Consider the following 57,671-nt stretch of genomic DNA (forward strand, 5'->3'; position numbering starts at 1 on the left):
CGCGCGGCTAGATATCCCAAAACAGCGACAACCAACACCGTGGCACTAATCCAATACAATGATTGTGATAGCTGAGTCAAAATACCAGCGACAATCATACCGACTAAAATAGCTAGCGAAGTACCCATCTGAAAAAGGCCGTTGGCGCCGACCAACTCATCTTCTTTCATCGCTTGCGGCAGATAAGCGTATTTGATCGGTCCAAAGAAGGTCGAATGTGTGCCCATCAAAAACAACGCGACAAATAGCAGTGCATACCATTCAAAGACAAAGCCGACTGCAGCAACTGCCATAATGACTAGCTCAAGAAGTTTGATAAACTGTGTGAGCTTTGACTTTTCATACTTATCAGCAATCTGTCCTGCCAAAGCAGAAAACAAAAAGTAGGGCAGAATAAATAACATGGCGGCCAAGTTATTAAGGATGCTGACCTCTACGCCCAATTTACTGGCGGCAGTATAAGTGAGCACCAGTATGAGCGCCTGCTTAAAAATATTGTCATTGAATGCGCCCAAAAACTGGGTGAAAAACATAGAGCTAAAACGACGACGCTTGAATAACTGAAACTGGTTGGACATGGACATTCCTACAGATAAATCGCGACTGATAGAGAAAATAGCGGCGCTGAACGACAATTTTTTTATGATAATAATCGTAAATTTTATTAAAAACTATATCAAGATATAGCATAGGTTTTATCAATATTAAGCCGTATAATAGCAAGGCTTCGGTGAAAATACATGCAGTCAATGCTATGATTCGATATTTAACTAAGTTATGATTTATAAATTTTATGTGATTGCGTTTTAGGGTATAAATAGTAGTGAAAACAAAGGCTACTAACCATTAACACTGACTATAAGCTAGTAGCCTTCTCTAAGCTAGTAGCCCTACAAGACAGTAGACACACAGTGCTAAAGCCGACACTATAGATAACCAGTCATAAAATTAAAGTAGTAAACCATTAATTCCAGATAACTGCTATAAGTTTATTCACCGGTCAGACTTAACGATTGTTATCGTTGATAAGATTGTGCCGCGTGAGCTGATAGGACGTAAAGATGATAAAGCAGCCTTCAACTCGAGCATGCAAGGGTCTAATGATGCAGCGTGACACAGCCATAATCCAAAACGATAGTAATAATTTGAGTATGTATCCAGCAGCGCCGCGTAAAAATTTCAGACGCTCGGCACTGTGCACTGCGCTTGCGACCAGTTTCTTCGGTATAGCACCTGCGGCAATGGCAGATACCATTAATAATGCAAACAATACGGCTATCACCAACTCATCTGCTACTGAGCAAACTGACGGTAATCAAACGCTTAGTAACCAGACTAACAATAGTCAAGCTGCGAATGATCAGGCATCTATCAAGCAATCAGCTACATTGTCAGATGACGATACTCAGCTAGATATGGCTCTAGATGCGCTACGTCTAAAAAAAGCAGTAGAACAAGGCATTATCGATCAGTCAGTATTGGACGACTATAGCGAACAGAGCTTGGGCATTAAAAAACCTAACTCGATAAAGTCAGGCTCTAAAAACTCGTCGACGCAAAATGCCAATGCTCAAAACCTATCTTCTCAGAGCAGTAATTCACAAAATACAACTTCTCAAAACAACAACAGCTCTCAGAATTTAGAGATTTTCCCTGATAGTCCAAGTACTTCATATAATCCAAATAACGCTCAGTCAAACTTTTCTAATTATGACTTGTTGCAACAAGCAACCGAGATTCAGCAGCAGGGTTATCAAATGATGACCCCTGAGCAGATCGATCGTGAGCTAGCTGCAATGGATGCGCAGAATGCTCAAGATATTAATAGTATTAATATTAGCAATAACGACAGTGACTTTGATGCGCCAATCGCTACGTTAGATGACACAACATCGCCAATTGGTCTAGATACAGAGCTAGATGCAACAAACTTGCCAGCACCTAACAACCTTGATACGTTGGGTAGAAGTGAAACAACAGAAGAACAGGCGAGCGCAGCTGAAGGGATGTCACGTCCGATTGAGGTGAGTGGTGCCGTCAGCAATGGAGATGTCGCTAGCAGTGAAGCTATTGTTAAAAATGAAAATGGCTTGACGACTGATGATAGTAGTGATGAGCTGATAGCTGGTACGAATGCGCCTGCCAATATAGAAGGTGCGACAACAGATATTATCAATCCGAATGACTATCTACCAGATTATCAGAATGATACTCAGGCCGTCGATCAAAGTATCGAACAAGCCAATAGACCACGGCCACGCGCGCGCAATAGAGGTAATATCGTGACGCGTCTGTACAATCGCTTTTTTAACGACGGTGGCGTGGTTGCTTTGCCAAATGTAGAAACCGCTATTTATCTAGAGCAAGTATCTGCTGAAGACTCTCCTAATGGTAAGGCTCAGCTGATTGAGGCTGATAATGATATTCAGCCAATGAAAAACATCAAAGCAGCACTAGATGATACTTCCGTTCAGTCGGTTATTGACTTTACTGCGGCATTGCCACGTTTGCGCGAAACAGCACAGAATGCTGCTAAAGCCGTTGGTTACTATGAGGTTGAGCTGCGTTTGACCCAACCTGATCGCGATACGGTCAATGTTGTGATTGAAGAGCTAGGCGAGCCGGTACTAGTAGACAGCCGTATTATTGAGATTCGCGGTGAGGGTAGTGAGCAAGAAGAGTTTGCATCGCTTGAGGCAGACTTGCCACCGCAAGAAGGTGATATTTTTAATCATCGTGTCTATAAGAGCAGTAAAGCGGCTTTAGAGTCCTTGAGCAATACCTACGGCTACTTTGACCAGTATTGGCTGAACAAATCCGTTGATATCATCTTGCCGGACAACAAGGCAGATGTCTCGTTGGTTTACAACACAGGTGATCGTTACGAGTTTGACGATGTGGTGTTTTTTACCTACGACAAAGAAACCAATACGCTGACCCAAGACCCTGATAAGCTACCAGTAGAGCTTTCATTATTACAACAGCTCTATGGCTTTACGCCGGGTGAGCCGTTTTATCGTCCCGCAGTCACTAAGTTTAGTAACGACTTATCGGCAACTCGATACTTTAATACGGTCAACGTCGAGTCGATACTACCACCAACTGATAGTAGTGCAGCTGGTACCTTAGCGTTTGACAATGCTGCTACCGAGGGTAACGACACATTAGATGACGACATTAACAATGTAGACAATGATGGCGTCGCAGATCTGAGTAGCAATGATGGCGCAGCTGCCTCAAATGTCACTGCTAGCACAGAAGATACGGTTAATGATAATAGTGATATAGGTGCAGAGAGCGATGATGCTCTGAGTGCTAGTAGCGGCGAGACGGTCAATGAAGCGGATATCGCTGCTATTGATTTTGAAGCTGATGAAGCTACCCTTGATAAGCTGCAAGCCATCAGACAAAAAGCAGAACGACTAAGCCGCTTGCCGAATGATCGCGTGCTTGATGAAAAAGATCAGGAAGCCGATAATCTATTGGGCAAAATTAGTGACTCAATCAGTAATGTCGCACAAAAGATATTCCCCGACGAAAAAAGTCTGATCGCTGATGAAAACTTTGTTCCGCCAACGCTAGCAGGACGTAAAACGCCGCAAGACGTTGCAGAAAGCAAAAAAGTACCTTTATATGTGTTTGTATATGCGGATAAACCACGTGATGCTCAAGTTGGTCTGGGTTATGGAACAGATACTGGCGTTCGCGCCACCGCAAAAATAGACTATAACTTGCTCAATCGCCAAGGCTATCAAGCGGGTGCAGAAACAGAAGTATCGAGAATCAGCAAAAACGTGGCTGTGTATGCCAGTCGACCATGGAATCATCCGCTCAATGATAAGTTAGATGGGCGTCTTACTTATGAAGAGGAAGTGATTGACCAAGGCGAAGGCAACTTTGATCTGTCGACCACAACGCTGAAGGCAGCTTTGGCACGTAATATCCGTAGTGATACTGGTTGGAATCGCAGCTACTCTGTGCGTTACCGCTTGGATGAGCTTGAGACAGGGGTTGATGGAGCAGCGCTAGATGATCTGCCTATCCGCTTTACCTCTTCAAGTCCGAAACAGCGCGCGTTATTGTTTGGCTATGGTATGAATAAAACAGATACTGACAATGCGACCAACCCAACACAAGGCATGCGCCAGTACTACTCAATCGAGGCTGGTACTGATAGCGCATTCAGTGATACCGATATGGCGATTATTCGCGCAGGCGTCAGTGGTATCTATAGCTTTGGCGAAGACAAAAAGCATCAAGTATTAGGTAGTGCCAATGCAGGTTATATTTGGGCGGATGATTTTTATGATGTGCCTTATAAGTTGCGTTTCTTTGCAGGTGGCGATCAGAGTATCCGCGGTTATGACTATGAGAGCTTGTCACCACTAGATAAAGGCTATCTAACGGGCGGGCAGGTGCTAGCGGTCGGTAGTGCTGAGTATAACTATGAATTTAAACCAGGTTTCCGTGGCGCATTCTTCACAGATGTCGGTAATGCCTATGACAAAGATTTTGATACTGAGACAAAAGTCGGCGTTGGTGTCGGTATCCGCTGGGCGTCGCCTGTAGGAATGGTGCGTGTCGATGTGGCTGCTGGCGTGACCGAGGAAAGCATTCCAGTACGACTACACTTCTTTATTGGTTCACCGTTATAATCGCTTAATGTAGTAGTTCCAAATGTTTAGTCGCTCCAAATGTTCAGTCGCTCCAAATGTTCTAATTATCACTTATCGTACCGATTGCTGGTCTTCATTTTTTAACGTAGTTGAGTGTCATGCTGACAGAAAATACCCCGCCTAATAATGCTCCAGATGAAGATCCAGCACAGCGTGATGCCCGTGCCGTTAGGCGTTGGTATCCGTTGTCATTTCTGCTCAAACTTCTGGTATTAGTACTTATCGTACTAGCCATCATGTTTGCTATATTCTTTTATGCAGCAGGTACTGATGCTGGTACGAAGTTTATATTAGAAAAAATTAGTGTCGAAACAGGTATTGATTTCAAATACGGACGCGGTAACTTGCGCGATGGTATTTGGGTCACTGATATCGATATTGAAGCGACTGAAGATCTTGAGATATTAGTAGATAAGGCCTACGTCAAAATAGGCTGGCGTGCAGTATTTGCAAAAGAAGTGCATTTAAGCGATGCAGATATTCAAACCATAGAGATTATCAATAAAAAACCGCCTACTGGTGAACCGTTTGATTATAAAACTTTAAAGTTGCCAGTAAACTTGCGTTTTGATCAAGCAAAAATTAAGAAGATCACTTATAAGCAGGTAACCAAAGACCCTATCATTATTCAAGATATTACGGCACGTGACCTGACTTGGGTAGGTAGTACGGTGACCGTTGTCCGTGGTGACTTGCAGTACGCTGATATTGTGAAAATCAGTGCCTTACAAGGAGAGATCGACCTACAGGGCGACTATCCACTAGATTTGAGTGCGATTGCGGAAGTCAGCGCCCTTGAAAAAGCCTATATCGACCCATTGAATATCGCTGCAACGGGAACGCTTAAACGTACTGTCGGTAAAGTACGTAGTCGTTATAACGATAGCGATGTGAGAGGCGACTTTGTAGTACAAGGGTTAGATGCGGGTGCACCGTTTGATGCAAAACTACAGTGGGATGATATTCTTATCCCTTATGCTGATAGCCAAAATATTCGCCTACAAAGCGGTACAGCCACAGCTTCTGGTGTCATCTCTGAGATACGCTTGCGTATCAATACTGAATTGACCGCCAAAGATATTCCATCAGGTCATTACCAAGGCCGCGCTGTTATCGCCAACAGTCAGCTACGTATAGATCGCCTAGATGCTGACGTGCCAGCGGGACGTTTGGCGTTACAAGGTATTCTAGATTGGAAAGACAGCTTTGAGGCCACGGTGCGTGCGACGGGTAGCAACTTTGATATTCGCCAAGCTATTCCGGCTGAGTATAATGACTTCAAAGCTTATGCGCCGCAAACCCTTAACGGTAGACTGTCATTGCGTTATCAGCAGCAGAATGCCACTGGTAATACGCAGATTGATGCAGATTTGCGTCAGCGCGATGGTGAGCATATCAATGCCAATATGGTCCGTGGTAAAACCTCTGCTAAATCTAAGCAAGTCGCGCCTTGGTATATTGATGCTAACTGGAAAAACTTAACCCGCCACAACGTACCCAATATTGGCAATATCGACAGTCCTAGTGGGCAGGCAGACGTCATCGTTCGTGGTTCGACCTTATCAGTCGATGCCAATGCCGTTATCAATGAGCTAAATGCTGCCCCCAAGGGCAACTACGATCTACGTATACGTAAGGCTGGTGATGTCATAGATATCAATCGTCTTAATTATAACGGCATAGTAGGAGATTTATCCGGTACAGGACAGATTCAGTTAGCGAGCAAACAGCGTCCACTGACATGGCAGATTGATGCCAGTACCAAAGGTTTACTCCCTAAGAAATATCGTAGCGATTTACCGCTTGAGCGCCTAACAGGTAGTATAAGTGCGCGTGGTCGATTGCTAAACATCACCAAAAATGGTGTCAGCGGACAGCGTCACGTGATTACTTTAAACAATACTGATATGCAAGCGCAGCTCGATGCGACGCAAGCGGATCGTGCTATCGGTATTACTGGTGCTGGTGATGCCAGTGTCGATATCGTAGGTGGTGAGCTGTCAGTATTTGATGCGCGTTTTGATGGTCGGATTGATACAGCAGATGTACCGCAAGGTCGTCTGTCTATCGATGCTGCGGGTACACCAAAGCTGATTAGTATTCGTAAGCTGAATTATAAGGGTGAAGCGGGCGCAGTTGATGCGAAAGGTGTTATCGACTTACGTAAAAATATCGGCTGGAATATAGATGGTCGTTTTGACCAGTTCAACTTGGGTTACTTCTTACCCAATAATCCAGCGATAATCACAGGCGATCTAAAAACCAGTGGCGAGTGGCACAATGCGCCAAAAAACAGCAAAAACACCGCAGGGACATTGCAGCGCTTTGCCGTAAATTTCAACGGCATATTGGATGCCGAGCAATTGCCAGCAGGTAAGCTGAATATAGAAGCCAGTGGTGACAGTCAGCTGATACGTATCAACCGTTTCCGTCATGTGGGTGCGGCAGGTAGTATCGATGCCAGCGGAACCGTTGATGTGCGTCAAGGCGTTGCATGGGATATCAACGCGGTCATGGATCGTTTTAACATTGGCTACTTCCTAAAAGATACCCCAAGCCTTATCACTGGTACGATTGATACAGATGGCCGCTGGAGTGACACGCAGCAGATTGTCAATATTAAACAAGTTAATCTAAATGGCATGCTAAAAGGGCAGCAACTGAGTGCCAAAGGCAGCCTCTCAGCGAAGATGCGTTTGCCTAAAGATTTAGCAAGTTACTTCAAACAGCTTCAGACCCAAGATGTCCAAGCACAATACAAGCAAGTGAATGCTTTGATTGATAGCCTAGATGCTAATAACCTTGTACTGCGTTGGGGTGACAACTATGTCACAGCTAACGGCAATGCCAAGCAGCTACAAACCAAAATTAACATTACCAGTCTAGATCAGCTGTCTAGTCAACTGGCTGGTAAAGTCACTGGCGGTGCCACGCTGTCTCAACCGGTTGGACAAGCACTGCCTACTATTTATATTGATTTGGTCGGTGAGCGACTTGCGCTACCTGGCTTTATATTGCGTCAAGGCCGTGTACGCGGCAAGCTGGTCAACTTAGCCAATAGCCCAAGCCAGTTAATCGTGACGGCTGAAGGTCTAGATGCTGCTGGTCAAAGTTTCGATAGTGTTAAAGCGTCTTTTAATGGTACCGAAAAGTCTCATGTGGTCGATCTAAATGTGGCCAATAAGCAACTCGATGTTGGTGCTAGGCTAAAAGGTGGTTTTGATCGAGATAGGCTAAGCTGGTCAGGTGTCATTGGAAAAGGCCGCATTAAATCTAAATATGCGACTTTGAATCAATTGCAACCTGCACAGCTGATTGTGAATTTACCTTACAATCAGGGTGGTGAGAACCGTGATCTAAAAGTACAGCTTGCTGCTCATTGTTGGCAGGCCACGGATCAAACTGGCAAGCTCTGTCTACGTGAAAAATTAGTGGCATCGCCAGACCAAGGTGAAGTCAATGTAGCGTTGCAGAATTTAGACACGTCGTTATTCTCAGTGTTCTTACCAGAAGATATTGACTGGAATGGCAAGATTAATGGTAAAGCAATCGTTGGATGGCAACGTGGTCGTCCGCCAACTATCAATACCACGCTATACTCAGACAATGGCAAGATTGGCCTTGTTCAAGATGGCGAGAGCACATCAATGACTTTGCCATACAAGCGCGTGTCTCTCATTGCTCTGTCTGTACCTGAGGGTATCAAGCTGCGTACCGACATCAATACTGGACGCGGTGCGCGTGGCTATGCTGAAGTGATCGTCGATCCTTATAAAGACCCTAAACCAATTTCTGGAGCATTGGTACTGAACGAGCTTGATCTTGCGATATTTAAGCCTTTCTTCCCTGGTATGCGCGTCCTAAGAGGTAACGTCACAATGGCCGGTGGCCTAGGTGGTACCTTAACCAAACCGCAGTTCTATGGCGACGTAAAACTATCTGATGGCCGTATAGCCATGCTTGATTTGCCCGTGAATCTGTCCAAAGTAAATGCGGCAGCCAAAATTCGCGGTACGCAAGCGACCATTGATGGCACATTCAATAGTGGTACAGGTGAAGGCGAACTATCAGGGACAGTCAACTGGCAGCAAAAACTGCAGGCCAAACTGAGTATCGTCGGTGAAGGCCTAGTTATCACTCAGCCGCCACTACTGGTTGCTGAAATTGATCCTGATATCGATATTATCGTGCGTCCAGGCGATCGTTATGTCGATATAAAAGGAGCGATCAGTGTGCCGTCTGCGACCATTCGTCCGCCTGAAGCCAGCGAAGATATCATCACTCAAACTGAAGATGCAGTCGTACTAGATCGTCGTTTGATTGGTAATATCGATGAAGTACTGGCTATTTCAAAACCTTGGTCAATCAATGCTGATATCGGTGTTGATTTGGGCGATGATATCAACTTCCGTGGTTTTGGCGCCGTCATTCCATTGGCAGGTGCAATTAATGTGACTCAGAATGGCACAGGTATCATGCGTGCTAGAGGTGTTGTGCAGGTCTCACGCCGTACCAATATCAATGCCTTTGGACAGAGCCTAGAGCTGAATTATGGTCAAGTGCGTTTCAATGGCGATGTGATGAAACCGAGCCTAAGCATTGAAGCGGCCAAAACAATTAATGGCAAAACAGTTGGTCTGCGTGTCAAAGGAACGACTGAAAGCCCCAATATTATCGTCTTCAACAATGCAGGTCTAACTCAGCAGCAAGCCATGAATGCATTGGTAACGGGCCGCATAGATAATAAGAGCGCGACACAAATCAGTGAGCAAGGGTTTAAATCGCAAGTGACCAATAATCTGGCCGCCGCTGGATTAAGCTTTGGTCTGAGTGGCACTCGTAGCCTGACCAATCAAATTGGGCAAGCGTTTGGCTTGCAAAGTCTGACAGTTGATGCCTCAGGTAGTAGCGAAGACACCAATGTCAACGTCACAGGTTATGTGACCCCTGATTTGTACATTCGCTATGGTGTGGGCGTTTTCAACGCGCAAAACAGCCTTTCTGTTCGTTATCAATTGACACGCCGTATCTATGTGGAAGCAAGCTCAGCAGCTGAAAATGCAGTAGATGTGGTCTATAGTTGGCAGTTCTAAATTGTTTATTTAGAGAAAAATTGCTTTTTGATTAAAGTTGATCGAGTTAGCTTCTAAAGTAATTTCTAAACTATATGACCTATAAAAAAACGCCTCATAATGAAGGCGTTTTTTTATAGAAGTATTGAAACAGATACTATTGAAATAGGCGTTACTTGGTTAGAATCAAGCGATTGTTGCGAGTTAGGCGTAGTCGATACTCTTCGCCTTCATGCTCGATACGTACCTCTTTAGTCAGTGCAAATAGATGTTGTGATTGCAAAGTAGGTAAACGGTTTTCACGACAGTTTAAATAACGAGAGATGACCATGCTCATAGTAAATTCCTTTTGAAAAAAAGTGGCTTATAAAATTGGCTAACCATAGCGTAATTGTTTTTAACGATAATAATTATCATTTAGATTTGATAAATTTGCAAGGCAATTGATAAAATAAAATGCAGTTATTATGTAAACTTATCTAATTTCGCTGTCATAAATCATCTCGAATGAAAATTTTATATATATAAATTAATAGGTTAGGTAATAAATTTAAATAAATCATCTAGCCTATAAAAACTATTAAATTATCAAAAGTAATCAGAGTAAATACCGAAATAAAGGATATAAGTATGTCGAACGGGTCAGATCAACAAACACAAACTAAGAAAGACAGTAATGCGAAAACTAACAAACCCAGCATCGTAAATATCGTAAATGTTGCAGTGGCTGTCATTCATTATAAGGATCAGTATTTACTTGGGTTTCGAGATGCTACTCAGCATCAAGGAAATCGTTACGAGTTCGTCGGTGGAAAGATAGAAGCGAATGAGTCAGCAGCGCAGGCGTTGATAAGAGAAGTGGCTGAAGAGACGGGTATCCTGCTTGATAATAATACTGTCGTTAAGCTTGGGCGTTTGCATCATGATTATGGCGACAAGCAAGTCATCTTACAGGTTTATAAGATTGAGCTGACAGCAGAGCAGTACGAGCAGCATAAACACCGTGAGCAGGGTTTAGAAGGGCAGGCATTAACTTGGGTAAGCAAATCACAGCTTTTGGCAGGAGCGTATCATTTGCCTGCTGCTAATAAGACAATCCTTGAATGGTTGAAACTCCCCTCGAAGATAGCGATTACTTATCCTCTAGCACATTTTGGCACACACACTGATGCAGCGGCGGTGTGGCTACAATATCACCAAGAAAAGTTAGCATCAGAGTCGTGGGTATATATCCGCTTGAAGGACGCAAATTCTAAGCATCTTGCTGAGCAATTGATAACATCACGCCCAGATATTTTAGCGATTTTACCTAATGATAATGAGCAACTTTTAGATGTTGAGGGCTCCCTAACCGCTAATGAGACAGAAACTGGCCAGCGAATAGTTGCCAAGCATTTGACACACTCAACACTGATGCAGTGCTTTGGTAAGGATGGCAGTTCTACAGCTCTCACACAGTCGCTATCTAAAGACCATCCGCTTATCGTCAGCTGCCATGATATCGCGAGCATAACAGCAGCCAATCAACTTGCTAGCATGCGCATACAGAATGCATTACCACCAGTGATTGGTACTTTCGTATCGCCTGTGCTCGCCACCCAAACGCATCCTGACGACACGCCGCTTGGCTGGGAAGTATGGTCAGCGTTAGCAGAATTGGCCGATATGCCTGTCATTGGGTTAGGTGGTCTGGAGCCTGCTATGCTCAATCAAGCATTACAGTATGGCGGTATCAGTGTGGCAGGCATTCGTCAGTTTATATAATCCGCATGACTCAAGGAATCTATCTACAATCTATAGTTTCATTTGCCTGAATGTGACCCGTATTAGACGTGCGTATTAAGCTTAGTAAGTTCAAATAACTGATTTTTAACTTAGTTATCCAGCAAGTAACTGTGTGGTTATGATGTGTTCAAACAACACTCAAACCCCATAGTTACTTACAAACCGTTGCGTTTTCCTACATTGCACTACTGTTTTAATAGTCCAGTTGTCCTTAATATATATTGCATATCTACGATACGTTGATCTTATTTTATAGAAGAATGACTAACCGAAAGTAATGTTCAAAATACAATAATAAAAAAGCTTTTGTAGAGTCAAGTTTTGCATAAATAACTTATACCAAAGCAAACGGCTTTTAGAAAACGAGACCAAATAGATGCCGTACATAAAGCGTTTTTAACAATCACTATTTAAGAATGGTACTCCTATGAAAACCAATAAGTTACCTGAGTCAGCATGGACTGATTCACAGGCAGCTGGTTCTCAACTTCAGCAGCCTAAGCAATCGCTCAATGACAATGAATATGGCGATGATACACAACAGACAAACCAAGCTAGTAACGATGCTAGCTATAATCACGACAGCTCGAATGGCGAATATTCGCACCATCTGGCAAAAAACACGTCTTCGCAAGACAGCTATTTTGGATACAAAAGCGCCGACAATAGCCTTAGGGCAAAAGAGTCAGCTATGAGTAACAATGAGATAAGCAAAGATCTAAAGAATAGCAATGAAGACAACTATGACGTGGCTAGTGGCTACAAGTCATCTGGCTACAAGTCAGCGAAAAATAAGCAGCCACAAAAGCTAAATGAAGATGAGCCATTAATGTCGGGACTGTTAGAGGATCAAATAGATAATCTGAACAGTAGTTCTGAACACGCCATCGACGCTGGGCAAATGAGCGATGCATCAACAAATAATTCATCTTACAAAGAAATACCGGAGCGCATATTTATGAATGGACTGATCAAACATACAGGCATTGCCTTAGCAATTATTATACCGTTAGCAGCGTTCTCAGCCTATGCGGCCACGCCGCCAGTGAACATGGCAACTAATAACACGGCAACTAATGGCATGTCTGATGATGCGATGAGTGAGAAGACCACGACCGATATGCTATCGGTTAAGCCAAGTGATATTATTCATAAATCTGCAAGCACGCCAACTACTGTAGATAGCGTAGATCTAAATACCTATGCAGGTACTTGGTATGAAATCGGCCGTTTGCCGATGTATTTCCAGCGCAAGTGTGCTGGCAATGTGACAGCCAATTATGCTCAAAAAGATGATGGCTCAGGAATCATGGTTACTAACAAGTGTGTAAGCGAGGACGGTTCGGGTATCGTGGCAGAAGGTTTGGCTAAGCCAGTCGATGAAAGCGGTAGCAAACTAAAAGTGACGTTCTTACCGAAGTGGATTCGTTGGATCCCAGTCGGTCGTGCTGATTATTGGGTGCTAGCACGTGATGCAGAGTACAAAACTGCGCTAGTAGGAACGCCTGATAAAAAATACTTATGGCTACTAGCACGCTCGCCAAATATCAGTCAGGAAACGTATACTAAATATCGTCAAATTGCTCAGCAGCAAGGTTATGACTTAAAAGAGTTTACCTTGACGTCGCAAAGCAACCAAACGGTGAATCTAGCACCATAATAGATGTAACTGAAATTACTGCTTTAATTAAACCATATAGCGATTATTATTTGATAACGTCTCGATAAGACAGCATATATGGCTGCCTTTATTATTAGCTGTATATGAGAATTATATATAGGAGCTATATACGAGAGTAAAACCTATTATGGACGCTAGCTAATCGGTTACTACTGGCAAAATGAGGCGTTTTAGGCTAAAATCTAGGCGATTCAAATACTCTAGCGTCAATAACCCATATTGATAGTGGTTGATTATCATATTAGAGTCGCCATTTAGAGCATACACGACCTATCTATTTTACACTTCTTCATATTTTATTGATCATACATTACTGACCATAAGGATGTTTCTCGTGAGCAACGCTGATACCTTACGCCAATTACATCAAGACCACTTGAACAACTACAACAATCAAGAACAACAAGCGATTGAGCTTATGGGGCTACTAAACAAGCTCTATAACAAGCAAGACGTACAAGTGACTTTGTTTGGCGAAACGCTAGACTCTACCTCAGTTGGTCAAATACTTGCTTTACATCAAAAAGTAGCACTACGCGATCATGGCGCTAAGGCTATCGATATCGCTGATACTCTAGCGGTGGTAAAAGTTATCTCAGAAAACACTGATATCCAAGCCACTCGTATCGATGTTGGTCAATTGATTGCTAATGACACTGACTTACAGACCGCTCTACAGTCTATCAACAACGCTGGTGCTGTAAACGGCGCGACTGACGTTGTACTATATGGTTTTGGCCGTATCGGTCGTATTTTGACTCGTCTGCTATTGTCACAAGCGTCAAGCGCGAAAGGTCTACAATTAAAAGCGATTGTTGTACGTCCAGCTGCTGCTGGCGACTTGGCTAAGCGTATTTCGTTGCTTGAGCGTGACTCAATCCATGGTAGATTCTTAGGCGGCATCAGTATCGATGATGACAACAACGGCATGATCGTTAATGGTCGTTTTGTACAAGTTATCTATGCTAAAGACCCAAGCGAAATCGACTATACTGCTTATGGTATCGACAATGCTCTTGTTATCGATAACACAGGTATCTGGAAAGACGAAGCGGGTCTTGGTAAGCATTTACAGTCTACTGGCGTGAAAAAAGTGTTGCTAACAGCACCTGCTGGCGGCGATATCAAAAACGTCGTTTATGGCGTGAACAATGACACTGTTGGTGACGATACGATCGTTAGTGCTGCTAGCTGTACGACCAATGCGATTACGCCAACGTTGAATGTATTGAATGATGAGTACGGTATTGTAAATGGTCATGTAGAGACTATTCACTCATTTACCAATGATCAGAACTTGGTTGATAACTATCATAAAGCAGACCGCCGTGGTCGTAGTGCGGTGATGAACATGGTTATCACTAGTACTGGTGCTGCAAAAGCCGTTGGTAAAGCATTGCCAGAACTAAACGGTAAGCTAACGGGTAACGCTATTCGTGTACCAACACCAAATGTCAGCCTAGCAATCTTGAACGTGAATCTGAAAACTGCTCCAGCAAGCGCTGATGCGTTGAATGAGTTCTTGCGTAAAATGGCTAATAGCAGCACTTGGCAGTCGCAGATTGCTTATACAGATTCTACAGAAGCGGTATCAACGGATTTTGTTGGTACGACTCATGTGGGTATTATCGATGCTCAAGCCACTATTTTGACTGACAACCAAGCTATCGTATATGTTTGGTATGACAACGAAGTAGGTTATAGTACTCAGGTATTGCGTTTGGCGACGCAAATGGCCGGAATCAGCTACGCTCAGATTCCAGCATAGATTACTAAATACAGTAGAGCAATAACGTCATACCAAGTATAGTAGAGCTATCGTGTCACAAGAATGGCGCTGCAGCAGATGCTACTTTGAATAGCTTGGTAGGACTTTAACTGTCATACTTAAACACCCGATAGTCCGATTGATTATCGGGTGTTATTGTCATAATGGGCACTAAGTAAAAGTAGTATTTATACAGTGCTTATTTTGACGCAACAACATAGAAAAACCCCAAAATACAACCGTTGGTTGTAACCAGTTTATAGACTGGATTGTGAATTAAGGAACGTAAGATGCGATTTATTGATGAAGCCGTCGTAACGGTAAAAGCAGGTGACGGTGGTAACGGAATCGCCAGTTTTCGCCGAGAAAAATATGTCCCACGTGGTGGACCTGATGGTGGTGATGGCGGCAAGGGCGGAGATGTGTATGTCATTGCAGAAGATAACACTAACACCCTAGTTGACTATCGTTATACGCGTCGTCATGACGCCATGCGTGCTGAGAACGGCCATAGTAGAAACTGTTCAGGTAAAGGGTCTGATGATCTTTATTTACCAGTACCAGTTGGTACGACGGTAGTTGATACCGAGACAGACGAAGTATTGGGCGATTTGATTGAGATCGGCCAGACACTACTGATTGCCAAAGGTGGTGATGGTGGTCTGGGTAATACCCATTTTAAAAGCTCGACCAACCAAGCACCGCGTAAAGCGACGTCAGGTTTTGAAGGCGAGCTAAAAGTTCTTAAGTTTGAGCTAAAAGTAGTGGCTGATGTTGGTTTGATTGGTTTGCCTAATGCTGGTAAATCGACTTTTATACGTCAAGTCTCTGCTGCTAGACCAAAAGTGGCTGATTATCCGTTTACCACCCTAGTACCAAACTTGGGTGTGGTCGATATTGGTCGTCATCGCTCATTTGTGATGGCAGATATTCCTGGTCTTATTGAAGGTGCATCAGAAGGTGCCGGACTTGGTATTCGCTTCTTAAAACATGTTGCGCGTACGCGTCGTCTGCTACACTTAGTTGATGTTAAGCCTGTTGATGGCAGCGATCCAGTCGAGAATGCTCGCGTTATCTTAAATGAGCTTGAGCGCTTTTCTCCTGAATTGGCCAACTTGCCGCAGATTTTGGTATTAAACAAAATCGATCAAGTCAATGATGAAGATTTGAATGCGCTTTGTACTCATATCGTCGCAGAGCTTGGTTGGACTGGTATGGTCTTCCGTACGGCAACGCTAACTGGTGAGGGCGTTGATGCGGTCAAATATCATCTGATGAATGATATCGAACTTGAGCGTGAGCGTGAAATAGAAGATCCTATCTTCGCTGAAGCACAAAAAGAACGTTTTGAGCGTCTAGAAGCTGAAGTACGTCTTAACACTGAAGCGCAGCGTGAAGCATATCGTGCAGCTCGTAAAGCGGCGCGTGAAGGCTTGGATACGTCTGATTTTGACGACGATGATGACGATGGCGTTGAGGTAATGTACGTTCCTTAAGCTAGTATGCTTGAGTAGTTATACTTGAATTGTGAATTTAATCCCTACAATCAATTAATATGAAAAAAGGAGTTTATATGGCAGATGACATAGCAAACACGATGGAAGAAGCAAGATTTGTTAAGCAAACTCGCAACTTTGATATTCAGCGCGTTATTGTCAAAATTGGTTCATCACTATTAACCAATAACGGTCGAGGGCTGGATCGTACTGCCATATATGAGTGGGCAAAGCAAATTGCTAAGCTGCACAAAAAAGGCGTTGAGGTACTGCTAGTATCATCAGGTGCTGTTGCTGAAGGTGTGGTACGTATGAACCTTGAGGAACGTCCCAAGAAACTAGCAGCACTACAAGCCTGTGCTTCTATTGGTCAAATGGGGTTGATTGAAACATGGTGGTCAGCTTTGATTCAACATGGTATTCAAAGCTCGCAGCTACTCCTAACTCACGATGATTTGTCTAATCGTAGTCGTTACCTTAATACGACTGGTGCGCTGACCCAGTTATTAGAGTGGCGCGTACTACCTGTTATCAACGAAAACGATACCATCACGATTGATGAGATTAAATTTGGCGATAACGATACCTTGGGTGCGATGGCAGCCGCGATGGTTAATGCTGATTTGTACATTATCTTAACCGACCAAGAAGGCGTCTTTACTGATAACCCACGTGATAATCCTGATGCCAAGATGATTCGTCAAGAGCGTGCAATGGCTGATTATTTATTTGATATTGCAGGAGATGGCGGTAAGCTTGGACGTGGTGGTATGTTGACCAAAATCCGTGCTGGACGCCTTGCTGCTATGGGTGGCTGTCCTACCGTTATCGTCAGCGGTGCTATCGATGACGTTATCACCCGTGTGGTATCAGGCGAAGCTGTAGGTACGTTGCTGACGACCAATGACGAAGATAAAATCATCGCACGTAAACAGTGGCTAGCAGCGCATCTACGTATGTCAGGTAGCTTGGTCGTCGATGCAGGTGCTGCAAGAGCATTGACTGAGCACAATAGAAGTTTATTGCCAGTCGGTGTTGTAGAAGTGCAGGGCGGTTTTGATGAAGGTGATGTGGTAGAAATTATCCATCAGGATACTGGCGAACGCATAGCCGTTGGGCAGGTAAACTTCTCATCGAATGATGCGCGCCGCGTTGCTCGTGAGCGTACCGAACAGTTCGATAAGATCTTTGGCAGTAGCGAAGAACGTGTCGTCATGGTACACCGCGACAATCTTGCATTGACTGTATAGTGCTTTTATATAACCTTTTTTATTCAACTTATTTTATCCAGCACAATATCCATTGATAAATATGGATATTGTGCTGTTTTGGAGATTTGTACATGAGTGCTTCAGACGGTAGTAACTCGGTTCAGCAACAGTTTGCACCTTTAAAAAATGATAGATTGCTACGTGCATTACGTTTTGAGCCCATTGATACCACACCGGTATGGATGATGCGCCAAGCTGGTCGTTATTTACCAGAGTATAAGGCCACTCGTGCTGAAGCAGGTGACTTTATGAGTCTGTGCAAAGATACAGACCGTGCTACTGAAGTGACTTTGCAGCCATTGCGCCGTTATGATTTAGATGCTGCTATTTTGTTTAGTGATATTCTAACTATCCCTGATGCGATGGGACTGGGCTTGTATTTCGAAACGGGTGAAGGCCCTAAGTTCAAACATCCTATCCGCGAACAGGCTGATCTTGATAGATTGCCAGTGCTCGAGCCAAACGACTCTCTAGACTATGTAATGCGTGCTGTAACCAGCATTCGTAAAGCATTGAATGGTCAGGTTCCATTATTTGGTTTTTCTGGTAGTCCGTGGACGTTGGCTACTTATATGATAGAGGGCGGTAGCTCGAAAGATTATCGTTATACCAAAGGCTTCTTGTATAGTAACCCTGATTTTCTACATCAGTTATTAGACAAGCTGGCGACGTCAGTTATTGACTATTTAGATGCCCAAATCGTCGCTGGTGCTCAAATTGTACAGATATTCGATAGTTGGGGCGGGGCGTTAGGCCATCGTCAATTTATTGAATTTTCACACATTTATAATAAACGTATTGTCGCCGAACTAAAGGAACGTCATCCACAAGTACCTGTAGTGTTATTCACTAAAGGTGGTGGATTATGGCTTGATATTCAGGCTGACAGCGAAGCAGACGTGTTAGGTCTAGACTGGACGATGCCGATTGATCGTGCGCGTCAAGTATTGACTGAAAGTCAGCGTCAATTGACCAAGAAGCATAAAAAACTGCAAAGCAGCAAAGCTATCCAAGGTAACTTAGATCCAGCGACGTTATATGGCTCGCCTGCGACAATTCGTTCTGAAGTCAATGCGATGCTTGACCGTGCTTACGCTGATGGTGAAAAGACTGGTTACATAGCAAACTTAGGTCACGGTATCACCCAGTGGGTCAACCCTGACAATGCCAAAGTGTTTGTGGATGCAGTACACGACTATAAAATTTAAGAGTCAGAATATTTAGAGAGTGATTCTGTCTTTGTTCTATATTTGTGGAGTTGAAAGGTTTGTAGAACTGCATAAGTTATAAGCAAATATAGAATCTATCAGTGCATATTTAGTATTTACCAAGAAAAGGGTGTTTTATGATTTCAGCAGCGATCGTCGGTGGCACAGGCTATACGGGTATTGAACTCATTCGTTTATTATCTGCTCATCCTGAGGTTTCTATTGATTTATTAACTTCTCGTAGCGAAGCTGGCACTCGTGCTGATGAAATCTTCCCAAGCTTACGCGGTGTCTCTGACATCGTTTTTAGTGACTTGGGTGATAATACGCTTGCTGCATTGCAAAAATGTGATGTCGTGTTTTTTGCGACTCCGCATGGCGTAGCAATGAAGCAAGCCGAAGCGCTTACCCAAGCTGGCGTCAAGGTCATCGATTTGGCTGCTGACTTTCGTTTGCAGTCATTGAATGACTTTGAGCATTGGTACAAGCAGTCGCACGCTTGTCCTGAATTGTTGAAAACAGCAGTCTACGGCCTACCAGAAATCAATCGTGACAAGCTTGCGAATGCGTTACTAGTAGGCAACCCAGGCTGTTATCCAACTACTGCGATTTTGGGTCTAAAACCAATTATCGAAGCTCAGAATAAGCAAGCAGAGCGTTTGATTGAGTCTCGTATCGTTATCGATGCAAAATCTGGCGTGTCTGGTGCAGGCCGTCAAGCATCACTTGCACTTAACTATGCTGAGACAACAGATAGCTTTAAGGCTTATAGCGTTGAAGGCCATCGTCATTTACCTGAGATTGAGCAGGGTGTTGCACAGTTATTAGACAGTCAGTTCTCGCACCGTATTCGCTTTTTACCGCATTTAGTACCGATGATTCGGGGCATGCTAAGCTCTATTCATATGGAGCTGACCGATGCTGGTGCTGCTATCGATTGGCAGCAAGCGTTTGAAAGTAGCTATGCGTCAGAGTTGTTTGTTGATGTCATGCCAAAAGGTCTTTATCCAGATACGCGCAGTGTTCGCGCTAGTAACCGTCTACGCATTGCGGTACATCAGGACAATGAGCGCGCTGAGCTAACGGTTATCGTCGTTCAAGATAACTTAGTCAAAGGTGCTGCTGGGCAGGCTGTGCAAAATATGAACGTGATGTTTGGTTTTGATGAGTCAATGGGGCTGAACTTTGCACCGATTGTTCCTTAATATCAATGACTTCATATTCCAATCATTCACATTTGCGGTGCTAGGTATTGATTATAAATTCGGCTATAATGACTTGCCCTTACCCTTAAGAGATACTGTCTAAATGCGTGTTCAGCTCGTACTACGCTTTTGCTCACAGCCAGCACGTCTATCGTGCAAAGACTCGATTATACCTAGCTTGGAGTGCAAACAGCATTCCTTTAGAAATAATAATGTCCCTATAAGTGGTATTGCTAGCTCACAACGCGGTGCTTCTACATTGGTATTGGCACTGTTTGTAGTGGCCGTATTAGTGACAGCAGTGGTTGGGCTGGTATTCGGTCATAAGCTGGGCTACCAACGTGGCCTTCATTCGATGGAAACAGAAGCCAAGCAAGCAATCATCGATAGCACTGAAGCGACACAAGCGCTAGAAGATTTGCGCCTTAGCAATAAGATAGCTACTAACCAAGCGGCAACTGCCAAACAAGAACTGGCCATCAGTTTGGCTAATTTAAAAGAACTGCGTGAAAGCCAGCAAGAATTAGCAGTAGAAAATAAACAAGTGTCACAGCTCAATGAGCTATATTCAGATGTCATCCGTGAGAAAGGTGGTATGCCTTTACAGGTATTAGGTGCCAAAATTTCTCCACTACCTGAAAATGCTTTTGAGTATGGTTTTGATATTGGGATGCTCAGTAGCGATGGTCAAGCCAAACGCTTGAGGCCTGTATTGACGCTACTTAACAATGATGACCTTGTAGAGGTGCCACTTGACCCTGCATACCATATGATCGAAGGTATCGTTCGGATACGTGGTCGCTTTGTAATGCCATCAGGCTTTAGACCATTGCAAGCCAAGCTGACTTTGCAAGCTGGTGGTCAGAAAGTAGAGCAATTGTATGACTGGAAGCTCGGTGATAGTGTGGATAACATGCTACCATCGCTTTTAGATTTACCAGAAGTTGATGAAAGTCCTATCGTACCTTAATTACCTCATGTCTTAATGAAATACTCAGTGACGATGCTGTGGTTGAAATCGAAGCACAATAGCCCTATTTAGTGGTTGTGCTTTATACCATGCCTTATCGCCTGCCTTAACAATCTCTTCTATCTTAAACTTACCTTATAATTATATTTTGATTATGATGAAAAAAATGATATCACAAGCCACGCCAACGGTTGCTGATTGGCACTTTCCCAATATGCCTGCTCATCGTGCACAAGACGGTGATACCGATGGTGAAACGTCACCGCAAGCAGATGTATTGGTCGTAGAGCCTGAAGTAGCCAAACCGCCTATGTATGCGGTCGTTATGTACAATGACAACTACACGCCGATGGAGTTTGTTGTATATATATTGCAGTCAGAATTTCGTCATAGTATGGATTCTGCAGTCGAGATTATGCTGACTATTCATAATAGCAGCAAAGGTATTGCTGGCATTTATCCCAAAGATATCGCTGAGACCAAAGCCAAAAAAGTAAATAGTTTGGCACATCGTGAAGGTTATCCGCTATTGACCCAAATCGAACCACATCAAGGCGAGTAGAGCAATTTATTAATTTCTTATACTGATATATGGCTCTATTAAAGCCTTATCTACTGTTTTCTATTTCTAAGTAATCCATATTAAAGCTCACCTTTATAGTGAGCTTTTTTGACTTTTTAGTCATTCCCCTTGTATACAAGCAGCATCTTTTAAAAATAGATTTATTATCCATAGGGTCTTGATTTCTATAGCAAATAACCCTATCTATTAAACAGTCCTATTCAATAGTCTTAGACTAAGTATCTCAGTTAAACTTGCTAAAACTCTGTTATTTCTAGCTTCTAAAATATCAATCTCTCTTTCTATCTAATCAGTTTTTCAACATTTAATATTCGTTATTAGAGTTGTCGCTACTAGCTTGTAGCACGCTTTGATACATTTTAGTCTGTGTTAATAGATTGACTCCGTTGAAGTATCGTGTTGATATAAAGAAAAGCGGCCATTGATAGTTATGATTACTGTTGGCTGATAGCGAGATTATAGTATTTAATCAATAGTCTACCGCTCACCTCATTTATTCATGACTTCTAATAATACGAATATAGCCCTTGAACAATTCATCTACCGCCCTGATTTACTTACTAACTCATTCATAAAACTATCAATTATAAAGATAGATATAACCGTAGGAAGTTGTTATGTTAAGTCGTCATCTTGAAGTTTCTCTACGTTTAGCAATGACGCTTGCGCGCCAAAAATCGCATGAGTATCTCACTGTTGAACACCTGCTTTTGGCCTTATTAGAAAACACTCATGCTGCCAATACGTTGACTGCTTGTAATGCTAATGTCTCGGCGTTGCGTACTGAGCTTGAGGTTTATATTAATAAACACACGCCAACCATCGATGCTGATACGGAACAGTCACCGCAGCCGACTCAAAGCTTTGATCGTATCTTGCAGCGTGCTATTTTTCACGTGCAGTCGATTGGTGGTGGTCGATTGGTGGAAGGGTCTGATATTTTGGTTTCTATGTTTTCAGAGCATGATACCTATGCTGTCTACCTGCTTAAAAAACAAGGTATCAGTCGCCTTGAGCTAACCCAGTATTTATCACACGGCCAAGATAAAGAAGAGCCTTCTGAATCACGCGGTTCGGCAGGTACTGAGCGTCGTAGTGCCTCTGAAAAGACCAGTAAAGATCCCTTAGTTGAATTTGCGACTAATTTAAATCAGCGAGCTGCTGAAGGTAAAACCGATCCTTTGATTGGGCGTGCTTCTGAAATTGAACGTGCTGCCCAAGTATTGTGCCGTCGTCGTAAAAATAACCCATTGCTAGTAGGTGAGCCTGGTGTAGGTAAAACCTCTATCGCTGAAGGTTTAGCATGGTTAATTATTAACGACAAAGCACCGAAGCCCCTTAACGGTTGCGTGATTTATAGCCTTGATATTGGTTCACTAATTGCGGGAACTAAGTATCGCGGTGACTTTGAAAAACGCATGAAGTCATTGCTTGATGCGTTAAAGAAAAAACCAAATGCTATTCTTTTTATCGATGAAATTCATATGATTATTGGTGCTGGTTCATCTATGAGCAGCAATATGGACGTATCGAACCTTATCAAGCCAGCGCTTGCTAACGGTGAGCTGCGTTGTATTGGTTCAACAACCTTTACTGAATATCGTCAAGTATTTGAAAAAGACCATGCATTGTCACGTCGTTTCCAAAAAATCGATGTTAAAGAACCAAGCGTGGATGACACCATCGATATCTTGCGTGGTCTAAAACCTCGTTATGAAGAATTCCATAATGTTGAGTATACGGATGAAGCGTTGGTCACGGCGGTACAGTTATCAGCCAAACATATTCATGAGCGTTTTTTACCTGACAAAGCTATTGACGTGATTGACGAAGCAGGTGCATATAAGCGCTTAGGTGTGGTGCCTGATGTCGATGATATCGAAGCGGAAGAAAATTTCATTGCTGATTTAGAGCAGGATTTTGATGCGCAGATTGATGCTGATATCGAAGGTATCGATGGTGATACAGATAACGAAATGCAGGATGAAGCAGCGACTGCGAAAGCAAGTGATAGTGCTAAGTCAGCAGATGGTGTGAAATTGTCAAAAGGTCAAAAGCCACCGATGAAAATCGATGTGGCTGATATCGAGGCTATCATTGCTAAACTGGCACGTATTCCACCCAAATCTGTATCGAGTGATGACAAGAGTATCCTTGAGCATTTAGATCGAGATCTGAAGCACTTGGTGTTTGGTCAAGATGAGGCGATTGCTACGTTGGCTGATGCTATCAAGCTATCACGTGCAGGATTAAAAGCACCTGATAAACCGATCGGTTCATTTATGTTTGCAGGTCCAACTGGTGTGGGTAAAACAGAAGTATCGCGTCAGCTAGCGAACCTGTTAGGTGTAGAATTGGTACGCTTTGATATGTCAGAGTATATGGAAGCGCACACGGCATCACGTTTGATTGGCGCGCCTCCAGGTTATGTTGGCTATGATCAAGGTGGTTTGCTCACTGAAAAAATCAATCAGCATCCACATTGTGTGTTGTTGCTTGATGAGATTGAAAAGGCGCATCCAGATGTCTTCAACTTGTTACTACAAGTAATGGATCATGGTACGTTAACTGATAACAATGGTCGTGTGGCTATCTTTAAGCAAGTCATCGTTATTATGACAACGAACGTTGGTGCTGATAGTATTAGTCGCTCGTCAATGGGCTTCACTCAACAAGACCATAGTCGTGACAATACAGAATCGCTGAAACGTGTCTTCACGCCAGAGTTCCGTAATCGCTTAGACGCTATTATTCAGTTCAACCCTCTAGATACGTCAGTTGTTGTATCGGTTGTCGATAAGTTCTTAGTTGAACTGCAAGTGCAGCTTGATGATAAGCAAGTGACATTAGAGATTGATGATGATGTACGTGATTACCTAGCGGATAAGGGCTATGATCGTCTAATGGGTGCACGTCCGATGCAACGTCTGATTCAGGATGAAATCAAAAAACCATTGGCAAGTATGATTTTGTTTGGTGATTTGGTTAATGGCGGTGTCGTACATCTGACCTTAGAGCCTAAAGTCGATGATTCTCAAGAGAATGATACGATGAAGCTTGATAAGGTGTCAGACAAAGGCTCAGCTGATAGTCGTATTATTCTGACAGTCGTTGAAACTCACGAACCACATCCTGATTCTGAGTCTCTTGCTAGCTAAGTTATTTAATACTGACATCACAAAAACGGCTACCGTATTACTGCGGTAGCCGTTTTTTTATTGCTATAATTCATCAACAAAGCGTACACCATTTTTTGTTAGTATGATTATTTACAGTAAGCTAGCTTTAACGAAGCTATGGAACTTATAACAAGATAACAAGTATAAGAAGGACACACTATGGAACTGTTTGATGAACCGACAACCAAGACTCCAGAACAAAAACAAGCGATTTTAGACAATGTCCGTTTACCAGAAGATTGGAAAACGGCATTAGTAGATGAATTAACGTCTGAGAATATGGATAATCTACGCGCGTTTTTAAAGGAAGCCTATCAGTCCGATGATAGTATCTATCCACCTGCACCATTGATGTTCAATGCGCTTAATCTCACGCCGTTATCACAAGTCAAAGTGGTAATCTTGGGCCAAGATCCTTACCATCGTCCAGGTCAGGCTATGGGGTTATCATTTTCTGTTCCTAAAGCCATTCCTAAGCCACCATCATTGAATAACTTGCTTAAAGAAATGGCAGATGACATTGGTATTCGACCTTCAGCGCATGGCGATTTGACATACTGGGCGCAGCAAGGCGTTCTACTGCTTAATAGCTCACTAACTGTGCGAGAAGGCGAGCCAAACAGTCATCAGAATAAAGGCTGGGAGCAGTTTACTGACGCTGTCATCGATGCCGTCAATGAACAGACAAAGCATACCGTATTTATTTTGTGGGGTAGTAAAGCCCAGAAGAAAGGCAAGTATATCGATACCGATAAGCATTTGATTCTGACAGCTGTACATCCGTCACCACTCGCGGCAAACCGTGGCGGTTTTTTTGGCACTAAACCTTTTTCTAAAACAAATGACTACTTGGCACAGTATGGCCAAACTCCAATTGACTGGCAATTACCACAATAAATGCAAAATATACAGAATATAAGCTTAATGCCGTATCAACCTTTAAATATGCAGGCCAGCACTTTTTGGTTAGCTGAAGATATTAAATGGATGCAAGAGGCAATTGAACTTGCTAAGCAAGGTTCTGAGCGAGGAGAGGTGCCGGTAGGTGCGGTATTGGTACATGAGCAGCAAATTATTGGCCAAGGATTTAATCAACCTATTAGTAGCCATGATGCTACTGCTCATGCAGAGATAGTTGCATTGAGAGACGCCTGTACGCGTTTAGAAAACTATCGATTGCCGCTACAGACTACTTTATACGTCACTCTAGAGCCTTGTACGATGTGTATCGGTGCACTAATCCATGCGCGTGTAAACAAGTTGGTGTACGCAGCGAGTGAACCGCGTGCCGGGATGGTTGGTAGTCAAATGGACTTATCATTACAACCTTTTTACAATCATAGTATTCAAGCCTATAGCGGGTTATGCAGCGAGCATAGCAGTCAAATACTAAAGATATTTTTTCGTGAGCGTAGGCAAGCGGCAAAAAAGAATAAGGCTAATATGTAAACTCAAAATACTAATAAACAAGATATCAGTCTTGGTGCTAGTGGTCACGATGATTTTTTGCTATAATATTGCCCTATTTGATAGCACCCATCTTAATAGGCTATTAAAGACTTAACATACGAATAAATATCGTTTTATTAATGACATACGATAAGCGATATAAGTAACGCATATTATTGAGTAAGTATTATGACTAGTTCTACACCTGATAATGTTTTACTCAATACAGAGAATAGCCACACCTCATCAGTGCGCTATCCTGTTATTTGTATCGATGGTCCCAGTGGCGCTGGTAAAGGTACGGTCACATGGCGTCTAGCACAAGTGTTAGGCTATCAGTTGTTAGACTCTGGTGCGCTTTATAGGATTGTTGGGTTAAAAGCCTTTGAAGCGGGTTTAATCAGCGCAGATGCTAGCCAACCAATTGATGAAAATGCTGTATTAGCATTGACTGAAAGCTTAGAGATAGCGTTTGTACCGAACAATGACTCAGGGCGTGTAGATATCATTGTTAATGGACAAGCAGTAGGTGAGCAAGTACGCAATGAAACGGTTGGAGGCTATGCATCACAGATAGCTGTTTATCCACAGGTTCGCCAAGCGTTGCTCAAGTTACAACAAGATATGGCTACTCGTTCAGGTTTGGTTGCTGATGGTCGCGATATGGGTACGGTTGTTTTCCCAGATGCTGATGTTAAGGTGTTTTTGACGGCTAGTGCTGAAGCACGTGCAGAGCGCCGTGTGACTCAGTTGTTAGACGCTGGTCAGACAGCAGATTTTGAGGCGATTTTAGCGACGATAAAAGAGCGTGATGACCGTGATGAAAATCGTAGTACAGCGCCATCTAAGCCTGCGGCAGATGCATTATTACTTGATAGTTCAGCGCTGAATGCTGATGCAGTATATGAGCAAGTCAAAAAGCATTGCCAAGATAAAGGTGTGTTTTTCACTAGTTAGTCATTTAATAGCTAGTAAAAACAACATATTAAGTACTAAAAAGTTTCCTATTAATCATTGTTTTAGTATAAAATAATACGGTTAAGTTAAATTTTATTAAAGCAGTAAGAAAAACTTAGTTTATTCAAGATATTGCATTCGATATAAGACAGTTGTTGTTAGTCAGTTTTAATTACGATGAGCTCGCTATCAACAAACGTTTTTTTATATGATTGCATGGGATATAAAACCAGTATTTCGTTCTATACAATCATAAATTTGATCCGTACTGTGCTGGACAGGATACGGCTATACAAAGGTAGACATAATGGAATCATTTGCTGAACTATTTGAAGCGAGCATTGAAGAGCAGGGCCTAGATATCGAGCGTGGCTCGGTTATTACAGGTGCTGTTGTGGCCATCGATAGCGATTGGATCACAGTAGATACTGGTCTTAAATCTGAAGGTATCGTCGCTCGTGAAGAGTTTTTAAGCGAAGAAGGCGAACTTGAAGTTGAAGTTGGCGATAGCGTTGATGTCGTAGTTGAAGCGGTTGATAACGGCATGGGTCAAACCTTGCTGTCACGTGAGAAAGCTAAACGTGTTGAAACTTGGAACTTCCTTGAAAAAATCGCTGATAACGATGAAATCGTTAAAGGTATTATCTCAAGCAAAGTTAAAGGCGGTTTCACTGTAGATATCGGTTCAGTACGCGCGTTCTTACCAGGTTCATTGGTAGATGTACGTCCTATCCGTGATACAACGCATCTTGAAGGCAAAGAGCTAGAATTCAAAGTCATCAAACTTGACCAGAAGCGCAACAACGTTGTTGTTAGCCGTCGTGCAGTTATGGAAGCTGAGAACTCAGCTGAGCGCGAAGAGCTATTGAACAAGCTTGAAGAAGGCATCGAGATCGAAGGTATCGTTAAGAACCTTACTGATTACGGCGCATTCGTTGATCTAGGTGGTATCGATGGTCTATTGCACATCACTGACATGGCATGGCGCCGTATCAAGCACCCATCTGAAGTTGTTGAAGTTGGCCAAGACCTAAAAGTTAAAGTATTGAAGTTTGACCGTGAACGCAACCGCGTTAGCCTAGGTCTAAAACAACTTGGTACTGATCCTTGGGATAACGTTGGCGGCACTTACCCAGTAGGTAGTGTTGTAAAAGCTCGCGTAACCAACTTGACTGACTATGGTTGTTTCGCTGAGATTTCTGAAGGTATCGAAGGTCTAGTACACGTATCAGAAATGGATCATACCAACAAAAACATCCACCCATCTAAAGTGGTTCAAGTGGGCGATGAAGTTGAAGTAATGATTCTTGATATCGATGAAGAACGTCGTCGTATCAGCCTAGGTATCAAACAAACTCTAGCTAACCCATGGGATGAGTTTGATAAGAAACATGAGCGCGGTGATAAAATCACTGGTACTATCAAATCAATCACTGACTTCGGTATCTTTATCGGTCTAGACGGTGGTATTGATGGTCTTGTTCATCTATCTGATATCTCTTGGAACGAAACTGGCGAAGATGCTATCCGTAACTACAACAAAGGCGACACCGTTGAAGCAATGGTATTGTCTGTAGATGCAGAAGCTAACCGTATCAGCCTAGGCGTGAAGCAGTTAAGCTCTGATCCATTCAACGAATACCTAGTCAACAATGACCGTGGTGCTATCGTTAATGGTAAAGTAAAAGAAGTAGACGCTAAAGGCGCTACTATCGAACTTGCTGACGAAGTTGAAGCTTATCTACGTGCTTCTGAAATCCAACGTGACCGCGTTGAAGATGCAACTAAGCATCTGACTGTTGGTGATGACGTTGAAGCGAAAATCATCAGTGTTGATCGTAAAACACGCAACATCAACTTGTCTATCAAAGCGAAAGACGAAGCTGAAGAGCGTCAAGCGATTAAAGATCTTGGTAGCACGAACACTACTGCTGCTCCAGGTTCTGATGCACAGCCAAAAACTATTGGTGATTTGATCAAAGAGCAAATGCAGTAAGCTGCAAACTATTGATATAAAAGTAATATAAAAAAAGCGACTTCGGTCGCTTTTTTTTATGATTAGATTTTATTAACACAGTTAGTAATAGAGGTTTTTAGTCAAATGGGCAAACTCTTATTCCCATTTACGCCAATATCCGCTATCATTTGCACCATTGAGTAACGAGATGATAGTTATAAGCTTTTTATAGTCATAATGTGGTTTTGAAGACCAATTTTAAGAAATTCAGTCTTTATAATTCAATTATCCAAACGCATTTACGTACTATAGAGCGTTGACTCATCATCAGCTTATCCATCAATCAACAAGGCAAGCGTAATAATGCAGCAAGCGATTAACAAATCCGAATTTATTAGTAATTTGAGTGCAAACTGTGACAACATGGCAGACACCGTGGTTGATGACGCAGTGCGTGAAATCTTAAACTTGATGACCCATACTTTAGCCAATGATGGCCGAGTCGAAGTTCGCGGATTCGGTAGTTTTTGTCTACATCACCGCCGTGCTCGTATGGGACGCAATCCTAAGACAGGTGAAAGCGTACCTGTACCGGCTAAAGCGATCCCACATTTTAAGCCAGGTAAGGCTCTACGCGAAGCAGTAAACGATACGGTAGCAAACGGTTAATTAAACCAGCACTGGCCATCTAACCGTCAAAATTTATCATTCCAAACAGAGGTAACTGTCTCATGCGCTTTCTACTATTTGTATTGCTATTTTTGAGCTTTGCCTATTCACTTGGTTTGGTATTGGCAAATAATACTGAGGTCGGAGTCAACCTACTGTTTTCGCAAGCACCTACGATGAATCTAGGGTTGCTACTTATTTTGTGTTTGATGCTAGGTATTGTTATTGGTATTTTACTGGCATTGCTTATCTTTCGTGTGCTGCAAAATAAGTGGGAAATCTCACGTCTGCAAAAAGCAAACGCAAATCTACAAGAGCAATTGACTCAAGCCAATACAGTTATCGATCGTCAAGCAAGCGCGCCGACAGTGAATGAAGCTGTTTATGGTGCTTCTGCTGCCAATGTGCAAAACACTGACGCAACTAGCCTAACCGAAGGCTCTACTCTGTCTAAGCGTAGACGAGATTAAGTCGTTAGGTAATCTTTTAGGTGGTCTGCTAGTTGATAGTTCAACGAACGCAGTACTGACCTCAAATACAATACTTTGATAACTTCAAAATATATGGTAAAACCATGAATAATGTAATTAACTCTCCAGTTATCGTCGCTCTAGACAATATGACGGTAGAGGCGTCTCTAGCGCTAGCTGACCAGTTAGATCCATCCCAATGTCGATTAAAAGTCGGTAAAGAGCTGTTTACCCGTTGTGGTCCTGATATCATCAAAGCATTGCATCAACGTGATTTTGAAGTGTTCTTAGACTTAAAATTCCATGACATTCCTAATACTACTGCCCAAGCAGTATTGGCTGCCGCTGAGCTTGGTGTCTGGATGGTGAATGTCCATGCTAGTGCAGGTCTAGAGGCCATGTCTCTGGCAAAACAGCGTTTGCTAGATAGAAATCTTGATACATTGCTTATTGCAGTTACCATATTGACCTCTATGGATAGTCAAGCGTTGATGCAGACAGGCATCACTGATAGCTTAGATACCCAAGTAAGCCGACTAGCACAACTGACTAAGCAAGCTGGTCTAGATGGTGTGGTGTGCTCGGCTCAAGAAGCAAAGGCACTTAAAGCATTATGTGGTCAGGATTTTAAACTGGTGACGCCTGGTATTCGCTTAGCTGAAGATAATGCAGATGATCAAAAACGTATCTGTACACCAAGTCAGGCGCTAATAGACGGTTCTGATTATTTAGTCATTGGTCGTTCAATCACTCAAGCTTCAGACCCTGCTGCTAAACTACAGACAATACTTCAAAGTATTTAAGTTTGAATAGACGTTAAGAAAAAAAGACAGCCTAAATGGCTGTCTTTTTACTTTTTGATGGTATAGAAAAAGCTGCTACACTACTTAAATTTATTCTTACAACCGTTCTAAAATATAATAACTATATTAAAAACGCTCATTTAGCTAAATATCAGTAGTACTGCTATGAGCGTTTATCGCTAATTAGATTTTTAATAATAACGCCACTAAATGATGTTGGATAATATGAAATTACAGATATTGAGTGACTTACATATTGATAGTTATGAACGTCAGTCGCACCCCGTTGGACATATTCCTAAAACTGATGCAGATTTAGTATTAGTAGCAGGGGACACTGCTAATAGCGACAAAGGTATGCCGTGGTTGCAAGAACAAGCGGCACGCTTAGAGGTTCCCCTGATTACTATCGCTGGTAATCATGAATACTTTGATGAAGATGTGTTGAGCTTTGACCATAAACTGAAAACTTGGGATAACTATGATGCTGTGTCTAAAAAAGGGGTTCGCGTCTTACAATGTCAGCATATCGATATCGGTGATATACGCCTTTTAGGTTGTACGCTTTGGACCGACTATCAGTATCATGCCAATGAAGACACTATGGCTGCTGCTCGTCATTTTATGCGTGACTACAAGCAAATCTACGCAGGCAATGAGCTGTTTTCGCCTGAAGTATCTATGCAGATTCATGCGGAGCATCGTCAGTGGCTACAGCAAGCTTTGATGGAATCTCATAAACTTGGTAAAAAAACAGTAGTCATGAGTCATCATAGCGTCAGTGCATTATCGGTGTCTGAAAAATATGCCAATCTACCGAGTAATGCGGCTTTCGTTAGTGACTTTTCAGGATGGATGCACGAGGATTGGGCACCGATGCTATGGGTACATGGACATACTCATGAAGCATTTGATTATAAAATTGGTAATACGCGAGTGATTGTCAATCCACGAGCCTATCCTAATGAGGTTAGTAGTACGGCATTAGAGTTTGCATGGGACAAGGTCATTGATATTGGCTAGGACCGTGTGTAAATATCTGGCAAATCTCGATTTATTCTAGACATAGATTCTTTTGAACAAAGTGTTTTTTTGAAAGAGTGCAGAATATTTAATAAGATATATTGCAACTAGATTTGTCTGTGGTTCATTCCTGATAAGAAATCTGCTAGGCTTGCTGTCATGAGTAAATATCTAAATAACACCCTGTCCAAAATATCTGCTGACAAGCTCGCGACTCACACCCCAAGCGCGCCTGCACCTTCGCACCTACCAGAGAGCATGATTTCCTCCGTCAGCCTATTGCCTGAAAATAAGCGGCTGATTCTATTTACTAGGCACTCTTTACGCGAGCGCTCTGATGGTAATGGCTTTGCTAGCTATCAGCTACCGTTGACTCCTAAAGGCCGTATACTGGCAAAGTCTTGGGGTCGTTGGTTATCAGGTCATCTACCATATTCGCTCGACGTCGATAGTATTTCTAGCCCCATTGGACGTTGTATCGATACCGCGCAGCTGATGCAAGAGGGGGCAGGACTACGGCGTGACATTACGCATCAATCATTGTTGGTTGAGCCTGGCAGTCTCGTCACTGAGCCTGAAATAGCCAATCCTGTGTTCAAAGAGATTGGCGTGCTGAACTTTATCAATCGTTTTTTGCAAGGCAATCTCGAAGGGACCAAAAATACCTATCAGGGCGGTTTGGATATTCTGTCTCTTTTTTATCAGAATCAGCCGCAGCATGGTCATCTGATGCTTGCTGTGAGTCATGACACATTGCTATCTGCGTTCTTAGCCGTCATGTTCGATGTGGTAGAGATTGATTGGAATGATTGGCCAAAAATGATGGAGGGCGTGTTCTTATGGTTCGATGATAAGCCCTTTGATCAAGCGAGCGCGCATTTCATCTGGCGAGGTCAGGTATATACTCGGCCGATTAGTTCATTATTAGACGGTTATCGTGCAGCTGGTTACCATCCTAGCAAATTGCTATTGCCGCCAGAAGTACAGTGGACTTGATGTTTTGTTCTTAATCGCAAATTGAAATGAGTTGATAGGGAAGCTGTTCATTGAATACGTTTTGAATAGGCATAAAAAAACCTTGCCACGGTATTAGAACCAGTGACAAGGTTTTAGTCATTACGCTATAAAAGCGAAATGCGGTCTAATCAATACAAATCTTAAGCTTGTAGGCCTTTGATTGTTTTGTTTAGGCGGCTCTTACGACGAGCAGCTTTATTCTTATGAATAATACCTTTGTCAGCCATACGATCAAGAACTGGTACCGCTTTTTTGTAAGCTTCGGTAGCCGCGTCATAATCTTTAGCTGCGATAGCCGCATCAACACGTTTTAAGTAAGTACGAACCATAGAGCGTTGTGACGCAGAGTTCTGACGACGTTTGGTGTTTTGACGGGCGCGTTTACGAGCTTGTGCAGTATTAGCCACGCGTATCTCCTTGATAAAGATAGATAAAAATATGAATGTTGATTGCAATAATGGGTTTAACAATCATCGGTGACGAGCAGCCGTCTCGTCAAATATGATGTCGATGTCTGATATTAAAGTATCTAATATGAATAGATCATCGTAAGCGTCAGAGCTGTTTGGAATAATTAAACAGCGTTGACGTGTAAAGCCGATTATCTTAGCAAATTATTGAACTAAGGACAATATATTTGATGATTAATGCTCAAAGAAGTTACGTAATATCATCGAATTTGGGTCATTCTAGTAACTAAATCAATAGTAAGCGCTGATAGACGTAGAGGGTTGATAAAATCTCTTACAATATATCCTATATAATAGCGTCAGTTATTGAGGAATTTAGGTATGATATTCTAACGATAGGCCTTAATATAGGTATTTTCTCATCAATATAGTTCATCTAATGTTATATAAGTGGATAGGGTATGCAGCGAAAAGCAATTGTGATTGGCGCAACAGGGTTAGTAGGGCAGCATTTGGTAAAGCAACTGAGTGAGCTTTATGACACATTGATTGTGATTGCTCGTCGCCCGCCACGCTACATTAATGCCAGCATGCGTTTTTATCAAATCAATGATTTTGATAATCTCTCTGAAGTGTTTGCAAGTGTTGGTGCCGATCGAACCACGGATGCTTTTAGTTGTTTGGGTACGACAAAAAAACAAGCTGGTAGTGATGAGGCTTTTCGCAAGGTAGATCGAGACTATAACGTAAATTTTGCCAAGCTGTGTCGTGATAAGGGAGTAGAGAATTTCTTTTTACTCTCCTCAATGAATGCGGATATTGACAGCCGTTTTTTATACAATCGAGTCAAGGCTGAGACAGAGCAAGCTGTTATGGCATTAGATTTTGGCCAATTGGTCGTCTTTCGTCCGTCATTATTGCTTGGTAAGCATAAAGGTCGTCCGCTTGAGAGCATTGGTCAAAAAGCCTTTAAACTCATTTCGCCGCTCGTGTCAGAGTCACTATCGTTACATCCTATTTCTGCTAAACGCGTTGCCAGTGCTATGGCCATGAGTGCTCATGATATTTACCATCGTAGTAAATATCGTACTGAACCTCAAATTAAGCATATCGACATTATCGAAAATAAGCAGATGCTAGCGATGACCCGTGTCAAAAAATAAAAGGACAGTTTTTCTAATGACAGACTTAGTCTTAGTCTCAAAGCTGGAAAGCTACAGATACCGATTGTTAATTGCATTGGGACAAAATTGCATTAGAACAAGAATATAAGAGTAAAAAACACAATAACTATTAACTATTATCAAAGCATCAATAAGTATTGAAACACCAGTCAGTTGAATCACTAAAACAAGGAGCAGGAGCAATGTCAGAATCGATACAAATGGATAGAGGGAATTTTGTCACTTGTGATCTATTGGATGCCAATCCTGAGTCTCAAGTATGCTTACCAAATATCGAAGGTAAGTCATTCCGTCAGTTTGGTGCAAAAGACAAATTCTGCGGTGAAATCGTGACGGTTAAATGCTTTGAAGACAATAGTCGTGTCAAATCTCTATTGAATAGCGATGGCAAAGACAAAGAAGGCAATGGCAAAGTATTGGTCGTTGATGGCGGCGGCTCTATGCGCTGTGCATTACTAGGCGATATGATTGCACAATCAGCTATCGACAACGGCTGGGCTGGAGTTATTGTATATGGTTGTGTCCGCGATGTTGATGACATGGCAGAGATGGATCTTGGGGTGATGGCGCTTGGTTGTATCCCGCGTAAATCGACCCGCCGAGATGAAGGTCAAACGGATATCGAAATCAGCTTCGGTGATTTGACGTTGAATTCTGGTATGTTCATTTATGCTGATAATAATGGCATTATTGCTAGCGATAAACCACTTATCAGCTGAAGTTTTAGGCTTGGCTTGATTAGCAAAAACGAAAACCTCAGCTGATAAGTTGGGGTTTTTTATTGTGTAATGACAGTTAAAGCGCAATAATCGTTGTTAACCCTCAATCGTTAATGAGTAAACTCTTAAGTGACAAACCGTTACGGCATAAGTTTTGGTAATTGCTCAAATATTCGTATAATAGCTTTCTGACTCCTTAACTTTGATCCTATTCTTTATGCCTATTACTGCTTTGACTGACGCGTTTGACCCTATTAACCAGCAGTTGTTTCCTATCCAAAATGCTGAGCGGCGTTGGCTAGCGCCTGTCCATGGTGCGGTCAGCAGTTTATGGTTGGCAAGCTTGGTGCAAACACCTATGTGGAATGTTGCCGAGCGCCTAAAAGTTGTGGTGGCACGTGACCAAAACCAACTCAATCAAATAGAGACTGAGCTGGCATTTTGTGGAGTCGATGCTTATGTGTTCCCTGACTGGGAGACACTGACTTATGATGAGCTATCTCCGCATCAAGACATCGTCAGTGAGCGTATCAATCTGTTGACGGATATGCCGAAATCGGGCGTGCTGCTTATTTCGATACAAGCCCTCATGCATCGCGTCGCACCGCCAAGCTGGTTAATTGGTCAGCATTTTGATTTAAGTGTTGGTGATCGGTTTGATATCAATACCCAACGTGGGCTTTTGGCAAAAGCAGGTTACCGAGCGGTTGAAAACGTTTTTGAGCCAGGTGAGTTTGCAGTACGTGGCAGTATTATTGATATTTTTGCCATGGGTCAACCTTTTCCGCTACGTTTAGACTTGTTCGATGACGAAATCGAAACCATTCGCTTTTTTCATCCTCAAACGCAGCGTACATTGACTGCTGATGATTTGAAGGCGATGTTAACGGGCAACGATACCAGTATGGCGAAAGAGTCATTGTCACTACTGCATAAGATGCCAGATATCTCTAAACCTATCGACCAATTTCAAATCTTGCCTGCCAAAGAGTTTCCGCTCGATGAAGGGCGTGAGACGTTTCGCACAAACTTTGCTGCGCTGTTCCCTAATACCAGCAGCCGTAAATCTGAGCTGCACAAAGACGTAATGGCAGGGATTGCTAGTAGCGGATTAGAGTATTATCAGCCGCTATTTTTTGACTTAAAAGACTGGGAGGCGGAGAGTAGTTTATTTTCCTATTTACCAAGCGATGCGTTGTTTATCACCGATGAATTAATTAATGAAAAACAAGCCGATTACTGGTCACAAATCCAGCGCCGCTACGAAGAGCGTCGCCATGATATTGATAAGCCTATCGTAGCGCCAGCAATGCTGTATCTATTATCTAACGCGCTTAACGAACAGCTCAATCAATATCCACGAGTTATATTAAGTGCTCGTGACGAACTGGCTACGATGAATGATGTGGGAGTGCCAGAAAGTATAGATGCCTCACAAATACCATTGCCATTGAGTGTCACTAAACAACAAGGACTGGTGACATTAAGTGCTCAAGAACCGCCACAATTAGCAGTCAATCATCAAAAATCTGAACCATTATCCGAATTGCTCGACTTCTTGGATACGCAATCAAAGACTTCGACACCCGTACTAATCGTTGCAGAAACCGCAGGCCGTCGCGAGATTCTCATTGAACTGTTCAAAGGCAAGATTGATATCAAAGCGTATGATAGCTTTGAGGCATTTTTAGCCGCAGATAAAACCAGCGCTATTAATAACAGTCATTTACCACATGTCGGTCTGACCGTAGCGCCAATTGAGCGCGGTGTCTATGTGCCTGAACGTTTGGTGTTGATTAGTGAGACACAGCTGTTCGGTCGTCAAGTCTTACAGACGCGCCGTCGTCGCCAAAGCGGGGTATCAGAAGAGTTCTTAGTTAAGAGCGTTACTGAGATAACAGATGGCAGTCCAGTGGTACATATTGAGCATGGTATCGGTCGTTATAATGGCTTGATTACCTTAGATGTGGGCGATGGTGAGCAAGAGTTTATCCACCTAAAATATTCTGATGACGCTAGTATCTATGTGCCAGTTGCCAATTTGCAAATGATTAGTCGCTATAGTGGCGGTGATCCTGCCTTAGCACCGCTACATAAGATTGGTAGTGGTAAATGGGATCGAGCCAAGCAAAAAGCATTGGAGCAAATTCATGACGTCGCTGCTGAATTGCTCAATATGCAGGCAAGACGTGAGGCTAAAGTTGGCATTCATTTCAAAATAGACCCATCGCAGTATGAGCTATTTGCCAGTCAGTTTGCCTTTGAAGAAACCGCCGACCAAGCCAATGCCATTCATGCCGTAATGGAAGACATGAGACAAAACCAACCGATGGATCGTCTTATTTGCGGCGATGTTGGTTTTGGTAAAACAGAAGTCGCGATGCGAGCGGCGTTTATTGCCGTTAGTGCTGGCTATCAGGTTGCCGTACTGGTGCCTACCACATTGCTTGCCGGTCAGCATGAAGACAATTTCCGCGATCGTTTTGCCGATTGGCCAGTTCGCATTGAAAGCTTATCGCGCTTTGGCGGCAAAAAACATCAAGAAATGGTATTGGCTGATTTGGCTGCTGGTAAAGTGGACATCGTCATTGGTACCCATAAACTGCTACAACCAGATGTGAAGTTTGCCAACCTTGGACTGATGATTGTGGATGAAGAGCATCGCTTTGGAGTACGTCATAAAGAGCGTATCAAGGCTATTCAGACAGATGTCGATAGCATGTCTATGACGGCGACTCCGATCCCTAGAACGCTAAATATGGCGCTCTCAGGTATGCGTGATATGTCGATTATCGCCACACCGCCTGCCCGTCGTCTTGCCATTAAAACTTTTGTGATGCAAAAGACAGAAGCCTTGATGAAAGAAGCCATATTGCGCGAGCTTCTGCGTGGTGGGCAGGTCTATCTACTACATAATGACGTTGCTAGTATCGAGCGTATGGCAGAGACTATTCGTGACCTAGTGCCAGAAGCGCGAGTAGGGGTAGCCCATGGGCAAATGCAAGAGCGCCAACTTGAGCAGATTATGCAGCAGTTTTATCATAAAAAGTTCAACGTGTTGGTTTGCTCTACCATTATCGAAACGGGTATTGATGTGCCCAATGCCAATACAATTATCATTGAGCGCGCTGATAAGTTTGGTCTGGCGCAATTGCATCAGCTGCGTGGCCGAGTAGGACGTAGTCATCATCAAGCGTATTGTTACTTACTAGTGCCTTCTCTGAAAGGCCTCAAAGGTGATGCCAAGCGCCGTTTGCATGCGATTGAGCGTGCCAATACGTTAGGTGCAGGCTTTATGCTGGCAAGTGAGGATTTAGAGATTCGCGGCGCAGGGGAGATATTGGGTAAGCAGCAGAGTGGCAATATGCAGGCGATAGGTTTTAGTTTATACATGGATATGCTTGAGCGTGCGACTAAAGCCATTAAAGCTGGCAAGGAGCCTGATTTAAATACACCATTGTCGCTAACCAGTGAAATTAATCTACATAGCTCTGCTCTCATTCCAGAAGAGTATCTACATGACGTGCATCAGCGCTTATTGTTTTACAAACGTATTAGCAATACCGATGATAAAGAGGCATTGACGGATATTCGCACGGAAATGATAGACCGCTTCGGTGCACTGCCAGATCAAACCAAGCAGCTATTCGCCATTCATGGATTACGCTTACAAGCAGAGCCGCTCAAGATTAACAAAATTGATGCCAATAGTACTAGTATGACGCTGGAATTTGCGCCAGATACTCCAGTTGATGCGTTAGCGATTATTAAGTTGATCCAATCAAATGGTCAGCATTATCGTATGAATGGCGCATCTGGTATCCGTTACCAAAATAGCGATAAATTGGCCACACCGCAACAGCGTGTGACGGTCATACAAGAGCTGCTGCGCTATTTTAGCGAGCACATGGTGACAGAGCATGTTTAGTACATAGCTGGATATCAAGTAGATTAGGTAGTCACTCCAAGACAATAAATCATGGTGCTATTTTATCAACCCGATAACTGATAAAATAGCCGAACTAACTTTTGAACCTTCTGTATTTTATTTGCATTAAACAACAAGAGAACCGTCATTATGTTCCAACTTCATCATAAACTTGCTGCTGATAGTTTTTTAGTGGGGGATTTTCCATTATCCACTTGTCGTTTAATCAATGACTGCCAATTTCCTTGGCTTATATTGGTGCCGCGTGTATCTGGTATTAAAGAGTTATATGAATTGTCTGAGGCAGACCAAACACAGTTCTTACGAGAGTCCAGCTGGTTATCGAGCCAGTTAGCTAAAACCTTTCAAGCCGATAAAATGAATGTAGCCGCTCTTGGTAATCAAGTGCCACAGCTTCATTTTCATCACATTGTCCGTTATCAAAATGATATGCAATGGCCAAACCCAGTATGGGGTGTGCCAGCTGTGCCATATACTAGAGAAGTGTTGGCGCAAATGCAGCAAACATTGATGATGGCATTACGTGGTCATCACCAAATGCCGTTTGATTGGCAAATGTAATTATAAATCTATCCTGCGTTTAATAAGAATAGATTGAACCTAAATTCTATATGTAAAAAGAGAGGCCAGATACTTAAATGTATCTGGTCTCTCTTTTTATTTAAATTTGAATAAAAGTGTAACGGAGGGAATAAACTAGACAAAAGGTCGCCTTTTAATCATCAGTAACCTTGTTTTACCTTATTTCAAAAGTATAATATATTATTAGATATATCTTATGATAAATCGTCATAAGGACAAATAACGTACATATGTTAGTGTAGTATGCCTTTGTCTCTCAGATAGCTCACCTTATTTAAGTGAATCTCATATGACCTTCTCAGAGACATTCAAACCAATGACACCGTTAAAGGACACCGGGACCTGTCGTTTTGACTATCCAGAAGTGTTCGTGTTAATACTGACGGTTGTGTTACGTGCTATATACTACGACTTCCGCTCTATCTCAATGGCACTATTGGTTATTATTACATTGCCAAGCCTCATGATCCTGATATACAACTACCGACGCCAGACCAGCTTTTGGACGTCTAACATCGTTATTATTCTATTATCGGTTGTCATCGGCTCGCTACAATGTTGTACAGTCATATCAATCAGCTTGGCTGCTTTGATTGGTGTACGTATCATTCTTAGCCGACCTGAGAATCACCTCAGACTGTTATCTGTATCTGTCGTGACGATTATTGTATTTTACTACGTTAGCATAGTCCTAGATGCGAATAGTATGGGCTTTGATGAGGGCTTATTACCATTGATAGTAATGGTGGCAAGCTTAGGCGTTATTTTGTATCAGTTCTGGCGTATATATCAAGAGTACATTGGTTATAAGGCTTCTGCCCATAAGGCAGGGGGACGCCTAAGCACAATGGTATCAGTGATCAATAAGCTGACCCGTTTTGTACCACCTCAAATTTGGGAGCCTATTGTCAAATCGGATAGCCCCGTTAGTGTTTCTAATAAGCGCGCAAAAATAACTATCATGTTTTCAGATATTGTCGGCTTTACCGAACTGTCTGATAGTCTAAGCTCTGACAACTTGTCAGACATTCTCAATACTTATATGCATTGTATGACGTCAATCGCTGATAAACATGGCGCAGTGCTTGATAAGTTTATTGGTGATGGCATGGTATGTTTCTTTGGTGAGCCTAATAGCCGCGGCTCGCGTCAAGATGCCTTAGATTGTGTGGCGATGGCAATTGATATGCGCCGAGAAATGCGCACCTTACGCCAGAAATGGCGATTAATGGGGTTTGAAGGCTTATATATACGTATTGGTATCACCACTGGCTACTGTCATGTTGGTAATTTTGGTAGTAATAGTCGATTAAGCTATACCATCATTGGCAAAGAAGCCAACCTAGCTTCTAGGCTTGAGTCCTGTGCGGGCAAAGATCAGATATTGGTCAGTGAAAGCACTTACGATTATATTTGCCATAACTATGAGTGCGAGCACGTTGCCGCATTTTGCTTAAAGGGTATTGATGAAAAGGTCGATGCATGGCAAGTACTTGACCCTAGTGCCAGTACAGGTCATTTGTCTAAATGGGTTGACCACACATTGCCTGGTTTCAATTTGCATTTGAACTTTAAAGATATGAAAGACAATGATTATCAAGATATTAGAGCTCGTTTAAATTTTGCGCTGGAACGCATCGAGCAAGAGGAAGAAAAAGTAGTAAAGAGCATAGCAGCAGAAAGTAAGCGTGAGGATGCCAATCGCAAGTAAGTGTTTTAAGTCTATCGTCTTAAAATTATATATAGAAAAAGGCCAGCTATGTGATAGCTGGCCTTTTTTAATCTTAACTAGAAAGTATCATCAGTGTTTAATGATTTTCTTTAGCATGGTTGAGGGTATATTTAGGAACTTCGATAGTCAAATCCTCATCATCAAGCATGACCTGACAAGACAGACGTGAATCAGGCTCTAGTCCCCAAGCACGATCAAGTAGATCCGCCTCGATATCATCCATCTCATCTAAACTGTTGAAACCCTTACGTACTACAACATGGCATGTGGTACAAGCTTTTGACATCTCACAAGCATGCTCGATTTTAATGCCTTTTTCTAATAGTGCTTTGCATAAGTTTTCACCAGCTTGTAGCTCAACTTCTGCGCCTTCAGGGCAAATTTCGTGGTGGGGTAGTACGGTAACTTTTGGCATAAATTATCTGTCCGATGCTAATCAATTTAAAAAATATTAGAAATTAGCTTAACGTGTTAGCTAAGCTATATATGTCGATGTATTTATTACCAGTCTTTGGCACTAGTACCGGCCATACTGGTCTTGACGCTTTGATTCATAATAAGTGCAGCAAAGGCATCACTATGTGGCTTGAGCTGTGCTTGTTGTGCTTCAATAAGCGCTAAATCATCAGTGCTAAGAGAGTTACGTAGCGCTTGTATATGCTCTGCTAGTGACTGTTGTTCTTCAGTAGAAAGCAACGCCGCAAATTCGTTAAGTGCCGACTCTAGGGCAAGTACTTCACGTTCCGCTTCCACTTTGGTCTCAATTAAAGACCGCGCGTTTTTGTCTTCTTCTGCGTGTTTAAACCCTGCAATCAGCAACTGTTCTTTTTGTTCATCTGATAGACCATAAGAAGGTACAATCTCGATTTTGCTTTCTGTTTTGGTCGTAGTTTCTTGTGCACTGACAGTAAGCTGACCGTTAGCGTCGATGCTAAAGGTAACTTCGATACGAGCAAACCCAGCTTTCATTGGCGGGATGCCATACAGCTCAAAACGTCCAAGTGAACGACAGTTTTCCACCGTTTCACGCTCACCTTGCACCACATGAATCACCATGCCTGTTTGACCATCTTGATAAGTGGTAAACACCTGACGTTTCTTCACAGGGATAGGCGTGTTGCGTGGGATGAGTACTTCAACCAAACCGCCCATGGTCTCAAGACCTAATGATAATGGTGTTACGTCCAATAATAATAAATTATTATCACTATCGCCATTAACCAGTTGGTGAGCAGTCTGGGCAGCACCTAAAGCAACTACCTCATCTGGATTCAGACGGCAAAGTGGCTGCTTAGCAAAAAACTCAGTCACGACTTGCTGTACGGCAGGCATACGAGTCGAACCGCCCACTAAGATAACTTCATCTAGATCTGTAGTAGATAACTTGGCATCGCGTAGGACTTGTTCACACACACTGAGCGTACGGCGACTAACAGGCTCTACGATAGTTAGTACATCTGTACGGCTTAATACGCCTTGATAAGACTGACCATTAACAACCACATTGATGTCCACTTGCTCAGCGTCAGTCAATGCTTGTTTATAAGTTTTGGCTTGTTGAGCTAGTATTGATTTGTCATGCAGGCTTACGTCTTTTGGATCGATATTTAATTGTTTAATGATCCAATTGGTAATAAGACGATCAATATCGTCACCGCCTAGTGCGCTATTACCACCAGTTGCTAATACTTCAAAGACGCCATCGGTAAGCTTTAAGATAGAGACGTCAAAAGTACCACCGCCCAAATCATAGATTAAGTAATAGCTCTCTTTTTTATTGTCTTCTGATGATTGGTCAAGACCATAAGCGACTGCCGCCGCTGTTGGTTCATTGAGTAAGCGAAGTACGTTGATACCCGCTGCTTGAGCGGCATCTTTGGTTGCTTGACGCTGTGCTTCATCAAAATAAGCGGGAACCGTAATCACGGCACCTTCAATGCTATCTGCAGGTAAGGCGCTTGCTGCACGTTGCTCAAGAGCGGCTAAGATACGCGCTGATACTGCAACAGGAGAAATCTCACCTTGAGCAGTTACAAAGGCGGGCATATCATCTTTATTACCAGACAACTCATAAGGATGAGAGAATTTGATATCAGCTTGACTACGACCCATAAAACGCTTAGCCGAGACGATCGTATTTTTTGGATCATCCGCTAAATGCGCTAGGGCATCATAGCCAACCAATGGCGTACCAGTCGCTGGATAATAGACAACAGACGGTAATAATGTATCTGTCGCTGACCCTGCCTCTAAGACTTGTGCCTTACCTGAACGCACCACAGCAACCAACGAGCGTGTAGTACCGAGGTCGATGCCCAAGCCAAATTTATGTTGGTGAGGTTGAGCGCTTTGATTGGGTTCAGCAATTTGCATTAAAGACATAAGGATAACTCAGAGATAAAATGAATAAGTGAAATGGAGCAAATATAGCATATGTAGTACGAGAGCTTAACATCGGTAATCTCATTCCATAAAGAGGATAGATTCTGATAGTTTAATGCGCTTAGACTCAAAGATTATACGGTATCAAGGTCACTATTTTAACCAAATATATAGAATTTAGCTTGATAGTGAGAGCCATAACCACAGATATTTAGACGTATAAGTCATCGTCATCTGAATGCGATGAATTTGCAACATCATCAAGCCCAGTTGTCACATCAGCATTTAGCTTAACTAAAAATTTTAGTTTCTGTGTCGCATCAATCGCTGTTTGCCAATCTTGATTTTGATAAGCATTATTAAAGCGTTCAGATTGCTTTGCTAGGCGCTCTGTAATTTGAGGGTGTAATTGCTGCAAGGCTGCAAGATCTTTGTCTTCGATAGCATCATCTAGATCCATACGCATCTGCATCGCATCTTCTAAAAAGTCCAAGTCTGCGATTGAGTGCTCTATGTTTTGTGCTTGATCTGCCATGTCTAATAAATAACCAGCACGACTATCAGGAGCGCTTAGAGTCTGATACGCTTGATTGATTAAAGCCGACGCTTTTTCAGACTGCAACTGTGCTTGAACCATATCGGTCTGATTTTTGGCAACATTATCAGGATGATAGCGTTTCTGCAGCAAGCGCAAACGTTGCTCTAGATTGCTTTGGTTGATTTCAAATTGTACAGGCTGCTCAAATAGGGCAAAGAAGTTATCAAACTGTGGTTCTGAAGTAATATCTGTCATAATCTGATGCCTTGCTTTTTTATTTATTTTTGAAGTCATGACCTAGCTAAGAATACTGAATCGCTTGGCTATTCAACTACATTAACCTTTCTTCATAGCGATAGTAGAGATACTGCACTATTTTTATGCAAGTTTGTTGAAGCACAAATCTATCAGTTTTCAGCCATTGAACCATTAAACTGTGAAAGACTCACCGCAACCACATTCACCTTTCTGGTTAGGGTTGGTGAATTTAAAGCCTTCGTTTAGACCTTCTTTTTCATAATCCATTAACAAGCCGTCTAAATATACTAGGCTTTTAGGATCAATAAAGATGCTAACGCCGCGACTTTCATAACGCGTATCGTTTTCATCAGGGGTATCTACAAACTCTAAAACGTAAGCCAAGCCCGAGCAACCCGCCGTACGGATACCAACTCGAATGCCTTCGCCTTTGCCGCGATTGTCCAAAAAGTCTCGAACATGCTGAGCGGCGCGTTCTGTCATTTCAATCATGCCAACTCCCATTGACTATTAATCATAAATATCAATAAAAAAATCTAGATAAACTGACAACCAGAATTACAAGATTGCCAAAACAATAGGCTTGCGACTATTAGAAAACAAAAGGTGACAATTACATAAGTGTCATTGTCACCTCTTTAGCGTCAGTAGCGATTACACATTGCTACTTTAGCGTTGCTAGTACAACGTAGCGCATACGCTAGCAGGTTTAACCTAGCTTAGATCACAGCTTCTTCTGCTGGAGCTGCTACGCCATGCTTACTTTTATAGTCGCTAATAGCGGCTTTGATGGCGTCTTCTGCAAGTACAGAGCAATGCACTTTTACTGGTGGTAATGCTAGCTCTTGAGCGATATCGTTGTTTTTGATTTCGCCAGCTTGATCCAAGCTCTTGCCTTTTAGCCACTCAGTAACAAGCGAGCTTGAAGCAATCGCTGAACCGCAGCCATAAGTCTTGAAACGTGCATCTTCGATAATGCCATTATCGTCGACTTGGATTTGTAGACGCATTACATCACCACATGCTGGGGCACCGACCATACCGGTACCAACGTTTTTGGCGTTTTTATCAAGATTACCAACGTTGCGTGGGTTTTCGTAATGATCAATAACTTGGTCACTATAGGCCATGGGGTTTTCTCCTAGTTAGATGATGAGTAGTCGTTTATCAACTTTAAATGTCTAACTACTCATCGATAATTGGGGTCAAACGCTTAATTTAATTGTCTGATCAATTGTTTAATAAATATATATATTGCTAGCTATACTAAAAAGCTATATTAGAAATTAATGCTCAGCCCACTCGACTGAGTTTAAATCAACACCTTCTTGGTACATATCCCAAAGTGGTGATAGGGCACGTAATTTATCAACAGCTTCATGCATCTGTTTGATAACAGTATCGATGTCTTCGTCAGTAGTATAACGGCCAAAGCTAAAGCGGATTGAGCTATGTGCCAATTCATCTGGACGACCGATTGCACGTAGTACATATGATGGCTCAAGCGTTGCTGAGGTACAGGCTGAACCTGATGATACCGCTAGGTCTTTAAGTGACATCATCAATGACTCGCCTTCAACGAAGTTAAAGCTGATGTTTACGATGTTTGGTACGCTATTCTCAAGATCACCATTTAAATAAATCTCTTCGATGTCTTGTAGGCCATCCCAAAGTTTTTGACGTAATTTGGCTGCATGTGCATGGTCAGCTTCATAGCTTTCATTAGCTAAAGCAAATGCTGCGCCTAGACCAACGATCTGATGCGTTGGTAGTGTACCTGAACGCATACCGCGCTCATGACCACCGCCATGTTGCTCAGCTTTCAAGCGGATACGTGGCTTACGACGAACAAACAATGCGCCGATACCTTTAGGGCCATATGCTTTATGGCCTGAGAAGCTCATCAAATCAATTTTCATTTCTTCAAGATTGATTTTTACTTTACCAACAGACTGTGCGCCATCAACATGGAAAACTACGCCAGCTTCGCGAGTGATTTCACCAATCGCTGCAACATCAGTAATAGTACCAAGCTCATTGTTTACCATCATAAGTGATACTAAAATCGTATCATCACGTAGTGCTTCTTTTACTTGCTCTGGCAGGATAAGACCTGTGCTTGGCTGTGGTTCAAGATACGTAATCTCAAAACCTTCCTGCTCAAGCTCACGGCAAGTATCTAATACAGCTTTGTGCTCAATTTTACTGGTAATGATATGTTTGCCACGAGACTGATAGAAATGTGCTGCACCTTTAATAGCTAGGTTGTCAGACTCAGTTGCGCCAGAAGTAAAGACGATTTCGCGTGGATCAGCGTTGATTACTTCAGCAACTTGACCGCGAGCAGTTTCTACTGCTTCTTCCGCTTGCCAGCCGTAACCATGTGAGCGTGAAGCTGGGTTACCAAAGACACCATCTACAGTCAAATACTCGCTCATTTTAGCAGCTACTGATTTAGCAACTGGGGTAGTGGCGGCATAATCTAAGTATATAAGGTTGTTATGTTGGCTCATGCTGGGTTTGCCTCGCTGTTCGATAGAGTAATAGTATTAATGTCTTTTATGGAAATATCTTTTGTAGAGGTGTGCTGACGCTCTGAGACTGACTGCACGTTTTCCATATCTAATAATTGCGCTAATGTTATATTTTTCAAGTACTGTTCGATATGATTTGATAGTGCACACCACAGATCGTGAGTTAGGCACATTGTACCACCTTGACAGTCACCGCGTCCTTCACATTGCATCGCGTTCACTGACTCATCAACCGCAGATATGATGCTCATCACATCTATCTCATTCAATGGCTTAGCTAAGTGATAACCACCTGCAGCACCGCGAATACTCGTGACAAGGCCGCGTTTGCGGAGTTTAGAAAATAACTGTTCAAGATACGAGATTGAAATCGATTGCCGTTTGGCGATATCGGATAATGATACAGCACTGTCTTGTTGGCTGGTCTGTAATGCCAAATCTAATAATGCGGTAACAGCGTATCTGCCCCGAGTAGTCAAACGCATGTGTTATCTCCAAACTTGATATCATTTATGTTTAACAACGATCTTAGCCAAAAAATTTAATAAATACTCATAAGGTAAAAAGAGCAATCAATAATACGTCAGCTAAGTTTTGTCTTATCGTTATTGAACAACAGATGATTAACCCGATGTGTGCAACGATTAAGGTAATTATACTTAATCCCGAGTAATTTAGTCAAGATTAAAGTGTGGTTCAATGGTTAATCAAGCTTATTGCTGTAATTGATAAAAACAATGATGTCTAGAAGAGATATATGAGTGAGACATAAGCAGCTTAATTTGTCTGCTCAGATATATTTAATGAAATAAAAAATAAGCGTTCAATATCTATAGAAGACATTGAACGCTTATTTATAGGTAATTCAGCGAACCAAAACTAGTTCATCAGTAGTGCGATGACTGAGCCGATCATAATGACGAGGGCGACAACAGTGACAATCATCAACGTTTTTTGCTTGCTCTGAAGCTCTCTCACGGTTGTTTCAAGTTCACGGTTTTTAATGGTCAAGGTATTAATCTGTGTTTGCTGTTCTTTAATACGCAGTTTGTAGTTGTTCTTTTTTTCTTCTAAATCAGCTTCGGTAGGTTTGGCTTTAGTCTTGCCACCCTTTATCTTTTTGATCAGCCCCTGAATCAAGCTGCCAAGCCCAAGTTGCATAATAAACTGTTTGACCAGTTGTACTTGAATCGACTCACCGCGCATCTGTAGCTTTTCAGTGGTTTCGCTATCATGAGTCGTGATGGCGTTGATAACTTGAATGCTGTAGGCATTGATAACCACGTCAGGCTCACTACGACCAATCGGCAGCTGGGCATCTAGTAACACACCTTTGGTACTAAAGGTGGCAAATACTTCTACATGCGGTAAATACAGGCGAAGCGCCACCACGGTGCCTTGCTTGGCGAGCGGATAAGCGGCCTTACGCAGTTCAGGATCCAAACGTAACAGTAATGTCAGCGCCGACTCGATAAATACTAAAATGATATTAAGAAAAGAGTGAGACAACGTAGAACGCTTCATGTAAGTAATCCGTTTTTTATTTAGCAAGTTTTAGATATTTAGCAAACAGAAGTCTGTATTTGCCCAAGACTTGCAGTGATATTTTGCTTATAGTAACGTCTTTATAATAAAAAGTAACGCTAGTTTCTGTAGTGGCTAAACTATTACATTACAATTTAGCAGTCAATAAAGACACTCTTATTTATGACTAGCAATATACAAACTTAATGTATAGCAATGCACAGACGGCAATTGACAAATCTGTCAAAGCGTAGAAAATAGGAAAGCCAATCGTCTCAGTTATGCAGAGCCACTTATATATAAATTCCTAACGCTTTGCGTAACATTAGGTGTCAAATACGTAGTGTAGAGCACAAAAATATGTAAAATCGCTTGCGCTCCTTATGCTGCCTTGATATAAAGACGATAACAAAGAAGAACCTGTTAATGCGCCAGTTAGGTAGTTTTTATTGCGTAAGCACCATGAGAGCGTTACAATACTTGGCGTGAGCATTTATTACCCCCTTAAACTTGAAGGAAATTTTATGAATAAGTCAGAATTAATTGATAGCATCGCAGACAAAAGTGGTCTAAATAAAACCCAAGCTGGTGATGCACTAAACGCTGTTATGGAAAGTGTTGGCGAAGCGCTAGAAGCTGGCGATAGCATCTCATTAGTTGGCTTTGGTACTTTCAGTGTGAAAGACCGTAAAGCACGCACTGGTCGCAACCCTAAGACTGGCGAAGAGCTAAGCATTCCAGCAAGCAAAGTACCAAGCTTCAAAGCTGGTAAAAACTTAAAAGAGCGCTTGAACTAAGCCGATTTTTTAAGCATAAAATGATAGTCGGTGGTCTATAGCTGAAGTAATGAGCTAACCATCGAAGAGAGCACCTAATATTTAGGTGCTTTTTTTATCGCTATAGTTTGTATCATGCGTCGTGAATATTTTGAGTCTGCATGAAAAATCACGTATCATAGGGCGCGCGATAGGTGTGTCATTTAAGTCAGATTTCTTTAGTAAATTTTGTTTTTTACTATAAAATGCATACGCTCTTACTCTTACCATTGCGAGCTTAGATAGCACTGATATTGGCAGGTTGCACTCAACAGCTCCCAACAGTATTACAATGGTTTTTCATCAATATAGGTTAATAAAGCAGAGATAACTATGGATAAATTGCGCGATTTCTTAAAAAGCTGGCCAGGTCGCATTTTATTGATTTTATGCCTATCGCCGCTCGCTCTCTTGGGTGTCGAAAGCTATTTTGGCGGCAACGTCGATCCCAACCAGATTGCGCAGGTAGGTGAGGCAAGCGTAGGACTGTCCGAGTATCAAGCTGCTGTCAATAGCCGTCGTTCTGAAGTACTAGAGCAAGTCGAAGATGCCAGCTTATTGAATGAAGATGTGCTTCATGAGCAAGTATTAAAGGGTCTAATCGACCGTACGTTGTTAGAGCAGCAAGCAGGCAAGCTTGGTATGACAGTCTCTGATGACACGATCAATCGTCTGCTGCGTCAAGAAGAAATATTCCAAGATGCAGAAGGTAACTTTTCAAACGATCAGTTCTCAAACTTCTTGCGTCAGCGCGGCATGACCAAAAACCAGCTATTTGCAGAATTTCGCAATCAGTTAAGCCTGGATCAACTAAACGCTAGTATCGTTGGTACGGCTGTCTATCCTATGCAAGCTGTTAGTCAATTGATTGACTTGCAACTTGAGTCGCGCAACGTTTGGGTGCATCGTTTTAATTGGCAAGATTATGCTGACAAAGTTAAGCTTAGCAAAGCAGATATTCAGTCCTACTATGATGCCAACAAAGACACATTGAAAAGTGCAGCGATGGTTGACTTGGCTTATATTCAGCTAAGCCCGCAAACTATCAAGGTTGATGAAGTAACCGCAGAAGAATTGCAGCAGCAGTATGAAGCATATAAGCAGAGCATTTCGGCTACTGATGAGCGTAAAGTCAGTCAGATTCTGTTTACTGGTAAAGATGCTAAAACAAGAGCAGATAAAGTCAAAGCACGTCTGAATAAAGGTGAAGCTTTTGCTGCGCTTGCTAAAGCAGAGTCGGACGATCCATCAGGTGAAACAGGGGGTGATATCGGACGCTTTAATCCGTCAGTGTTTGGCAGTGATGCAGATACTGTACAAGAGGCACTAGAAGGGTTGAGCGTTGGTGATGTGACTGCACCTATCAAAACCAGCTTTGGTTATCAGATATTTACGGTTACTGAAGACAATGGCAAAAAGATTCCAAGCCTAGACAGTATGCGTGATGAGCTGACTGCGAAAGCAAAAGAGTATAAACGTCAGGAAATCTATGCTGATAAAGTGACATCAATCAATGATTTGGCAGCAGATGGTTTCAGTATTGAAGATATTGCACAGCAAGAAAACGTCAGTCTAAAGCGTATCAAAGATTATCGTAAAGTGAACAACAAATCAGCACTGCCGCAACCAGCTGTGGTTAAACAGGCCTTTGATGAGTTTACTATTCAAGATCAGGCGGTAACGGCAGGCGTAGAAGTTGGCAACGGTACCGTATGGTTACAGCCAAGCAATTATCGTCCTACTAAGACGCTTGCTCTAGCAAATGCAACTCCAAGAATCACTCAAATACTCCGTCAGCAGAAAGCGACAGCATTAGCTTTAAAAGATGCTAAAGCATTGGCTGCTGGTATCAAGACGCCATCTGATATCAGTAAGCAATCGGTTAGTTTCCAAGCACTGGGTGAGATTAACCGTCAAACGACGCAGCTAACAGACAAAGAGCGCGGATTGGCATTTAGCCAGCAAGCTGCTGATAATGGTGTCGTTGCGATTGCTAGTGAGACTGAGATGGGTGCAACGCTACTGGTTGGAGACCATATTAAAACTGAGCAGCAGTCGCCACTGTCTGATATGCAACGAGCGCAAACAGCCAGTATTATCCGTGACAATTTAGGCCAAGATCAGTTGCAAGACTATTTGGACTATCTACGTATGGTGTATACGGTTGAGATTAATGAAAGCAACATGGCAAACGCGCAAGGACGCTAAGTATTTGTTAGATTATTATTCTTATTTTTAGACGTAAAAAAGCCACTGTATCAATTAATACAGTGGCTTTTTTTTGGATGATGCTTTAACGACAACTATCACGAATATGATATAGACTAAAAATCAGTCGCAGTGACAAATACAATTGCTGCGACTAATCCCAGTCTTAAACTAATAGGTGATTGTTTAATGGCGGAAATGGCGCATACCCGTGAATACCATCGCGATACCATGCTCATTAGCAGCAGCAATAGTTTCATCATCACGCATAGAGCCACCTGGCTGAATGATAGCAGAGATACCTACTTCAGCAGCATTGTCGATGCCATCACGGAAAGGGAAGAACGCATCTGATGCCATAACAGCACCTTCAGTTGCTAGTCCAGCATGTTCTGCTTTGATAGCAGCAATACGTGCTGAGTTAACGCGGCTCATTTGGCCTGCGCCAACACCGATAGTACGTTGGCCTTTTGCGTAGACAATGGCATTAGATTTGACGTATTTTGCCACGTTCCAGCTGAACAGTAGATCTGCCACTTGCGCTTCAGTTGGTTGTACATCAGTGACGATTTTTAGGTCGTTAGCAGTGATTAAACCAAGGTCTTGCTCTTGTACCAGTAAGCCACCGTTAACGCGCTTGTAGTCAAGTTGGATATCACGCTGATCTGGTGCTGGTAGCTCGCCGCATACCAAGACGCGTACGTTTTTCTTAGTAGCAGTCGCTTCAAGTACACCGTCTTCGATACTAGGTGCAATGATTACTTCTACGAACTGATTGTCGATAATGGCTTTTGCCGCAGCAAGCGTCAACGGACGGTTGAATGCAATGATACCGCCAAAAGATGATTCAGGATCGGTACTAAAAGCAGTACGATATGCCGCTACTTGGTCATTATTAACCGCGACACCACAAGGGTTGGCATGCTTAACAATAACGCAAGCAGGCGCGCTGAAAGCTTTAACGCACTCAAGCGCAGCATCGGTATCAGCGATGTTATTATAAGACAATGCTTTGCCTTGCAGTTGCTTAGCCGTTGCGATTGAGGCTTGTTTGCTTTTTAAAGGCTGGTTTTCAGTATAGAAAGCCGCGTTTTGATGCGGGTTTTCGCCGTAGCGTAGGTCTTGTGCTTTTTCAAGCTGTACATTGAATGTACGTGGGAAGTTTTCTGGTTCTTGAGTTTCGTTGACACGGCTACCTAAGAAGTTTGCAATCATACCGTCGTACTGTGCAGTATGCTCAAACGCCTTTACTGCCAAATCATAACGTAAAGCAGTCGTCAGTTCAGTACCACCATCTAAGGCGTTAAGTACACGGTCATAATCAGCTGGATCAGTGACGATACCCACATGAGCGTGGTTTTTCGCCGCTGAACGTACCATGGTAGGGCCACCAATATCGATGTTTTCGATAGCGTCGTTCATAGTTACGTCAGCACGTGCGATCGTTTCAGCAAACGGATATAAGTTCACGACGACCAAGTCGATACGTTCGATCGCATGATCACTCATTACTGCATCATCTGTACCACGGCGTCCTAGAATACCACCGTGAATCTTAGGATGTAGCGTTTTAACACGGCCATCCATCATTTCAGGAAAGCCTGTGTAATCTGATACTTCAGTCACGTCGACGTTGTTTTCTGTGAGCAAGCGATAAGTACCGCCAGTAGATAATAAACCAAAACCTGCTTTGAGAAGGCCTTGAGCAAACTCGACGATATTAGACTTATCGGAGACCGATAGTAGGGCAAGTGGGGTTGTACTCATAAGAAATTTTCCATAAAAAAAGCCTGACGTAAACGTCTGGCAAGGTGATGATGACAATGGTATGCCGTATCATGATAGATAAAGCGCGGAACATTTAATTGCCATACATAATGATAGTCAATGATGGGTAAGCTCATATAACAATGTTACATTAAATCATAGGTTTTCATTTTTTTGCGCAAAGTGCCTCGATTTAGACCTAGTATCTGAGCACATTTGGTTTGGTTGCCTCTTGTTTTTTCTAGGACGACAGATAGGAGAGGCTCTTCGACTTGCTTTAAAATCAGCTCATATAAATCAGTGGGCATCTCATCTCCTAGCATCGCAAAGTACTGACGTACCACACGCTCTACATGAACTCGTAGAGGTTGCTGCGCACTACTTGTATAGTTTTGATTAGCAAAATCAAAGCCGTGCGTAGGTGGTTGGTATTCGTCTTTATTATAATCGGCAGGGTGCTCAGAGCTTTTAGCAAAATGATTGGCATTATGCTGTGCATGAGGTGCCATAAAATAATATCCTTGAGATGAAGAAAAATTCTGATTGTGAGGGGTCAGAACCATAGTATATCAAATTAATATCGCCTAGCGCTGATAGATTCATCGTTATCTTGGCTATCACGGTTTAATTGAAAGTGAATTTACGGTATGTTTTCTACTCACGCTTATTTATATATGACACCCTACTTTAATAAAGAGCGGTCATAGTGATGTCGCGAATCTGCGCATTAGCGACAGGGATAGTGAATAGTAGCTGTCTATCTGTATTGGCAGCTAACTGACTTTGCTTGCCTAATAAATAATCGTTTGGATCCGCAATGAACTCTCCAATAAGCCCGTCTTTACCATAAACGCTTATTTTTACATTTGGGTATAGTTGTGCTTGCGGGCTGCCGTTACTTAGAGTAGCGCCTATATCGCTAAATGTACCAGCGGTTTTAATCTGACTGCTTCTATGAAAGGTATTGCTGATGGTAAGCACTGATAAGTCTGCACTAGGCAAGCTGCAGGCAGCGACAGAGCATATTGATTGGAGACGCTGAGCATAAGCTGGGTTTTTGACTAAATTTTCTAAGTTAAAAATAACATACTGTGCCGCGAGTAGGAGTGCTAGAACCAAACAACCTAATATCCATAATAATGATGCAATTGAACGTGTCGTTTGGGTTGGTGCAAACGGTAGCTGTGTTTTTCTTAAACGTTCGTCGGCAACAGGGTCTTCATCTTTAACGGGTACTCCCATATCAGACAGAAGCTGTGATAAGTCTGTATCATCTGGTGGTGTTTCTTCGTCTTTATTTTGTTCTTCTAATAGTTTTTGCAGCCATGAATTGTTATCAGTACTCTCAACATTGGCATGAATATCATTGGCCGCTGCCGAGCTGAGCATGTCCTGTGTTGATGAGGATGCTGATATTGTACTAGTAGATGGTTTCTTTATTGATGGATTAGGGCTAGGGCTTTTGATAGTTTCTTTAGAAGAGGGTACTTTTGGTTTTTCTGTGGTTGCTACGCTAGGACTGGTATTACTGGCTTGAGTCAACCATGCATCCATGCTATCTAATGAGTCATACTCTTGAACGTTCTCTTCTGGATCGTCTATATCCATATCATCATAAATTAAGTCATCATGAATCAAAATATCAGATGATTTTTTCTTACTGATTGAAGGTGTAGGGCGATTTGGCACATTTTGAGGGTTATGCTGATTGCTACTAGTAGTCGCTTTTTGCTCATTCGAAATTGGTTGAGTTTGAGCTTTTTGTTGAGCAGGAATGTTTTTTTGTGATGTTGGCTTTTGAATGACCTCAGAATTTACCACAAGGTGCTTATTGACCAAAAAGCTTTGCTGGCACCGATCACAGCTGATGGTAGCATTGACTTGATTCAGTTGAGTTTGTTTAACGCTATAGCAAGTTTGGCAATGGGGGCATTGGGTTTTTATTGGTGTGGTCATAGAGGCGAATCCAAAAAAGTATGGTTATCAATACCGCTTAGCCACTCACCAATAGCTGCCCACAATACTCATTGTACTTTTTAAATTTCGATAAATTATGGGCAAAGATAGAGTGGCGTCAAACACATAACATTTGACTGCCCTCTATCGTAACAGATGTAATTAAATGTTGCTAGCTGGTAAATGTACCTGATAAACGCTGCCAATGTTGGTCTTCTTGCGCAGTAAAAGCATGCTTAGGATCCAGTGCAAAATATGGCTGATAAGCTTCAGTGACTTGCTCGGTTTGTGACTCAATCAAACCTGCCAATACGATACGGCCCTTTGGCGCAATCAGTGTTGCAAAGTAAGGTGCTAAACCAATAAGCGGCTTTGCTAGAATATTGGCAACGATCACTTCTACAGGCAACACATCATGTTGCGAGCAGTACTCTGTAAATTCTTCTGGCAAAAATGCCTGTAAACGATCGCCTACATTGTTGCGTACCGCATTCTGATTGGTAGCAAGTACCGCCTGCGGGTCAATATCGACTGCATATACCTGACGTGCACCCAATAGCAAAGCAGCAATCCCTAGAATGCCTGAACCACAACCGTAATCGATAACCACTTTGTCTGTTAGGTCTTGCTCTGTTAGCCAGTCTAGGCACAGGCGAGTCGTAGCATGATAGCCAGTACCAAATGCCAAGCCAGGATCCATAATTATATTGGTGGCTTCAGGGTTAGGCGGCGTTAGCCAGTCAGGTACAATCCATAAGTCATTAGCACATTCGATAGGATGATAGTTGCTCATCCACTCGCGCTCCCAGTCCTTATCATCAACAGCCGTTAGCCAAATACGAGTAGCCTGTACTTGTGCAGCAATTTCATGACTTAATTGCTCAACCGCTTGACGACTACCAGCATCAGTAGTCGCATCAAATAGCCCTGTTAGTATCACTTCATCCCAAAGCGGTGATTCACCTGGAAGTGGCTCAAACAGAGGTTGATCGCCAGCATCGTCTAAAGCTATTGATAATGCGCCTGCTTCTAATAAAAGCGCTTCAGCCAAGTCGACGTTTGATTTTTCGCATTGTAAATGCAGTTGTTGCCATGCCATAAAGATAACCTTAAGCGGAAATAAAAATAAGTGTAGGTGTTAGGGGTTGCCCTAGATGAATCTACATACAATGAAATGTATGCTGTATATAGATGTTTTAACTAATGAATCTAAAATGTGCAGATATCAGCTATTAGCGCAATGCTTGTTTTGCTTCATTGACCACGCGTGAGTTACCCTGAGCTTGTCCTGATTGCAATATAACTTGCCATAGTGCTCGTCTACGACTGCTATCTTGAGAGACGCTAAGACCACGACGTGCCATTGCTTCTGCTTTACGAGGCTGGTTCTTTTTTAATGCTACTTGTGCCAAATAGAAGTATACCGCCGATGATTTGGGCGCTAGACGCTGTGCACGGGTAAAGCTGCTCTCGGCATTAGTTAGATTGCCCGCTTTCAACTGACTGATACCTACTTGCATCAAATTGCGAAATGCGGGTAGATTACTATTGTTGCTGGCAGATTGTTGAGTACGCTGCTGCGAGTTTCTTCTAGCGTGCTCAAGTAACTCATTATGCGACGGTACCGATGGTTCAGAGATGATATAGTCGTTACGAGAAGGCGCAATGATAACGGGGTCAGGCTGTGTTATTTCTGGAGCAGGAGGCGTAAATACAGGTGTCTCTTGCGTTAACGGATTTGGTGTTTCGGACTGTTCAACCGCATCGTAAGGCTCGGTTGGATAGTTGCTTTGATCATTCGCTTCCGTGACAGGCGCTTGAGCAGTTGTCGTTGATGGCACGGTCGGTTGTGACGTTGGTAATGTTTGAACAGG

General features: G+C 42.6%; 44 protein-coding genes (2 of these 44 only partly in view). 28 read left to right on the plus strand and 16 right to left on the minus strand.

Annotation, left to right across the window (positions count from 1 at the left end; all coding sequences use genetic code 11):
• A protein-coding gene (locus ABFV72_RS00705) for an MFS transporter (protein ID WP_347161832.1) crosses the window boundary here: on the minus strand, positions 1 to 578 show its 5' end (the start). The gene continues 754 nt to the left of window position 1, outside the view; the window shows 578 of its 1,332 coding nt (coding positions 1–578); its start codon is at positions 576 to 578; the stop codon falls past the left edge of the window.
• A gap of 483 nt (positions 579 to 1,061) precedes the next feature.
• On the opposite strand from ABFV72_RS00705, the gene ABFV72_RS00710 reads away from it, so the two are divergent.
• Positions 1,062 to 4,655 carry an autotransporter assembly complex protein TamA gene (locus ABFV72_RS00710; RefSeq protein ID WP_347161833.1) on the plus strand — a complete coding sequence of 1,198 codons (3,594 nt, stop codon included), beginning with the start codon at positions 1,062 to 1,064 and terminating at the stop codon, positions 4,653 to 4,655.
• 119 nt (positions 4,656 to 4,774) lie between these two features.
• Positions 4,775 to 9,769: a translocation/assembly module TamB domain-containing protein gene (locus tag ABFV72_RS00715; RefSeq protein WP_347161834.1), complete on the plus strand. Its 4,995-nt coding sequence runs from the start codon at positions 4,775 to 4,777 to the stop codon at positions 9,767 to 9,769.
• Positions 9,770 to 9,920: 151 nt separating this feature from the next.
• Here the strand turns inward: ABFV72_RS00715 and hemP are convergent, their stop codons facing one another.
• Positions 9,921 to 10,079 carry a hemin uptake protein HemP gene (gene hemP / locus ABFV72_RS00720; RefSeq protein WP_227672156.1) on the minus strand — a complete coding sequence of 53 codons (159 nt, stop codon included), beginning with the start codon at positions 10,077 to 10,079 and terminating at the stop codon, positions 9,921 to 9,923.
• 299 nt (positions 10,080 to 10,378) lie between these two features.
• Here hemP and ABFV72_RS00725 point away from each other — a divergent pair, with 299 nt between their 5' ends.
• The 19 genes from ABFV72_RS00725 (at position 10,379) to ABFV72_RS00815 (ending at position 33,218) form a co-directional block, all read left to right on the plus strand.
• The gene (locus ABFV72_RS00725) at positions 10,379 to 11,512 is read left to right on the plus strand and encodes an NUDIX domain-containing protein (RefSeq protein ID WP_347161835.1); all 1,134 of its coding nucleotides are present in this window, start codon (positions 10,379 to 10,381) and stop codon (positions 11,510 to 11,512) included.
• 448 nt (positions 11,513 to 11,960) lie between these two features.
• Complete coding sequence (locus tag ABFV72_RS00730) at positions 11,961 to 13,193, plus strand: lipocalin family protein (protein ID WP_347161836.1); 1,233 nt, start codon at positions 11,961 to 11,963, stop codon at positions 13,191 to 13,193.
• A 346-nt stretch (positions 13,194 to 13,539) separates the two neighbouring features.
• The gene (locus tag ABFV72_RS00735) at positions 13,540 to 14,982 is read left to right on the plus strand and encodes a glyceraldehyde-3-phosphate dehydrogenase (RefSeq protein WP_347161838.1); all 1,443 of its coding nucleotides are present in this window, start codon (positions 13,540 to 13,542) and stop codon (positions 14,980 to 14,982) included.
• 290 nt (positions 14,983 to 15,272) lie between these two features.
• Positions 15,273 to 16,478 carry an Obg family GTPase CgtA gene (cgtA, locus tag ABFV72_RS00740; RefSeq protein ID WP_101206151.1) on the plus strand — a complete coding sequence of 402 codons (1,206 nt, stop codon included), beginning with the start codon at positions 15,273 to 15,275 and terminating at the stop codon, positions 16,476 to 16,478.
• A gap of 77 nt (positions 16,479 to 16,555) precedes the next feature.
• Positions 16,556 to 17,728: a glutamate 5-kinase gene (gene proB, locus ABFV72_RS00745; protein WP_057759177.1), complete on the plus strand. Its 1,173-nt coding sequence runs from the start codon at positions 16,556 to 16,558 to the stop codon at positions 17,726 to 17,728.
• Between the two features lie 92 nt (positions 17,729 to 17,820).
• Complete coding sequence (gene hemE / locus ABFV72_RS00750) at positions 17,821 to 18,957, plus strand: uroporphyrinogen decarboxylase (protein ID WP_191114928.1); 1,137 nt, start codon at positions 17,821 to 17,823, stop codon at positions 18,955 to 18,957.
• 137 nt (positions 18,958 to 19,094) lie between these two features.
• Positions 19,095 to 20,162, plus strand: coding sequence for an N-acetyl-gamma-glutamyl-phosphate reductase (gene argC, locus ABFV72_RS00755; protein WP_347161840.1), 1,068 nt, complete (start codon positions 19,095 to 19,097; stop codon positions 20,160 to 20,162).
• Positions 20,163 to 20,265: 103 nt separating this feature from the next.
• Positions 20,266 to 21,132 (plus strand): hypothetical protein, encoded by an 867-nt coding sequence (locus ABFV72_RS00760; protein WP_347161842.1) that lies wholly within the window; start codon positions 20,266 to 20,268, stop codon positions 21,130 to 21,132.
• 166 nt (positions 21,133 to 21,298) lie between these two features.
• The gene (locus ABFV72_RS00765; RefSeq protein WP_347161844.1) at positions 21,299 to 21,694 is read left to right on the plus strand and encodes an ATP-dependent Clp protease adaptor ClpS; all 396 of its coding nucleotides are present in this window, start codon (positions 21,299 to 21,301) and stop codon (positions 21,692 to 21,694) included.
• A 638-nt stretch (positions 21,695 to 22,332) separates the two neighbouring features.
• Complete coding sequence (locus tag ABFV72_RS00770) at positions 22,333 to 24,873, plus strand: AAA family ATPase (RefSeq protein ID WP_431192056.1); 2,541 nt, start codon at positions 22,333 to 22,335, stop codon at positions 24,871 to 24,873.
• 180 nt (positions 24,874 to 25,053) lie between these two features.
• On the plus strand, positions 25,054 to 25,791 hold the full coding sequence (locus ABFV72_RS00775) for a uracil-DNA glycosylase (protein WP_347161846.1): 738 nt from the start codon (positions 25,054 to 25,056) through the stop codon (positions 25,789 to 25,791).
• A 27-nt stretch (positions 25,792 to 25,818) separates the two neighbouring features.
• Positions 25,819 to 26,343 (plus strand): tRNA adenosine(34) deaminase TadA, encoded by a 525-nt coding sequence (gene tadA, locus ABFV72_RS00780; protein WP_347161848.1) that lies wholly within the window; start codon positions 25,819 to 25,821, stop codon positions 26,341 to 26,343.
• A gap of 189 nt (positions 26,344 to 26,532) precedes the next feature.
• The gene (gene cmk / locus ABFV72_RS00785; RefSeq protein ID WP_347161850.1) at positions 26,533 to 27,300 is read left to right on the plus strand and encodes a (d)CMP kinase; all 768 of its coding nucleotides are present in this window, start codon (positions 26,533 to 26,535) and stop codon (positions 27,298 to 27,300) included.
• Positions 27,301 to 27,607: 307 nt separating this feature from the next.
• Positions 27,608 to 29,296, plus strand: a complete 1,689-nt coding sequence (gene rpsA, locus ABFV72_RS00790; RefSeq protein ID WP_057759193.1) for a 30S ribosomal protein S1 — start codon at positions 27,608 to 27,610, stop codon at positions 29,294 to 29,296.
• Positions 29,297 to 29,620: 324 nt separating this feature from the next.
• Positions 29,621 to 29,926, plus strand: coding sequence for an integration host factor subunit beta (locus tag ABFV72_RS00795; RefSeq protein ID WP_057759195.1), 306 nt, complete (start codon positions 29,621 to 29,623; stop codon positions 29,924 to 29,926).
• Between the two features lie 62 nt (positions 29,927 to 29,988).
• Positions 29,989 to 30,396, plus strand: a complete 408-nt coding sequence (locus ABFV72_RS00800; RefSeq protein WP_347161853.1) for a lipopolysaccharide assembly protein LapA domain-containing protein — start codon at positions 29,989 to 29,991, stop codon at positions 30,394 to 30,396.
• A gap of 104 nt (positions 30,397 to 30,500) precedes the next feature.
• The gene (pyrF, locus tag ABFV72_RS00805; protein ID WP_347161855.1) at positions 30,501 to 31,199 is read left to right on the plus strand and encodes an orotidine-5'-phosphate decarboxylase; all 699 of its coding nucleotides are present in this window, start codon (positions 30,501 to 30,503) and stop codon (positions 31,197 to 31,199) included.
• Between the two features lie 225 nt (positions 31,200 to 31,424).
• Positions 31,425 to 32,222, plus strand: coding sequence for a metallophosphoesterase (locus tag ABFV72_RS00810; RefSeq protein ID WP_347161857.1), 798 nt, complete (start codon positions 31,425 to 31,427; stop codon positions 32,220 to 32,222).
• A gap of 159 nt (positions 32,223 to 32,381) precedes the next feature.
• Complete coding sequence (locus ABFV72_RS00815; protein ID WP_347161859.1) at positions 32,382 to 33,218, plus strand: histidine phosphatase family protein; 837 nt, start codon at positions 32,382 to 32,384, stop codon at positions 33,216 to 33,218.
• Between the two features lie 161 nt (positions 33,219 to 33,379).
• Here ABFV72_RS00815 and rpsT read toward each other — a convergent pair whose 3' ends face one another.
• Positions 33,380 to 33,646 (minus strand): 30S ribosomal protein S20, encoded by a 267-nt coding sequence (rpsT, locus tag ABFV72_RS00820; RefSeq protein WP_010200097.1) that lies wholly within the window; start codon positions 33,644 to 33,646, stop codon positions 33,380 to 33,382.
• Positions 33,647 to 34,110: 464 nt separating this feature from the next.
• Between rpsT and ABFV72_RS00825 the strand changes: the two genes are divergently transcribed.
• From ABFV72_RS00825 to ABFV72_RS00845, 5 genes are all read left to right on the plus strand, one after another.
• Positions 34,111 to 34,812, plus strand: a complete 702-nt coding sequence (locus tag ABFV72_RS00825) for an NAD-dependent epimerase/dehydratase family protein (protein ID WP_057759204.1) — start codon at positions 34,111 to 34,113, stop codon at positions 34,810 to 34,812.
• A gap of 203 nt (positions 34,813 to 35,015) precedes the next feature.
• Complete coding sequence (gene rraA, locus ABFV72_RS00830; RefSeq protein WP_347161862.1) at positions 35,016 to 35,552, plus strand: ribonuclease E activity regulator RraA; 537 nt, start codon at positions 35,016 to 35,018, stop codon at positions 35,550 to 35,552.
• A gap of 217 nt (positions 35,553 to 35,769) precedes the next feature.
• A complete protein-coding gene (gene mfd, locus ABFV72_RS00835; RefSeq protein WP_347161863.1) occupies positions 35,770 to 39,480 on the plus strand; it encodes a transcription-repair coupling factor in 3,711 nt (1,236 codons plus the stop codon).
• Positions 39,481 to 39,630: 150 nt separating this feature from the next.
• Entirely contained in the window at positions 39,631 to 40,062 is a 432-nt protein-coding gene (locus ABFV72_RS00840; protein ID WP_347161865.1) for an HIT family protein, read from the plus strand.
• Positions 40,063 to 40,372: 310 nt separating this feature from the next.
• Complete coding sequence (locus tag ABFV72_RS00845; RefSeq protein ID WP_347161867.1) at positions 40,373 to 41,794, plus strand: adenylate/guanylate cyclase domain-containing protein; 1,422 nt, start codon at positions 40,373 to 40,375, stop codon at positions 41,792 to 41,794.
• Positions 41,795 to 41,891: 97 nt separating this feature from the next.
• Here the strand turns inward: ABFV72_RS00845 and fdx are convergent, their stop codons facing one another.
• The 8 genes from fdx to ABFV72_RS00885 form a co-directional block, all read right to left on the minus strand.
• A complete protein-coding gene (gene fdx, locus ABFV72_RS00850) occupies positions 41,892 to 42,230 on the minus strand; it encodes an ISC system 2Fe-2S type ferredoxin (RefSeq protein ID WP_101206134.1) in 339 nt (112 codons plus the stop codon).
• An 86-nt stretch (positions 42,231 to 42,316) separates the two neighbouring features.
• Positions 42,317 to 44,197 carry a Fe-S protein assembly chaperone HscA gene (gene hscA, locus ABFV72_RS00855; RefSeq protein WP_347161869.1) on the minus strand — a complete coding sequence of 627 codons (1,881 nt, stop codon included), beginning with the start codon at positions 44,195 to 44,197 and terminating at the stop codon, positions 42,317 to 42,319.
• Between the two features lie 211 nt (positions 44,198 to 44,408).
• The gene (hscB, locus tag ABFV72_RS00860) at positions 44,409 to 44,990 is read right to left on the minus strand and encodes a Fe-S protein assembly co-chaperone HscB (protein ID WP_347161871.1); all 582 of its coding nucleotides are present in this window, start codon (positions 44,988 to 44,990) and stop codon (positions 44,409 to 44,411) included.
• Positions 44,991 to 45,164: 174 nt separating this feature from the next.
• On the minus strand, positions 45,165 to 45,485 hold the full coding sequence (gene iscA / locus ABFV72_RS00865; RefSeq protein ID WP_021814983.1) for an iron-sulfur cluster assembly protein IscA: 321 nt from the start codon (positions 45,483 to 45,485) through the stop codon (positions 45,165 to 45,167).
• A gap of 227 nt (positions 45,486 to 45,712) precedes the next feature.
• Positions 45,713 to 46,123, minus strand: a complete 411-nt coding sequence (gene iscU / locus ABFV72_RS00870) for a Fe-S cluster assembly scaffold IscU (RefSeq protein WP_347161873.1) — start codon at positions 46,121 to 46,123, stop codon at positions 45,713 to 45,715.
• 156 nt (positions 46,124 to 46,279) lie between these two features.
• Positions 46,280 to 47,506 (minus strand): IscS subfamily cysteine desulfurase, encoded by a 1,227-nt coding sequence (locus ABFV72_RS00875; RefSeq protein WP_057759220.1) that lies wholly within the window; start codon positions 47,504 to 47,506, stop codon positions 46,280 to 46,282.
• Positions 47,503 to 48,012 (minus strand): Rrf2 family transcriptional regulator, encoded by a 510-nt coding sequence (locus ABFV72_RS00880; RefSeq protein WP_057759222.1) that lies wholly within the window; start codon positions 48,010 to 48,012, stop codon positions 47,503 to 47,505. The genes ABFV72_RS00875 and ABFV72_RS00880 overlap by 4 nt, the downstream gene beginning before the upstream one ends.
• A gap of 394 nt (positions 48,013 to 48,406) precedes the next feature.
• On the minus strand, positions 48,407 to 49,051 hold the full coding sequence (locus ABFV72_RS00885; protein ID WP_347161876.1) for a hypothetical protein: 645 nt from the start codon (positions 49,049 to 49,051) through the stop codon (positions 48,407 to 48,409).
• A 524-nt stretch (positions 49,052 to 49,575) separates the two neighbouring features.
• Here ABFV72_RS00885 and ABFV72_RS00890 point away from each other — a divergent pair.
• Complete coding sequence (locus ABFV72_RS00890) at positions 49,576 to 49,848, plus strand: HU family DNA-binding protein (RefSeq protein WP_045445077.1); 273 nt, start codon at positions 49,576 to 49,578, stop codon at positions 49,846 to 49,848.
• Between the two features lie 351 nt (positions 49,849 to 50,199).
• A complete protein-coding gene (locus ABFV72_RS00895) occupies positions 50,200 to 52,074 on the plus strand; it encodes a SurA N-terminal domain-containing protein (RefSeq protein ID WP_347161878.1) in 1,875 nt (624 codons plus the stop codon).
• Positions 52,075 to 52,260: 186 nt separating this feature from the next.
• On the opposite strand, the gene purH is transcribed toward ABFV72_RS00895, so the two are convergent.
• The 5 genes from purH to ABFV72_RS00920 form a co-directional block, all read right to left on the minus strand.
• Positions 52,261 to 53,841, minus strand: a complete 1,581-nt coding sequence (gene purH, locus ABFV72_RS00900; protein ID WP_347161880.1) for a bifunctional phosphoribosylaminoimidazolecarboxamide formyltransferase/IMP cyclohydrolase — start codon at positions 53,839 to 53,841, stop codon at positions 52,261 to 52,263.
• A 146-nt stretch (positions 53,842 to 53,987) separates the two neighbouring features.
• Positions 53,988 to 54,350, minus strand: coding sequence for a DNA-binding transcriptional regulator Fis (gene fis / locus ABFV72_RS00905; protein WP_269117553.1), 363 nt, complete (start codon positions 54,348 to 54,350; stop codon positions 53,988 to 53,990).
• Between the two features lie 178 nt (positions 54,351 to 54,528).
• Positions 54,529 to 55,797, minus strand: a complete 1,269-nt coding sequence (locus ABFV72_RS00910; RefSeq protein WP_347161882.1) for a DUF3426 domain-containing protein — start codon at positions 55,795 to 55,797, stop codon at positions 54,529 to 54,531.
• A gap of 172 nt (positions 55,798 to 55,969) precedes the next feature.
• Entirely contained in the window at positions 55,970 to 56,896 is a 927-nt protein-coding gene (gene prmA, locus ABFV72_RS00915; RefSeq protein ID WP_102090395.1) for a 50S ribosomal protein L11 methyltransferase, read from the minus strand.
• Between the two features lie 133 nt (positions 56,897 to 57,029).
• On the minus strand, positions 57,030 to 57,671 hold the 3' portion of the coding sequence (locus ABFV72_RS00920; RefSeq protein WP_347161884.1) for a tetratricopeptide repeat protein. The gene runs 171 nt beyond the window's last position; the window shows 642 of its 813 coding nt (coding positions 172–813); the start codon falls outside the window, past its right edge — the gene reads right to left on this strand; it ends in the stop codon at positions 57,030 to 57,032.

The organism is Psychrobacter proteolyticus (genome assembly GCF_039762275.1).
In the GTDB taxonomy this organism is placed as follows: domain Bacteria; phylum Pseudomonadota; class Gammaproteobacteria; order Pseudomonadales; family Moraxellaceae; genus Psychrobacter; species Psychrobacter proteolyticus_C.

Coding starts and splice junctions, on each gene's coding strand:
- ABFV72_RS00710 (WP_347161833.1), top strand. CDS start 1,062: ATGATAAAGCAGCCTTCAACTCGAGCATGCAAGGGTCTAATGATGCAG.
- ABFV72_RS00715 (WP_347161834.1), top strand. CDS start 4,775: ATGCTGACAGAAAATACCCCGCCTAATAATGCTCCAGATGAAGATCCA.
- hemP (WP_227672156.1), bottom strand. CDS start 10,079: ATGGTCATCTCTCGTTATTTAAACTGTCGTGAAAACCGTTTACCTACT.
- ABFV72_RS00725 (WP_347161835.1), top strand. CDS start 10,379: ATGTCGAACGGGTCAGATCAACAAACACAAACTAAGAAAGACAGTAAT.
- ABFV72_RS00730 (WP_347161836.1), top strand. CDS start 11,961: ATGAAAACCAATAAGTTACCTGAGTCAGCATGGACTGATTCACAGGCA.
- ABFV72_RS00735 (WP_347161838.1), top strand. CDS start 13,540: ATGTTTCTCGTGAGCAACGCTGATACCTTACGCCAATTACATCAAGAC.
- cgtA (WP_101206151.1), top strand. CDS start 15,273: ATGCGATTTATTGATGAAGCCGTCGTAACGGTAAAAGCAGGTGACGGT.
- proB (WP_057759177.1), top strand. CDS start 16,556: ATGGCAGATGACATAGCAAACACGATGGAAGAAGCAAGATTTGTTAAG.
- hemE (WP_191114928.1), top strand. CDS start 17,821: ATGAGTGCTTCAGACGGTAGTAACTCGGTTCAGCAACAGTTTGCACCT.
- argC (WP_347161840.1), top strand. CDS start 19,095: ATGATTTCAGCAGCGATCGTCGGTGGCACAGGCTATACGGGTATTGAA.
- ABFV72_RS00760 (WP_347161842.1), top strand. CDS start 20,266: ATGCGTGTTCAGCTCGTACTACGCTTTTGCTCACAGCCAGCACGTCTA.
- ABFV72_RS00765 (WP_347161844.1), top strand. CDS start 21,299: ATGATATCACAAGCCACGCCAACGGTTGCTGATTGGCACTTTCCCAAT.
- ABFV72_RS00770 (WP_431192056.1), top strand. CDS start 22,333: ATGTTAAGTCGTCATCTTGAAGTTTCTCTACGTTTAGCAATGACGCTT.
- ABFV72_RS00775 (WP_347161846.1), top strand. CDS start 25,054: ATGGAACTGTTTGATGAACCGACAACCAAGACTCCAGAACAAAAACAA.
- tadA (WP_347161848.1), top strand. CDS start 25,819: ATGCCGTATCAACCTTTAAATATGCAGGCCAGCACTTTTTGGTTAGCT.
- cmk (WP_347161850.1), top strand. CDS start 26,533: ATGACTAGTTCTACACCTGATAATGTTTTACTCAATACAGAGAATAGC.
- rpsA (WP_057759193.1), top strand. CDS start 27,608: ATGGAATCATTTGCTGAACTATTTGAAGCGAGCATTGAAGAGCAGGGC.
- ABFV72_RS00795 (WP_057759195.1), top strand. CDS start 29,621: ATGCAGCAAGCGATTAACAAATCCGAATTTATTAGTAATTTGAGTGCA.
- ABFV72_RS00800 (WP_347161853.1), top strand. CDS start 29,989: ATGCGCTTTCTACTATTTGTATTGCTATTTTTGAGCTTTGCCTATTCA.
- pyrF (WP_347161855.1), top strand. CDS start 30,501: ATGAATAATGTAATTAACTCTCCAGTTATCGTCGCTCTAGACAATATG.
- ABFV72_RS00810 (WP_347161857.1), top strand. CDS start 31,425: ATGAAATTACAGATATTGAGTGACTTACATATTGATAGTTATGAACGT.
- ABFV72_RS00815 (WP_347161859.1), top strand. CDS start 32,382: ATGAGTAAATATCTAAATAACACCCTGTCCAAAATATCTGCTGACAAG.
- ABFV72_RS00825 (WP_057759204.1), top strand. CDS start 34,111: ATGCAGCGAAAAGCAATTGTGATTGGCGCAACAGGGTTAGTAGGGCAG.
- rraA (WP_347161862.1), top strand. CDS start 35,016: ATGTCAGAATCGATACAAATGGATAGAGGGAATTTTGTCACTTGTGAT.
- mfd (WP_347161863.1), top strand. CDS start 35,770: ATGCCTATTACTGCTTTGACTGACGCGTTTGACCCTATTAACCAGCAG.
- ABFV72_RS00840 (WP_347161865.1), top strand. CDS start 39,631: ATGTTCCAACTTCATCATAAACTTGCTGCTGATAGTTTTTTAGTGGGG.
- ABFV72_RS00845 (WP_347161867.1), top strand. CDS start 40,373: ATGACCTTCTCAGAGACATTCAAACCAATGACACCGTTAAAGGACACC.
- fdx (WP_101206134.1), bottom strand. CDS start 42,230: ATGCCAAAAGTTACCGTACTACCCCACCACGAAATTTGCCCTGAAGGC.
- hscA (WP_347161869.1), bottom strand. CDS start 44,197: ATGTCTTTAATGCAAATTGCTGAACCCAATCAAAGCGCTCAACCTCAC.
- hscB (WP_347161871.1), bottom strand. CDS start 44,990: ATGACAGATATTACTTCAGAACCACAGTTTGATAACTTCTTTGCCCTA.
- iscA (WP_021814983.1), bottom strand. CDS start 45,485: ATGATTGAAATGACAGAACGCGCCGCTCAGCATGTTCGAGACTTTTTG.
- iscU (WP_347161873.1), bottom strand. CDS start 46,123: ATGGCCTATAGTGACCAAGTTATTGATCATTACGAAAACCCACGCAAC.
- ABFV72_RS00875 (WP_057759220.1), bottom strand. CDS start 47,506: ATGAGCCAACATAACAACCTTATATACTTAGATTATGCCGCCACTACC.
- ABFV72_RS00880 (WP_057759222.1), bottom strand. CDS start 48,012: ATGCGTTTGACTACTCGGGGCAGATACGCTGTTACCGCATTATTAGAT.
- ABFV72_RS00885 (WP_347161876.1), bottom strand. CDS start 49,051: ATGAAGCGTTCTACGTTGTCTCACTCTTTTCTTAATATCATTTTAGTA.
- ABFV72_RS00890 (WP_045445077.1), top strand. CDS start 49,576: ATGAATAAGTCAGAATTAATTGATAGCATCGCAGACAAAAGTGGTCTA.
- ABFV72_RS00895 (WP_347161878.1), top strand. CDS start 50,200: ATGGATAAATTGCGCGATTTCTTAAAAAGCTGGCCAGGTCGCATTTTA.
- purH (WP_347161880.1), bottom strand. CDS start 53,841: ATGAGTACAACCCCACTTGCCCTACTATCGGTCTCCGATAAGTCTAAT.
- fis (WP_269117553.1), bottom strand. CDS start 54,350: ATGGCACCTCATGCACAGCATAATGCCAATCATTTTGCTAAAAGCTCT.
- ABFV72_RS00910 (WP_347161882.1), bottom strand. CDS start 55,797: ATGACCACACCAATAAAAACCCAATGCCCCCATTGCCAAACTTGCTAT.
- prmA (WP_102090395.1), bottom strand. CDS start 56,896: ATGGCATGGCAACAACTGCATTTACAATGCGAAAAATCAAACGTCGAC.